Source organism: Actinoplanes sp. NPDC089786 (assembly GCF_040684855.1).
Lineage (GTDB): Bacteria > Actinomycetota > Actinomycetes > Mycobacteriales > Micromonosporaceae > Actinoplanes.
Window position 1 is genome coordinate 169199 of sequence record NZ_JBFBGU010000001.1, and the last position, 57671, is coordinate 226869.

A 57671-nucleotide genomic window follows, 5' to 3' on the forward strand; every position below is an offset into this window, starting at 1 on the left:
TCGCGTCGTCGACGATCGTGCGGACACCGAGGGCGGCCCGCGCGTCGACGCGGCTGGTGAATTCACCCCGAAGCCACCGTACGGCGTCGTTGCGCAGCCGCTCGTCGCCGCCGTCGTAGCCCCGCCAGTACGCGCCGATCACGGCGGCGAAGTCGTAGCCGCCGGTCGACTCGGACAGACTCGCCAACCGCGCGGCGATGACGTCGGCCGGCCGGTCACCGTTGGCGTTGGCTTCGTTCAGCGCCATGGTGACGAACCGTTCGACCACGCTGGCCAGCGCACCGCCGTCCGGCCGGGCACGGGTGGCCACGTTGTGCATCAGCTCTGCGTACAGCCCGCGGGCCTGCCCGGATGCCGCGTGCAGCCGTCGGTCGGGCGACAGATCGGCGTGGACGGTCACGAGCCGCTTCTCCAGCGCGATCGACCGGATCAGATGCAGGAAGAAGGTCTTGCCCGAGCCGTACTCGCCGATGACGAACCGGCAGGCGGCGCCACCGTCGGCGACCCGTTCCACGTCGTGTAGCACGGCCTCGATCTCGGCGGCCCGGCCGACCTGGATGTGGTGCTGGCCGCTGCGGGGCACGACCCCGGCCCGCAACGACGCCACGACGGCGTCCCGCTCGCGCGGGCGGATCCGGCCGGCCCGCGCCGGCGTGGTGGAATGCGTCAACGGAGCAACTCCTGCAGTACGTCGTCGTCTACCGCGAGGGTAGCGCCGTCGCAGACGACCGGTTCCCCGGCGGTGTCGATCGCCACCTCGTTGAGTACGTCCAGTGCCCCGTCCGGGAGCACGCCATGGGCGCCGGCGAGCACCACGAACTCCGCCCGCGTCCAGGACGGCCGCTCGGCGAGCGCGCGCAGCAGCCCGCTGTGTGCCGGGTCGAGGCCGACGATCGTCGCCACCTCCTCGACCGTGTTCACCGGCGTGGTCAGGGCAGCCGAATCGACGTCGGCGTCGGCGTCGGCGTCGAAGATCGTGGCGAGCAATGTGGCCACCGCCGCGCTTTCGGCGGTCTTCCGGCTGATGGCCGCCGGGTCCAGCCGCACCTCGCTGCCGGGCTGCTCCGCGCCCGGGGTTGAGGCGCCTGGGGTTGCGGCGCCCGCCGACCACGGCAGCGCGAAACCGCCGCTGTGCGGCTCGGCCGTCCGGACCACCACCGGTTCGTCGTAGCCGTCAACGGACGGCAGCGAGCTCGTCACACCGACCTCGTGCAGCCGGCGGAACAGCAGGTCGGGCTCCAGGCCGAGGATCCGGTAGACGCGGCTCAGCGCCGAGACGGCGGCCGGTGGAAACCCCGGTGCGACCGCCGCGGCCACCGAGATCAACCAGCGGCCGGCGACCTCCCGTTCCGCGGTGGTCAGCCGGGTGACCTGTCGGGGCAGCCGGTCGACCTCCACCCCAGTGGCGATCAGCCAGCCCAGCCGGGCCGCGAGGCGCGACCGTTGCACGGCTGGGACCCGGCACGCCGCGGCCAGCACGGCGACGGTGTCCAACGTCCGTACCCAGGCCGTGCCGTGCGGCGCGATCGGCCCGGCGGCGGCCACGACGGCCGTCGCGCACCGGGCGATGGCGGCCGCGGCGGCGAACCCCGGGCCTGGCCGATCGGCCTGCGTACCACCGGATCGGCCGGCCGATCCGGCCGGCCGTCGCCACACCGGTGCGCCGGAGCGGAACAGCACCACCGGTCCGGGACCGAGCGCGGGAGCGCCGAACCGGACATCCGGCTCGACTCCCACCCCGAGCAGCGCGAGCACCTCGATGAAGGCCGCAGCCTCGTCGCGGGCCATCCGACCAGGTGAGGCCGTCGACCAGAACGCCGCGAACTCCGCCCCCTCGACGACAGCCAGGTCGCGCCCGTCGAAGCGGGCCTCCGTCCACACCCGCAGGGCACCGAAGCGCCCGCGGTCCGCATCGAGCAGATCCGCGGGCAGCAACGCCGTCGCGGCGAGCGAACCCCGGCTCTGCGGAAACCGCGTCACCATCCGGCGGTACGGATCAAGCGCGCCGGCGACCTCGTCGATCAACGCACCGAGCGCCCGTCCGCTCCGCGGGTCGGCCAGCACGTCGGGCAGGTCCTCGCGGCACACCAGGGTGGTGCTCAGCTCAGGGTTGGCCGGCTGGTATCGGATTCGTAGGCCGGGCCGGTCGTCGGGTGGTACCAGCCCCGGCCCGAACGTGTGGCGGTAGCGCAGCGCGAACAGTCGGCCGAACTCGTCCGGGCACTGGGCCGGCACGCTGCGTGGTACCAGCAGCGGGTGGTGCCGCACCCACATTTCCGCCCACTCTGCCGGTACCGGCGTGCCGGCGGCGGAGAATCCGGCCAACGCCACGCGCAACGCCGCGGGCCCGGTCGGATCGGGCCCGCCGGTGGGCGCCCCGCGCGGCGCGGCCAGCACGTCCAGCAGCTCCAGCAGGCTCTCGAGGCGGCTCGCCAGGTCGGGGTTGTCCGGCCCGTACCGGTCACCCAAACGGAGTACCTCGGCGGTGATCATCCGGAACTCGTCGCGCGCGATCGGATGGTGTCCGGCATCGTGCAGTACCCGGCGTTCCAGTCCGAAACAGAACAACAGCACGAAGCCGGCCGGCACGGGGGCGCGGCGACCGCCCGCATGCCAGCCGAGGTAGGCGCCCCGGGCGGACGGCGTTAACAGGTGGTACGCCGGCGGCGACCCAAGATCATCCACGGTCGGAACGCGCGCGTCCGACACGACCGGCAGCTCAGGATCGAGCAACGCCGGCTCGGTCCGCCCGGTCACGCCGTCGAGGTGGCCGCCGACGTAGACAAGGCCGCCGGGGATAGCATGTCCGGCGACGTCCACACATTGGCCGTACGGCACCCAACGTCCCTCGGTCGAGGTGGGGTGAGACGGCTGCACCACGGGCCACACTGTATCCGTCGACCGGCATCGGCGCCTTCATCGGAATGGGGTTCACGACGCGGTGACTGAAACATCCATCGATGAGATGACCACAGGAACATCCGCCCCGGACGTCGAGGGGTCGCCCGGGGCGTCGTCGTTCGAGGCGATGCTGAGTACGGCCGAGCGGGACATTGATGCGGCCCTCCGTGGGGCGAACGGGACCGTCCGTGAGCTGAAGAAGGCCCTCGCCGCTGCCCGTACCGGACAGATCCGCGATCTTCGCAAGGCGCTGGCCGCGGCCGGAACGACGGCCGCCGCGCTCGCCGCCGACACCGAGGCGCTGGGCGGCGGCCTCGACCTCGACGAGCAGGAATACCTGGCCTCCGGCGCGTACGTCAAGGAACTGCTCGCCGCGGCCGAGGCGCAAGGCGTGACCATCGTGGAGGAGGACAGCCTCCTGCTGTGCTATCCATCGTTGTTGAAGGTGCTGCCGACGGATGCCGCCATCGAGATCGACAAGGTACGTGAGCGCCGGTTGCGCCCTTCCGTCCTGGTCGCGGCGCTGGCGCGGGCTCAGGAGCGGGACGTGCGCTTCAAGGCGGAGGCCTTCCTCGACAGCCTGCGGTCCGCGTACGAGCTGCTCGCCGCCGGCGAGGGCAAGCGGCCGGACGGCGTGGTGCGGCTGCTCGACATCTGGGCGGTCCTCACCATGTTGCCCGGCCAGCGAGCGCAGTACAGCAAACAGGAGTTCGCCCGAGACCTGTATCTGCTCGATCGCAGCGGGGTCACCAGCACGCCCAGGAGCCCGCGAAGCCTGCGGTGGTCGGCGAGCACCGGCACCAAGGGAGCGGGCACCCTGGTCACCGTCGCGCCCAGTGGCCAGCAGCAACGGTACTGGGGAGTGTCGTTCACGGTCGCCGAGGCGGAGCAACCATGACGGAGACCGCCATCGGCGCCGGCGAGTACGTCGACTTCCTCAACCGCGAGTACCTCACCGGTTACATCGACGGCGGTGGCGCGGCCGTCAAACTGCTGGCCATCGGTGACGACGCTGCCCGCGCGCAGCTGACCAGCGGACTCAACGAGTTCGGCGGGGGGTTCGCGGTCGTCACCGTGGATGCCGCGGACACCCGCATCCACCTGGTCGACCAGCTCTTCACGGCGATCGCCCGCCAACTGGACTGGGTGGTGCTGGCCGCTGCGGTGGTGCGGTCCGCGTTGGAGCGTGCCGCCTTCCCGGCGCCCGACGACGACGCCGACATCGACCTGGGCGCGATCGCTCGGCACCACGACGTGGACGCCGCGGAGTTGTATCGCAGCGTGCGCCGGGCGCTGGAGCAGATCGTGCTACGGGACACCGAGCTCAGTCACGAGTTCCGGGTCGCCATGCTGCGGCTGTGCCAGGAGCGTCTCGGCCGCGGCGACGTCAGTCTCGACGAGCGCGAGACCGTTGTCGGCTGGCTGTGCGGCGAACGCCTGCCCGCGGCCGCGCTGCGCAGGGTGTCGTTGCAGGCCAAGGTGGCCCGGCACAATGCCCGGCCGCTGCTGGTGTCGCTGACCCGGTGGTTGCGGCTCGCCGGGCGCCGTGGCCTGGTCCTGCACCTCGATCTCGATCGGCTCGCCGTGGTCCGGCGACCGCCGCCCGGCCTGCGCGACGGGCACTACTACTCGAAGGCGGCGACGCTGGACGCGTACGAGATGGTGCGTCAGTTGATCGACGCGACGGACGAGTTCGACGGGCTCTTCGTGGCGGCCACGCTGCCGACCACGCTGATCCAGGACGATGTCCGCGGGCTGCCGGCGTACACCGCACTGCAGTTGCGGGTCATTGACGAGGTTCGCGACCGGCGGCGGGCCAACCCGTACGCCACGTTGGTCCGGATCGGTGGCCGACCGGAGGAGGGCACCGCATGACTGACACGGATCACGACCTGGCCACGCGGGTGTCGCGGCGCCGGGCTATCGAAGCGCTGCGGGCCGGAGTTCCCAGCCGCGACGCCGTCGCCGCACTGGGGAGCGGACAGTCGGCGATCGAGGACCGAGTCGTCGCGCTTCGCGAGGCCGCCGCGGGCGGCACGGCGGGTGGCCTCCTGCTCGGCGGCGGATTCGGGTCCGGCAAGAGTCACCTGCTCGAGCACCTGGCCCGGCTCGCGCTCGACGCCGGCTGCACGGTCAGCCGGGTCGTCATCAGCAAGGAGACCCCGCTGCACGACCCGGCCAAGGTGTTCCGCGCCGCCGCCGACTCCGCGGAGCGGACCGGCCAGGCACGCCCGGCGATCATCGAGGCGGCCGCCGCGGTGGACCCCGACGGCCGGGCGTACGCCGAATTGCTACGGTGGGCCTCGTCGAGCGGTGCCGAGCTCAACGAACGGTTTCCGGCCACCCTCGCGTTGTTCGCGCACGTCCGCGACCGGGATGCCGTGTTCGCCGACATGATCCTTCGGTTCTGGTCCGGCGACCCGATACCCGTACCCGAACTGCGTCGACGCCTGCGTGACCTGGGCGAACAACGGCCGACCCTGCCACCGGTAGCAGCGGCCGAGCTGGGCCGGCAACGCCTGCGGTTCGCGTCCCGGTTGCTCAGCGCCGCCGGTTCGCCCGCCTGGGTGATTCTCTTCGACGAGGTCGAGCTCATCGGACGGTACTCGCTGCAGCAGCGGGCGAAGTCCTACGCGGAGTTGGCCCGCTGGATGCGCGGCGAGCACGGCGGCGCGGCTCCCATCGCTGCGGTGTTCGCGATGACCGACGATTTCGAGGCCGCCGTCATCACTGGCCGCAACGACCGCGAGCTGATACCGGCGAAACTGAGGGCGAAGGACACCCCGGAGGCGACCGCGTTGGCCGCTGCGGCACAGGCCGGCATGCGGATTATCGACCGGGAGACGCATCTGCTCACCCCGCCGGACGATCTCGAGCTCAAACATGCGTACGGCCGCGTACGCGAACTGCACGGCGCCGCCTTCGACTGGCAACCGCCGGACGTGGCCGGCCTCGAGCGCCTCGGCGCCACCCGGATGCGCCAGTACGTGCGAGCCTGGATCAACGAGTGGGACCTGGTGCGGCTCGACCCCGAGTACCAGCCGGAGACCGAGATGGTCGACCTGCCGAGCGACTACCGCGAAGACCCGGACCTGGAACGCACAACCGCTGATTAGCCCGCCAGCCGGTCTAAGCAAAGCCGACCCCGTTCCTCGTATCCGGCCGCCGGGCTCGTCGGGAACCCTGAGGCCGGCCGCCGACGCATCGCCGATGCGGTCCACGCCGCGTTTCGGTAGCCGGCCGGCGACACCGCGCGAACCGCGACCTGGATCGGGTGGTCCGGCGATTCGCGACGGCGGCCGAGTCGGCTGCCCGCCTCACGGTTGCGTAGGCGCACGTTCTTTCAGCTCACGCACGGGACGCTGCGGGCGCTTCGCCCTCCCCGCCGGCCGGGCGACCACGACTCTTCGGCACACCCCAGTGCACCACACCGAATGCACCACTCGCGTCACGGGTGTGATCCCGCACCGACCGCGACTCCCGGGCTGAACGCCTGCGCCTGCGCCGTCGCCGGCAAGTCCAGCCTCGCGCGACATCTTGCTCCGTGGCGGGACCGATGAGCTGCCGCTGGGCGCTGTCGTCCCGATCCAGTCCCGCAGCCAACCGGCGCGCAGACCCCCGGGACTGTCCCACCCGACCGTCGATGACCACTGCGCCAGGCACAGAGATCACCATCCGGGATCGGGATATCGACGCGACCGGCCGCAACGAACCGGTCGACCGGGACACCGATCAGGCAACGGCATCCTTGACCTGCGGATATCCGAACCCCGGAGCGGGGCCACCCGTTCGCGACCCCTCCGTTTGGATATCCGTTTCGGGTGGAGCCACGGGGACTCGAACCCCGAACCCCTGCCTTGCAAAGGCAGTGCTCTGCCAGTTGAGCTATGGCCCCCGGGCCGGCCGGCCTCAGCGACGAGCCAAGACCGTCCGAATTGACCTCAGCGCAGGTCGGGCGTCGTGGTGGCCTCGTGCCACAGGGCACGCTCGTCGTTGGACGCCTTGACCCGCTTGAAGACCAGAGCCGCGACGCCGACGACGCCGGCGACGATCAGGAGCTTCTTCAGCATGGCTGTCTCCTTGCGATCTGCGACTGCCTGAGAGGGAGTTGACGGTGGGGCTAGATGGAATCGAACCATCGACCTCAGAGTTATCAGCTCTGCGCTCTAACCGACTGAGCTATAGCCCCGCAACGACACCGAAGGTTAGCGTATCGCGCCGCGCCACCCAAAATCGGGGGCAGCACTTCGGCTGCCCCCGAGGTCGGGTGCGTCAGTCGCGCTCGGCGAGGGTGAGCTCGACGCCGCCGACGAGGTCGGCGCAGACGTTGTAGATGAACGCGCCGAGGGTGGCCAGCGCGGTGAAGAGCACCACGTTGACCGCGCCGACCAGCATCGAGGTGCCGATGACGCCCCAGGCGGTGACCCGGAAGCCGCCGTTGGCGGCACCGCCGCTGGCGTTGACCAGGTCGCCGAGGCTGGAGTTGACCGTGGTCCACACGCCCATCGCGTCGAGGGCGAGGTAGAGCACCGAGGTGGCCACGACGACCACGATGAACAGCACGACGGACACGGCGAACGAGAACTTCATGACCGACCAGGGGTCGATGCGCTTGAGGTTCAGCCGGGCCCGGCGCGGGCCGCGGGCGGCCGCGGAGGCGACCGTCTGACGGGCCGCCCGGACGGTCTCGGAGACCCGGGCCGCGCCGACCGCGGCCGCGCCCTGAGGCGCGGCCGGCTTGCCGGAGGTCGGGGCGCTGCCGGGACGCGGCGGCGCCGACTGGGGCACGACGCTGGACCGTCCGGTCGGTGCGGCGGGCTGGCCGCCGCCTCCCCCACCGGACGCACCACTCTTAGTGACGATCGGCACAGTCGCGGATCCCTTCGCCGCGCCGGGGCCACCCGGACGCATCCCCTCGTCCTTGGCGCCGGAGCCCGGGTCGCTGGGCGGCGGGGCCATGCCGGGAGCCCGGGTGAACTTCGGGGCGGACGACGAGCTGTCGGCGGGCACCGACGCGCGGCCGGCGGAATCCCGCCCGGCGGCCTCGCGTCCGGCCTGATCAGCGCCCTTGTTGCCGGACGCCTGGTCAGCCGGTGACGTCGAGGTCCCCGAGCTCCCCGACTTCGCCGTTGTCTCCGTCATCAACTGTCCTGTTCGTCAGGCTCGTCCGCCTCGTCGGCATTACGAGCAAGCGCCACGATGGTTACACCTTCTGGGAGGTCCATCAGTTTGACCCCCATTGTGTTCCGATCCCGCGTACGCCGTACAGGCTTCACGGGAGTCCGGATGACACCACCATTGCTGGTGATGGCAAACAGCTCATCTTCCGGGTCGATCACGAGCGCACCGACCAGGCCGCCACGGCGCTCCGTGATCTTGGCCGTCAGCACACCCTTGCCACCCCGTCCCTGAACTGGGTACTCCTCGATCGGCGTTCGCTTGGCATACCCGCCGTTGGTGGCGACCAAAACGTCCATGCCATCACGAACCACCTCCATCGCGAGGAGTTCGTCGTTGTCACCGAAGCGCATGCCGATCACACCGGAGGTCGCCCGCCCCATCGGCCGCAGCGCCTCGTCCGTGGCGTTGAACCGAATGGCCTGTGCCTTCTTCGACACCAGTAGCAGATCGTTCCCCGGCGCGGCCAGCGCGGCGCCCACCAACTCGTCATCCTCCCGCAGGTTGATGGCGATGATGCCACCGCTGCGGTTGGAGTCAAATTCCTCCAACCGGGTCTTCTTCACCAGACCATTCTTGGTGGCGAGCACAAGGTAGGGCTCTACCTGGTAATTCGGGATTTGGATGACCTGGGCGATGTGCTCGTCGGGCAGGAACGCCAGAAGGTTGGCGACGTGCTGACCCTTGGCCACCCGGTTCGCCTCGGGGAGCTCGTAGGCCTTCGCCCGGTACACCCGGCCCTTGTTCGTGAAGAACAGAATCCACGCATGTGTGCTGATCACGAAGAAGTGGCTGACGATGTCGTCCTGCCGCAGCGAGGCGCCGCTCACACCCTTGCCACCACGGTGCTGTGACCGATACATGTCGACCTTGGTGCGCTTTGCGTAACCGGTACGTGTGATCGTCACCACAACGTCCTCGCGAGCGATGAGGTCCTCCATGGAGACCTCGCCATCGAACGGGATGATCTGCGTCTTCCGGTCATCTCCGTACTTCGCGACGATCTCCCCCAATTCCTCCCGGACGATGGCCCGCTGCCGCTCCGGCTTGGCCAGGATGTCCTTGAGGTCGGCGATCTCGATCTCGATCTTGGCAAGCTCGTCGATGATCTTCTGGCGCTCGAGGGCGGCCAGCCGGCGCAGCTGCATGTCCAGGATCGCGGTGGCCTGGATCTCGTCGATGTCGAGCAGCGCGATCAGGCCGCCGCGGGCCTCGTCGACGGTGGGCGAGCGCCGGATCAGGGCGATCACCTCGTCGAGCGCGTCCAGCGCCTTGACCAGGCCGCGCAGGATGTGCGCGCGCTCCTCGGCCTTACGCAGGCGGTACGCGGTGCGCCGGCGGATGACCTCGATCTGGTGGTCGACGTAGTAACGGATGAACTGGGCCAGGTTCAGCGTCCGCGGCACGCCGTCGACCAGCGCGAGCATGTTCGCGCCGAAGGTCTCCTGCAGCTGGGTGTGCTTGTACAGGTTGTTCAGCACGACCTTGGCGACCGCGTCGCGCTTCAGGACCAGGATCAACCTCATACCGGTACGCCCGGAGCTCTCGTCCCGGATGTCGGCGATCCCGGTGAGCTTGCCCTCCTTGACGAGTTCCGCCACCCGCTCGGCAAGATTGTCCGGATTCACCTGGTACGGCAGCTCGGTCACGATCAGCGCCGGACGCCCGCGCGCGTCTTCCTCGACCTCGACCACCGCGCGCATCCGGATCGAGCCGCGACCGGTGCGGTAGGCGTCCTGGATCGCCTGCTGCCCGACGATCAGACCCCGGGTGGGGAAGTCGGGACCCTTGACGAACTCCAGCGCCGCTTCGAGCGTCGTGGCCTCGTCGGCCTCCGGGTTCTCCAGGTACCACTGCACGGCCGCCGCGACCTCGCGCAGGTTGTGCGGCGGGATCTTGGTGGCCATCCCGACCGCGATGCCCTCGGAGCCGTTGACCAGCAGGTTCGGGAACCGGGCGGGCAGGATCGTCGGTTCCTTGGTGCGCCCGTCGTAGTTGTCCTGCATGTCGACGGTGTCCTCGTCGATGTCCCGCAGCATCTCCATGGCGAGCGGAGCGAGCTTCGACTCGGTGTACCGCATGGCGGCCGGCGGGTCGTTACCGGCCGAGCCGAAGTTGCCGTTGCCGTCGATCAGCGGGTAGCGCAGCGACCACGGCTGGCCCATCCGGACCAGGGCGTCGTAGATCGACGAGTCGCCGTGCGGGTGGTAGTTGCCCATCACGTCGCCGACCACGCGCGCACACTTCACGTACCCGCGGTCCGGCCGGAAGCCGGCGTCGTACATCGCGTACAGGATCTTGCGGTGCACGGGCTTGAGACCGTCGCGGACGTCGGGCAGCGCGCGACCCACGATGACGCTCATCGCGTAGTCGAGGTACGACCGCTGCATCTCGACCTCGAGCCCGACCGGCTCGACCCGCTGCGCCAGGTTGGCGCCGGTTTCGGCCTGGGGCTGTTCGGCGGCGGCGTCCGGGGTCTCGGGAGTGTCTGTCACTGTTAACCCTTACTGAAGGTAAAACCAGACATTAAGGTCTGGACTACGCATATCGCTGTGGATAACACTGTGGATTGGCGCCAAAGCTGTGCATAACCCTGGGTGAGCGGTACCGGTTTCGGCACCGCTCACGCATGTCAGATGTCCAGGAATCGCACGTCTTTGGCGTTGCGCTGGATGAACGAACGCCGGGCCTCGACGTCTTCGCCCATCAGGACGCTGAACAGCTCGTCGGCGGTCGCCGCGTCGTCCAGCGTCACCTGGCGTAGCGTCCGGGTCGACGGGTCCATCGTGGTGTCCCACAGCTCGTGGAAGTTCATCTCGCCCAGACCCTTGAACCGCTGGATGTCGTTCGGCTTGGCGTTGGCCTTCTTCTGCTGGCGCAGCGCGATCAGGCCGTCCCGCTCCCGGTCCGAGTACGCGTACTGCGCGTCGTCGCCCTTGGCGTTCCACTTGATCTTGTACAGCGGCGGCGCCGCCAGGTAGACGTGGCCGACCTCGACCAGCGGCCGCATGAAGCGGAACAGCAGGGTCAGCAGCAGCGTCTGGATGTGCTGGCCGTCGACATCCGCGTCGGCCATCAGCACCACTTTGTGGTAGCGCAGCTTGGCGATGTCGAACTCTTCGTGGATGCCGGTGCCCAGGGCGGTGATCAGCGCCTGGACCTCGTTGTTCTTCAGCACCCGGTCGATCCGGGCCTTCTCCACGTTGAGGATCTTGCCGCGGATCGGCAGGATCGCCTGGATCTGGCTGTTGCGGCCCTGCTTGGCCGAGCCGCCGGCCGAGTCGCCCTCGACGATGAACAGCTCGGACACCGTCGGGTCGGTCGACTGGCAGTCGGCCAGCTTGCCGGGCATCGAGCCGGACTCCAGCAGCGACTTGCGCCGGGCCAGCTTGCGGGCCTGCTGGGCGGCGATCCGGGCGCGGGACGCCTGGGACGCCTTGGTGATGATCGTCTTGGCGTCGGCCGGGTTGCGCTCCAGCCAGTCGGCCAGCTGGTCGTTGACGACCTTCTGGACGAAGCCCTTCATGTCGGTGTTGCCGAGCTTCGTCTTGGTCTGACCCTCGAACTGCGGGTTGGTCAGCTTGACCGAGATGATCGCGGCCAGACCCTCACGCACGTCTTCGCCGGAGAGCTTCTCGTCGCCCTTGAGGAACTTCTTCTCGGCCCCGTAGCGGTTGATCAGGCTGGTCAGCGCGGCCCGGAAGCCCTCCTCGTGTGTCCCGCCCTCGTGCGTGTTGATCGTGTTGGCGAAGGTGTAGACCGACTCGCCGTACGACTCGTTCCACTGCATGGCGACCTCGACCGCCATGCCGGCGGCCTCGTCCTCCGAGATGAACTCGATCACCGTCTTGTGGATGGCGCTCTTGGTGGCGTTCAGGTGCCGGACGAAGTCGGCGATGCCGTCGTCGTACTTGAAGTTGACCTGACGCGGCTTGCCGTCGTCGTCGACCTGGTCGGGCCGCTTGTCGATCAGGTTGATGGCCAGGCCCCGGTTGAGGAAGGCCATCTCCTGCAGGCGCCGGTAGATGGTCTGGAAGTCGAACTCGACGGTCTCGAAGATCGTCGGGTCGGGCCAGAACTGGACGGTGGAGCCGGTCTTCGAGGTCTCCTCGCCCTTCTCCAGCGGGCCGGGCTTCGACGCGTTGTAGTGCTGCCGGTAGACGTTGCCGGACTTGTGGATCTCGACGAACATCCTGGTGGACAGCGCGTTCACGACCGAGACGCCGACGCCGTGCAGACCGCCGGAGACCTTGTAGGCCATGCCCTCGAACTTGCCGCCGGCGTGCAGGACGGTCAGGGCGACCTCGACGCCGGGCTTCTTCAGCTTCGGGTGGAGGTCGACCGGGAAGCCACGGCCGTTGTCGGTGACCGAGACACCGCCGTCGGCCATCAGCACCACGTCGATCGTGTCGCAGAACCCGGCCATGGCCTCGTCCACGGCGTTGTCCACAACCTCCTGGACGAGGTGGTGAAGGCCGCGCTCGCCGGTGGATCCGATGTACATGCCGGGACGCTTACGGACCGCCTCGAGCCCCTCGAGCACGGTGATCGAATCCGCGCCGTACTCCTGCTTGTTCTCTGCCACCCTCGGCCACTTTCTCGCGCCGCGGCCTCGACGGCCCCGACACGTGGTTGGCGGGGCCCCGGCGAACCACGCGCAGGCGCCACCGACGACAACCCGCGAGGATGAGGCGGACCACCGGTGGAACCGAACGCGCCGGTCGCCGCGGTTCACCCGCGGATCGTGATCGGCTGGAAAACCGCGTAGCGTGACGTCAGACAACTCTCAGCGACGACTCGCGGGGCGGTATCCCGGTCTCCTGGAATTCTACTCCGCCGAGGCGAGATATAGAGGGTTCGGCACCCCGTCCGGGTGCCTCAGATTGCCGTAGCGCCGTCGACCCTGCCTCCCACGCGTCCCCCCACACGGGCCGCGACCACATCGCGACGGCGAATGATACGGACGGGATCCCCCGCGCGCGCCTGCCGGGCCCGGCGGCCACGCGCTGCGACACTGCCTCACGACGCCACACGGCGGTGCTTTAATCTTCGCCGCGATGGAACCACGGCCACGGTTGGAGAGGTGGGCCTGATGGCGCTGGACAAGGGCCTGGACAACGTCGCGGTCCACTGGCCGCGTACGAACCAGTACTACGACCCGGTCGCGCCCGCCGACTTCGTCGACTTCGGCGAGATCGCCGACCGGCCCGAGATCGCGGCGCCCACCGGCGCCCTGGCGCTGCACATCGCCAAGACCGGCACGGTGCGCGCCACGGCGTACACCGAACTGGTGGATCTTCTGCTCGGACTGCAAGGTGTGTTGTACGCCACTGAGGCCGCCGCCGAGGATGAAGACCCGGTGATCGACCCGGACGGCTGCGCCTGGATCGCCGGCGGGCTGGAACGGTTCGTGGAGGGTCACCACGACTACGGCGACCTGGTCACGTTCGACAGCGTGGCCGCGGTGATGCGGGCGGCGATCTCGGCCGGACGGCTGGCCGAGCAGCAGATGCGCTGGCTCGACTCGCGGCTCGAGGCGATGCGCGACGAGTCGGGCAACGCGCCGCACTGGACGTTCGCCCGCACCGAACTGGTCGTTCTGGCCGGCTTCTACCGTCGCTGCGCCGAGCGGGGCTTCGCGGTCTTCGCCGACTACTGAGCCCGGCTGTCCTCCCGCCCCGGCTCCGGGCGGCCTAGCCGTAGGTGTCGCGGGGGCCCCGGCCCTGCACCCGCCGCGGGCCCTTGGACCACGACGGCGCGGTCGGACCGTGGATGTTCATCCTGGTCACGATGTTGTGGCCGACCTCGGCGGCGATGCTCTTGAGCAGCTTCCCGGCCAGCATCCGCAACTGGGTGGCCCAGGCCGTCGACTCGGCCTCCACGGTCAGCACGCCGTCGTCCAGCTTGATCGGCCGGCAGTGCTTGGCGATGTCCTCGCCGACGACCTTCTCCCAGGCGCCGAAGACGGTCGCCTCGGCCTTCGGCTTCTCCCACCCGCGCTGGCGCATCAGCCGGTCGAGCATGGCGCCGAAGGGCTGGGGATCGCGCGGGTCGGGCCCGGGACCGGAGTAGCCGCGCAGCCGCCGCTCCGGGTCGGCCGCGCCGTACCGGCGTTGCTTCTTCGGCGCGGCCCGCCGCTTGGCGAACGCCGCCTCGATGACGGCACGGGCCAGCTCGGGGCCCTTCTTCGGCTCCTCCGGCTCCTGGGGCTGGTCAGACATGCGTCACCGTCCCGGGTGCGATCTCGAAGCGGGCGCCGGACAGAGCGGTCGGTACGTCTTCCGGCACCGCGCACGTGACGATCAACTGTGCCGCATCCGACACCAGGGCGGCCAGCCGATCACGCCGGCCACCGTCCAACTCGGCGAAGACGTCGTCGAGGACCAGCACCGGCTCGATGCCGTCGGCCCGCAGCAGGTCGTAGGCGGCCAGCCGGAGGGCCAGCGCGAACGACCACGACTCGCCGTGGCTGGCGTACCCCTTGGCCGGCAGCTCGCCCAGCGCCAGCGTGAGATCGTCGCGGTGCGGGCCGACCAGCGTGGTCCCGCGTTCGATCTCGGCCGTCCGCCGCTCGGCAAGCGAGGCCAGCAGCGCCTCCTCGAGCGCCGCGCGGTCCGGCGACAACCCCTCACCCAGCTTCGACGCGTACGCGATGGAGGCCGCCGCCCGGCCCGCGGCGACCGCGTCGTACGCCTTCGTGACATGCGGCGACAACGCCGTGACCAGCTCGATCCGGCCGGCCAGCAACTCGGCGCCGTGCTGGGCCAGGTGGTGGTCCCAGACCGCGAGGGTGGACAGATCCTGGCCCTTCGAGCCGCCCACCTTGCGGGTCAGGTAGGCCGTCCGGAGCAGGGCGTTGCGCTGTTTGATCACCCGGTCGTAGTCGGCCCGGACGCCGGCGTAGCGCGGCTGGCGGGCCACCAGCAGGTCGTCGAGGTAGCGGCGGCGCTCGGACGGGTCGCCGCGGATCAGTTCCAGGTCTTCCGGGGCGAACAGCACCATCCGCAGCGCGCCCAGAACCTCACGCGCCCGGCGTACCGGAGAACGGTTGAGTCTTGCCCGATTTGCCTTGCCTGGCACGATTTCCAGCTCGACCAGCAGCTCGCGTCCGTCATGGACGATCGCGCACCGGATCACGGCCGCGGCGGCGCCCGCCCGGACCAGCGGAGCATCGGTGGCGACCCGGTGACTGTCCAGGGTGGCCACGTAACCCAGGGCCTCGACCAGGTTGGTCTTGCCGACCCCGTTCGGGCCGACCAGCACGGTCACGCCGGGTTCGAGCTCAAGCGCCACCCGCTCGTAGCTGCGGAAATCGGTGAGCTCGACCCGGCGAACGTGCATACCTGTGACGCGCCGTCAGCTGACGACCGCGTGACCACCGAACTGCTGGCGCAGCGCGGCGACGGCCTTCATCGCGGGCGAATCGGGCTGACGGGACTCGAAGCGGGCGAACAACGACGACGCGATGACATGCAGCGGGACGGCCAGGCGGACCGCCTCGTCGACCGTCCAGCGGCCCTCGCCGGTGTCTTCGGCATAGCCCTTGAGCTGGGCCAGCTTGGGGTCACCGTCGAGCGCCAGGTCGAACAGGTCGAGCAGCCAGGACTTGACCACGCTGCCCTCGCGCCAGCTCTTGATGATGCCGGGGACGTCGTCGACGTACTCCGACGCCGCCAGCAGCTCGTAGCCCTCGGCGAAGGCCTGCATCATGCCGTACTCGATGCCGTTGTGGACCATCTTGGCGTAGTGACCGGCCCCGGTCGGGCCGGCGTGCACAAAACCGTACGGGCCGGCCGGCTTGAGCGCCTCGAAGATCGGCATCGCCATCTCGACGCTCGACGCCTCGCCCCCGACCATCAGGGCGTAGCCGTTCTTGTGTCCCCAGACGCCGCCGGAGACGCCGGCGTCCATGTAGTGGATGCCCTTCGGCGCCAGCCGCTCGGCCCGGGGCTTGTCGTCGGTGAACTTGGAGTTGCCGCCGTCGATGATCAGGTCACCCGGCGACAGCAGGTCGGCGAGCTGGTCGATGGTGCCCTCGGTGATCGCCCCGGCCGGGACCATGGTCCAGACCACCCGCGGCGCCTGAAGCTTCTCGACCAGTTCGGCGAGACTGGCGACGTCGGCGATGTCGGGGTTGCGGTCGTACCCGACGACCTCGTGCCCCGCCTCCCGAATCCGCTCCCGCATGTTGCCACCCATTCGGCCGAGACCGACAAGGCCGAGCTGCATGGTGTCCCCCTAGATGTGTGGTTCTCTCAGCCCAAGTATCAGCGGGTTACCCGGATCGGCATGATCAGATAGCGGTAACCCGGCACGATTTCCCCGTCGTCGGAGGCCGGCGAGAGCACAGCCGGCTTGAACGCGTCGACAAACGCGAGCTGGGCCGTCGGCGAACCCAGGTTCTGCAGGCCGTCGATGAGGTATTGCGGGTTGAACCCGATGGTCAGCGGCTCGCCGGTGAAGGTGGCGTCCATCGCCTCGCTGGCCCGCGCCTCTTCCGTACCACCGGCCTCGACAACCAGGCCGTCCTCACCGAAGCTCAGCAGCACCGGGGTGGTCCGCTCGGCCACCAGGGCCACCCGGCGGACCACCTCGATCAGCGAGGCCACGGAGACCCGGGCCTCGGCATTGTGGCTGGCCGGGAAGAGCGAGCGCACCGGCGGGTAGTTGGCGCCGTCAAGCAGCCGGCTGGTGGTGCGCCGGGTGCCGCCCGCGAAGCCGATCATGCCCTCGCCGGCGCTGCCCTGGGCCAGGGCGATCGTCACGTCGCCGCCCACGGTGCCCAGCGTCTTGGCCGTGTCGTTCAGCGTCTTCGCCGGGACCAGGGCGTTCAGGCTGATCTCGGGGTCGTCCGGGTTCCACTCCATCTCGCGCATGGCCAGCCGGTAACGGTCGGTGGCCAGCATCGCCAGATTGCGGCCGTTCAGCTCCACCCGGACACCGGTCATCATCGGCAGGGTCTCGTCACGCCCCGCGGCGATCGCCACCTGCTGGACCGCGGCGGCGAAGGACGACGCGTCGACCGTGCCCGCGCTGGACGGCATGTCGGGCAGCGTCGGGTAGTCCTCGACGGGCATCGTCGGCAACGTGAACCGGGCGCTCCCGCAGACCAGCTCCAGGTGGGCGCCGACCGCGGCGATGTCGACCGGCTTGGCCGGCAGGGCCTTGGTGATCTCGGCGAGCAGCCGGCCGGAGACCAGTGCGGCGCCCTCGGCGTCGGCCTGCACCTCGACGCTGACCTGGCTGGAGACCTCGTAGTCGAAGCCGGAGACGTGCAGCCGGCCCTCTTCGGCTCGCAGCATGACGCCGGCGAGGACCGGCACCGACGGGCGGCTGGGCAGGCTCTTGGCCGTCCACGCCACAGCGTCGGCGAGTGCGTCTCGCTCCACCCGGAACTTCATGCTGTCCTCCGCGACTTCCTCGTACGCGTACGTCTGCTGTCTGGCTGCTACTAGGGGCTGCTACTTGGGGGCCTGCTACTTCGGGATGGAACCAGAACTCTATGGCACCGCTCGACCGGCCTCGGTGCTGGGAAGCCCTTCTCCTCGCAAAGCGGCTTGTCCACACCCAGCCCAACGCCGGTGATTGGTTTTTGTTTTCTTAGAAGAGATAACTCGTCATAACCATCGGTCCTGTGCACACTGTGGAGAACTCCCGTTTGCGCTGGTCAGAAGGTTATCCACCGGTGTGTTGCCTGTGGGTAACCGGGGTATAAACCCGGGTCCGCGTCCACAGTCCCCGCCGCGGCGGCGGTTGTCCACCGTTGTCCACCGGCTATCCACCGGATATCCACCGGGTTTGTGCCCAGGCCTGGGGATAACGCCGGGACGCTACCGGCTCGTCGTCCCCAGAACCTTCAACAGGAAATCCACAGCCGTCCACAGGCGGTGGACAAAGATGTGACGCTGAGTGCTTGTCCACATCGATTTCCCCAGGAGTTGTCCACATCTGTGGGTAACTCGTGCGGGAGTTATCCACCGCTGGGGACAAACCCCTGGGGACGAACGGTGGATAACAATGGCACGTTCACCAGGGCAAAGTCGGTTCACGGTCGTGGCCTGGCGGGGCCACGGCTGTTTTGCTTCCGGCCTTCTTGGTACGGGCGCCGTTCCGACCTCTCGGCGGCCTGGGTGCGGGGCCGTTTCCCGGCGTCCGGGCGGTGAGGGGTTGGCCGCGGCCGACGCTTGGGGCGCTGTGGATGCCGCGGGTGCGCTGGGGTGCTGGGTCCGGGTTACTTCGGAGAGCACCATGCCGGCGGGCTGCCCGCTCACCCTGGTTGCCGCCGGGCGCGGCGCGTTGCGTGGTTGCGGTTACTTCAGGAGCACCATGCCGCCGGGGCTGCCCACTCACCCTGGTTGCCGCCGGGTCGAGGTTGAGCTGGCTTGCGCTACCACGCTTCGTGGGGTGGTAGCTGGGCGCGCAATTCGGGCTTCCGATGCCGTCTTGGCCTACCACCCGGCTTGATGGTGGTAGGGCAGAGCGGTAGTCCCGCATGCTGCATCGAGGGGATTCGCGCGACCTGCGGCAACCAGGGTGAGTGGCAGCCCCGCCGGCATGGTGCTCCTGAATTAGCCCGGACCGGGCCGACTGCCGCAACCGACGTCGCAACCGCCGGGCCGGATGGCGGGGGACGGTCTGGAGTTGCAGTGAGGCCGCCGAGAGGGCGGGACTTGTCAGTCGGGCGTACCCATCAGGTGTTTTGTTTGATCCTGTTGGTCAGCTCGGCGATCTGGTTGTAGAGCGAGCGGCGCTCGGCCATGTGTTGGCGGATCTTGCGGTCGGCGTGCATGACCGTGGTGTGGTCGCGGCCGCCGAAGGCCTGGCCGATTCGGGGGAGGGAGAGGTCGGTCAGTTCGCGGCAGAGGTACATGGCGACCTGGCGGGCGTTGACCAGGACGCGGCTGCGGGAGTGGCCGCGCAGGTCCTCGAGGCTGACGCCGAAGTAGTCGGCGGTGGAGACCATGATCTGGTCGGCGGTGATCTCGGGGCCGGCGCCGTCCGGCATGAAGTCGCGCAGGACCTCCTCGGCCAGGCTGAGCTGCACCGAGCTGCGGGTCAGGCTGGCGAACGCGGTCACCCGGATGAGGGCGCCCTCGAGTTCGCGGATGGAGTTCGAGACGCGTGACGCGATGAACTCGAGCACGTCGTCGGGAGCGAACATGCGCTCCTGCGCGGCCTTCTTCTGCAAGATCGCGATGCGGGTCTCGAGGTCGGGCGGCTGGATGTCGGCGAGCAGGCCCCACTCGAAGCGGGTGCGCATGCGGTCCTCGAGGGTGGCCAGCTGGCGCGGGGAGCGGTCCGAGCTGATCACGATCTGCTTGTTCGCGTTGTGCAGCGTGTTGAACGTGTGGAAGAACTCTTCCTGGGTGCGCTCGCGGTTCTCCAGGAACTGGATGTCGTCGATCAGCAGGATGTCGACGTCGCGGTAGCGCCGCTGGAAGGCCTGCGTCTTGTCGTCGCGCAGGCTGTTGATGAAGTCGTTGGTGAATTCCTCTGTGGACACGTAGCGGACCGAGCGCGCGTGACCCAGCGTCGTCGCGTAGTGGCCGATCGCGTGCAGCAGGTGGGTCTTACCCAGCCCGGAGCTGCCGTAGATGAACAGCGGGTTGTACGCCTTCGCGGGCGACTCGGCGACCGCGACGGAGGCGGCGTGGGCGAAACGGTTCGACGAACCGATGACGAACGTCTCGAACATGTACTTCGGGTTGAGCCGGTTGCCGTCGTTGCCACCGGGGCGGCGGTCGGCGCCGGACGTGTTGCGCATCGGGCCGGAGTCGCCGCCCTGCGTCATGCGCAAGGTGTCGTCGCGGCGGTCGTCCACGTAGCCGAGGTTGTCGCGCAGCTGCGCCTGCTCGGTCGCCATCCGCCGGCTCGTGTCGTTGGGCAGCTTCTTCTCGACGGCCGCGGCCGGCAGGGCGGCGGGCGGCTGCGGCGCCAGGACCGGCACCGGCGGGTCGGTCCGGAAGAGTGGTTCTTGCGCTTCGCGGGCGGTCGGAACAGACCTCGAGTACGGCTGGGAATGCGACGAATGCTGGGCCGAACCGGTCGGCTCGGCGTAATGAGCCGGCGGTGGCGGCGGCTGGACCGGCGGCGGCGTTCCGTAGACGGTGCCGGGCATACCGGTGCCGTCCTCGGGCGGGCGGACCGTGACAGCGACCTGTATCGCACGGCCCAGCCGGCGCGACAGCGCGTCGGTGATGGCCGGCCGCAGCCGGGACTCGATCACGTCACGGGTGAACGCGTCGGGCACAGAGAGTAGAGCGGTGTCTTCCACTATCGCCCGCAGGCGAGTGAGGCGAAGGTACGCCCGCTGCTGCGCCGACACGATCTCGTCAGCGAGCTCGGCCACCGCCGCGTCCCACACCCCGCTCAGGTCGCCTGAATCGGCCACCGCCGCGCCACCCCCATCACCACCGACCCCCGGCGGCATTGTCCGGCCGTCCGTCCCTGCCTCGACCGAATCCCCCAACTCTCGTCCACCGGCTATCCACAGGTTATCCACAAGCTGTGGGCGCGTCGGCAGTCGCTCACCCCTGGAGCCTGCGCTGGCGCGGGTTGACAGGCTCACCGTGCCGAACGATTCACCGCACCGCCCGGTTCCGCCCCCGGACCGAGCCGCTCGGCTCCCGACGCCGGAGACCAGCAAACGGGCACGCTAACAGCGCTGCCACCGCCGCTTCAACCGGCGTCCCACCCTGCTGTGCGTCCGGGCAGGCGGAGATTCACTTCCGGCGCAGAAAGACGTGCATCTGTGCCGTCCTAAGATCGACCTGGAGATCATCCGCGGCGTGCCACGGCCGGTATCGTTGACCACCACCCGCGGCCTGCGTAGGGTCGAGCGGTTGCCTTGCCGCACCCCTGCTAGAGTGGTCGTCTGGCAGCGATGCCCCTTGTCTTTGTAATGCACGGATTCGGAGTCCTGACGTGAGCAAGCGCACCTTCCAGCCGAACAACCGCCGTCGTGCGAAGACCCACGGCTTCCGGCTGCGCATGCGCACCCGGGCCGGCCGCGCGATCCTCGCCAACCGCCGTTCCAAGGGCCGCGGCAAGCTGTCGGCCTAGCCGACAGCTCGCCCGCCCGGGAATGCCCAGGTAGCCGTGCTGGCCGCAGCGCAGCGACTGCGGAAGAGCAGCGACTTCACCGCAGCGTTTCGTGGTGGCCGCCGAGTCGGCCGCGGCACCCTGGTCGTCCACCTTCAGATCGATGAGCCGGCGCTCGCCCCCGCGGCACGCGCCGGCTTTGTCGTGTCCAAGGCGGTCGGGAACGCGGTGGTGCGGAACCGGGTGCGGCGGCGGCTGCGTCATCTCGTACGCCCGAGGCTGGCCGACCTCCCGGCCGGCGCGACGCTCGTGGTGCGCGCCCTGCCCGCGGCGGCGACCGCGACCGCCGAGACGCTCGGCACCGACCTCGACGCCGCGCTCACCGCGGCCCGGACCGCGCGGCGGCGGCGATGACCGGGCCTGCCCGACTGCTCGCCTGGCCGATCGTCGCGTACCGTCGATACCTGAGCCCGGCTCTGCCGGCCCGCTGTCGGTTCTACCCCTCGTGCAGCGCTTATGCCCTCGAAGCACTGGAGCGGCACGGCGTTCTGAGGGGCACGGCGCTGGCGGTCTGGCGGATCCTGCGCTGTCATCCGTTCCACCCCGGCGGGTACGACCCGGTGCCCGAACCCATCCGTCACCGACCGGCCGATGTGACTGGAGCATGAATTGAGTCTCGACTGGATCTACTACGCCATCTCGTGGATCCTCCTGAAATGGCACGCTCTGTGGTCATTCATCGTGCCCGACGGTCCTGTCCTGGGTACCAACTGGGCGTGGATCCTCTCGATCATTTTCCTCGTGGTCACGCTCCGCGTGGTGCTGTTCCCGGTCTTCGTGAAGCAGATCAAGTCCCAGCGGGCGATGCAGGCTCTCCAGCCCAAGGTCAAGGAGCTTCAGGCGAAGCACAAGGGCGACCGGGAGACGCTCCAGAAAGAAATGATGGAGCTCTACAAGACGGAGAAGGCCAACCCGCTGATGGGTTGCCTTCCAATGTTCTTGCAGGTGCCGGTCTTCCTGGGCCTCTTCCACGTGCTGCGGCGGCTGTCGCCCGAGAACCAGGGCAAGACGCTGTACGGATGGACCGTCGAGCAGTTCGAGAGCGCGACGCACGCGGCCCTGTTCACGGTGCCGCTGCCCGCCAAGTTCGGGTCGACCCCGGCCGAGTTGAACGCCCTCGGCACCAACAACACCACGACCGTGAAGGTCGTCGCCGCCATCCTGGTCCTGATCATGATGGCCACGACGTACCTCACCAGCCGTCAGATGATCCTCAAGACCGGCTGGGCCGAAGACCCGCAGCAGAAGATGATCCAGCGCCTGATGCTGTACGGCATCCCGCTGTCGCTTCTGGTTTCCGGCTCGCTGTTCCCCATCGGTGTGGTCATCTACTGGGTGACGAACAACCTCTTCACGCTGGGTCAGCAGCAGTGGGTGCTGCGGAAGTTCCCGCCGCCACAGATGAACAAGTCGGACTCGGGCAGCAAGGCCGGCCCGGCCAAGACTGGCCCGTCGGCCAAGAAGAACGGCAACAAGGCGAGCGGTCCGGTGCAGCCGGCGCGTACCGGCGGAGGTCTCTTCGGTCGCAACAAGCCCACCGAGCCCGAGCCGCAGAGCCCGGTTGTCGACGCGAAATCGCGCGCGCCTAAGCCAGGGGCCAAGCCGACAGTTCCCAAGAAGGGCGCCCGACCGGCGAACAAGCCGCGGAGCTGACCCACGCAAACCTCCCCATGCCCGGCTCCTACGGCATGGGAACAGCGGACCGAACCAGGTCCGGACCGATTAGTACGGAGATGACACCGTGACCGACACCAGCACTCCCGATTCATCGGTCTCCGAAGCGGCGGAGACCGACTCCCCGGAGGCCGCACCCGAGGAGACCAAGAAGTCGGAGAGCGTGGCTTCCGACAGCGAGCTGTTCCGGCAGAGCGAGATCGCTGCCGACTACGTCGAAGGACTGCTGGACATCCTGGACTACGACGGCGACATCGACGAGCTGGTGTCGGCCGGCCGTCCGATGGTCGAGGTCGTGGGCGGTCGCTTGCAGGCCCTGGTCGGCCAGCGCGGTGCCACGCTGGAAGCGATGCAGGAGCTGACCCGCCTGGCGATCTTCCGGGCGACCGGCACGCCGAGCCGGCTGTTGCTCGACATCGGCGGCTACCGCGCCAACCGGCGCAAGGAGCTGGCAGCCGTCGCCCGCAACGCCGTCGAGAAGGTGAAGGAGCACGGTGACGCCGTGCGCCTGGAGCCGATGTCGGCGTTCGAGCGCAAGTGCGTCCACGACGTCGTCAACGCGATCCCGGGCGTGGAGAGCGAGTCGGAGGGCGTCGAGCCCAACCGGCGGATTGTCGTGAGTGCGGTGGACTGATGAGTGACCCGCTTCTCAGCGGGGATGACCTTGGCCCGGGCGTCGTTTCGCCCGGGCCTTCGTCTTCCTCGATCTTCGGCTCGCGGCTCCCGCTGGCCGTTGAGTACGCCTCCTTGCTGGTGACGGAAGGCGTGACACGGGGACTGATCGGCCCACGCGAGGCTCCGCGCATCTGGGAGCGCCACCTCGACAACTGCGCCGTGATGTCCGAAAAGATAGGTATCGGCGCTTCGGTGGTTGACGTGGGCTCTGGTGCCGGTTTGCCCGGTATCGTGCTCGCAGTGGTTCGGCCCGATCTGCGCATCACCCTGGTCGAACCACTGGCACGACGAACCGCCTTCCTGTCCGAGGCGGTGAGCCACCTCGGCCTCACCTCGACCGTCACGGTCGTCCGGGGCCGGGCGGAAGAGGTCCGGCTGGACCCCGCCGACGTGGTCACCGCGCGGGCGGTGGCGCCACTGGACCGGCTGGTTCGGTGGTGCCTGCCGTTGGCCGCCGTTGGTGGCCGGGTGCTGGCGTTGAAGGGGTCGACGGCGGCTGAGGAGGCCACCTCGCACGCGGCGGAGGTCGCTCGGCTCGGCGGGTCGGCGCCGGTGGTTCTGCGGTGCGGGGTCGGGGTGATCGAGCCGCCTACGACTGTGGTGGAGGTAGTTCGGGAGCGGGCTGTGGGGCCCTCCCGGTCGTCACGGTCGTCGGGGTCGGGGCGAAGGAGATCGCGAAAGGGATAGGTACGGATGGGTGGCGGCAGGCGCGACGCACGCAGGCGAGTGGGGCGATCGCCGGGGTCGGCCGGCCGCCCGTCGCCTTCTTCCGCTCCGTCACCTTCGGGGGCCTCGCCTGGGTTTTCGTCGTCGGCCTCTTCTCTGCCGCCTTCCTCAGCCTTTCTGCCGCCGGCTTCCTCGGCGGGTTCGGCCATCTCGGATTCTGGAGCCTCCGTGGGTGATGGCCTTGCCTCGCATCGGTCGTCTCCGCCGGGTTCGTCGCCGATCTCGTCTTTGCCTTCGCCTTCGCCCTCGTCCTCGGGTTCGCCTTCGCCTCCTCTTGAGGTGGGCTCGTCTTTCTGGGTTCCTCAGCCAGAGCATTGGCTTGGTGCCGTTAGCGCTGATCCGGCCGTGGGGGTCGACCTTTGGGCGGTACGCGGGCCGGCGGCCCGGTCGAACTCGCCGCGTCTATCGAGCTCGCCGCGGACATCGAACCTGCCGCGACCGTTGAACTCGCCTCGGCCGTCGCCGCGGCGTCCTCGCCCCTTGGCGTCCTCGCCGAATGCCAATCCCTCTGCTGCTTTCTCGCCGACGCCTGGGCTGAGCTCTTCGCCTTGGCGGGTGAGTGGGGTCGCGCCCGGTGAGCGGCGCCCTGCTCCTGCCGAGCGGGAGGGACGATCGCAGGACCGCTTCGAGCTCGCGGGCCTGTCGCCGTCCCACTCCGACCCGCTGCCGTCGCCCGCTTCTGTTTCCCCCGCGATGCCGCTGGTCTCGTCGGGATCCGTCCGGGCGCCTGTCTCGGCGGATCTCCTGTCGTCGGCTTCAGCAGCCGATTCCCTGGAGTCGGCGTTGCCTGCGTTGTCAGTTGCGTCGGCCATGTTGGCGGCGTTGCCTTCGCGGACCGCGTTGCCACCTGCGTCGTCTGCATCGACGGCGGCCTTACCACCAGAGCCGTCCCCGTCGCTCGCCCCCTCTGTTGGACTTCCGCTCGCGGCATCGGCATCGGCCTCGCCCACGGCGTCGGTCTTCTCCCCAGAGTCGGTGTCCTCACCGGTCTCGGAGTCGGTGTCCTCGCCTGGCTTGCCGGGGTCGCGTATCTCGTCGCCGGCGTCGACCAGGCCGTCCGACGCGTCGCCTGGCTTGCCCGAGTCGCCTACCGCGGCGGCGGCGCCCGATTCGGCTGACGTGTCGCCTGCCTCGCTGGTTGCGTCGCGGCGTTCGCGTGACGCGTCGCCTACTCCGACGGCGGCGCCTGGATCGGCTGACGTGTCGCCTGCCTCGCTGGCTGCGTCGCGGCGTTCGCGGTTGTCGCCGCGGCCTCGGCGGGCGCGGCGGGCCTTTTCGGACACGGGATGGCCCGCTCGACCTGGGCCGGTTTTCGGTGCGCGGCTGGCGCTCGTACCCGGCTTCATGGTTTTTGAGACCGACAACACACCGCGGCCGCCGCACCTGGCCGGCGGGGCCGCCGAGGCCGGCGTATTCCCCGTCCTGCAAGGGATCCGTCAGTTTTCCACAGGTCCGGGTTTGGGTCTTGCTGGCGACGATGGTTCGGATCTAGCCTGGTCAACCTCGGCGTCACCGGCGCCGGCTCAGACTCTTCCCATGCATCACTCGGTCGATGTGTCAACGCGATCCGACGACACTTACTCGGCCGGTCACACTCACAGCGCTTCAGTGACGAATGTGGCTCGTGGCACGTCGCCCTATCAGGCGGACAGGCGTGGCACGCACCGCCCGGCAGCCGTAGGCTGGCCGCGCGTCGATAGTGTGGACCGGTTGGCGGGCGCACCCGGTGCACCGCCTCTTGCCCCACCTCTTGCGTCGCCCGACGGTGCCGAGGTGGGCACTCGCGGTGCCGACCCATTCCAAGCAGGCAGGGACAAGACGGTGCATGAGTACGGCAGTGGCCTCGACGGTTTTTCACCGAACGGACACGGTGTTTCACGTGAAACCACCTCGTTCGCTGGTGTAGATAACTCAGCGTCCGCTTCTCCGTACGCCGGGGAATCTTGGGGTAGGTCGACATCGGCCACCATCGGCTTCTCGCTGAAGGGGAATGCCGACGGTGGGTCGAGCATGTCTCAGCCGCGAACCGGTACCGGCCACGCCAGCGCTCAAGGGTCCAGCGGTCAGGTCTACGGCACTCCGGTCGGACCGCAGTCATCGCCGCCGGGGAACGAGGCCGACGGGCAAGGTGGTGGTCAATCCGGCGACAATGGGTACGGCCACGAACCGCACGCGCCAGCCCCCGAGCCGCGGAGTGGGCTGACGGCACCAACGTCGGCGCCAGTGTCTGGCTCTACGCCAACGGCCGATGCGGCAACCACCGCGCCGCCGATGGAGCAGAGTGACCGTCGTCCGGACGAGCATGTTTCACGTGAAACGCCGGGCGGGGATGAGGACGATCCGCCTCTGGCCATGGAAGCGTTGCGTGCTGTGCAGATCCTCAATCCCAGCGGTGAAATCACGATGCCGCGGCCCGATCATCCGAGGGTTCTCTGCGTCGCGAACCAGAAGGGCGGCGTCGGCAAGACCACGACGACGGTGAACCTGGCAGTGGCGCTCGCGCTACATGGCAACCGTGTGCTCGTGGTCGACCTGGATCCGCAGGGCAACGCGTCCACCGGACTCAACGTTCCGCACCACGCCGGCGTACCCGACGTCTATGACTGTCTGATCGACAACGTGCCGCTCAGCGAGGTGGCGCAGGCCGTCGAGGGCATTCCGAACCTGTTCTGCGTGCCCGCCACCATCGACCTGGCCGGCGCCGAGATTGAGCTGGTCTCCGTCGTGGCGCGCGAGTCCCGCCTCGCCCGGGCCATCTCCGCGCACCCCGAGAAGTTCGACTACGTCTTCATCGACTGCCCGCCGTCGCTGGGCCTGCTGACGGTGAACGCACTCTGCGCCGCTCAGGAAGTGCTGATCCCGATTCAGTGCGAGTACTACGCGCTTGAGGGCCTCAACCAGTTGATCAATAACATCAACCTGGTGCGCCAACACCTGAACCCGACGCTGGACGTCTCGACGATCCTGCTGACGATGTACGACCGCCGCACTCGTTTGGCGGACGCGGTCGAGCAGGATGTACGGAACCACTTCGGCGACAAGGTTCTGCACGCGGTGATCCCGCGCAACGTCCGGGTGTCGGAGGCGCCGAGCTACGGCCAGTCCGTCATGACGTACGACCCGGGCTCGCGTGGTGCCACCAGTTACTTCGAGGCCGCTCTGGAGATCGCGATGCGTGGGGTCAGTAACGGAGGCACCGCATGAAGAACCGTCCACGGGGAGGCCTCGGCCGGGGCCTGGGCGCTCTGATTCCGACCGCACCGACCGCCGCCGTCGCGACCGAGGAGCCCAGTCCTCCCCCGGCGCCGAGTCCCGCGCCTACCCAGTTCGCCGCACCGGCCGAGCCCGAGCCCGTACCCGAGCCGCCGGCGAGTGACCCGTCCAGCGAGCTGGCCCCGGTGCCGGGCGCCCGGTTCGCCGAGTTGCCGGTCACGTCGATCCAGCCGAACGCGAAGCAGCCCCGGCACGTCTTCGACGAGGACGCACTCGAGGAACTGAAGGTCTCCATCCAGGAGGTCGGCTTCCTGCAGCCGATCGTCGTCCGCGACCTCGGCAACGACACCTACGAACTGGTCATGGGCGAGCGCCGCTGGCGTGCCGCCCAAGCGGTCGGCAAGGAGACCATCCCGGCGATCGTCCGCGACACCCGCGACGACGCCATGCTCCGCGACGCACTGCTCGAGAACATCCACCGCGCCAACCTCAACCCTCTGGAAGAGGCGGCCGCCTACCAGCAGCTGCTGGAGGAGTTCGGCGCCACGCACGAGGAACTGGCGAAGCGCATAGGGCGCAGCCGCCCCCAGATCTCGAACACCATCCGCCTCCTGAACCTCCCGGCGAAGGTCCAGCGCCGCGTCGCAGCCGGCGTCCTGTCGGCCGGCCACGCCCGGGCGCTCCTGAGCTTGGACGACAGCGACGCCCAGGACGCCCTGGCGCTTCGCATCGTTGAGGAAGGTCTGTCCGTCCGGTCGACCGAGGAACTGGTGTCGCTGGCCCTGGCCGACGGCAGCCCGGCCAAGAAGGCAGCACCGTCCCGCCGCCCCAAGGTTCACGCCCCCGCCCTGAACGACTTGGCCGAACGCCTCTCCGACCGCTTCGACACGCGGGTCAAGGTCGACATAGGACGGAACAAGGGCAAGATCACTATCGAGTTCGCGACGGTGGACGATCTAGAGCGCATCGTCGGCATGATCGGCGTCGAGGAAGAGGGCTCCGACAACCCGGAGAGCTGAACCTCTCCTCCGCGGTCTCGAGGGGAACGCAAGGCACGTGATCTTGTGGATTACGTGCCTTCTTCATGTCTCGACTCGCGCGACCGCCTACCCTCTGACCAGGGGCGGAGCGAGACTAAAACTATAAGATTCAACAAATTTTCCCAGGCTGATTCTCCTGAGATTTCTAGTCGGACGCCGAACTACTCCCGTGTGATTCAAACCCAAGATCACTTCGCTTTCGCCCCGCGGCCGGGCTGGATCGACCTCAACCCGGATTTACCTCGTTTTCCGTTGGGTTGTAGGGGCGGTCAGATCTGATTTCGTCCGCCACGACTTGGCTTCCTTCGTGACTTCGACTCATTGCTTAGGTCAGGCTCGGACAGATCAGGGGCGGCCGCTGGAGAAGCGGCCGTTGACTGGTGGTGACCTCGCGGGGTGTGACCTCAAATGGCGTGGCATGGTGAGACCTAATCCGCCTGGCCCGCCTGCTCCCGGTCGACGCCGAATCGGGCGGCCTCGTTGTCGCCAAACTGGCAGCTCGGATTGACCGGCGAGCGGGCCGAGGTTGCCGGCTAACGCAGCGACCGACCGAGGCGAAGGCGGTCGCCTTACGAGCGGTAGTAGTGCACCTTCGGCATAGAGGCGGCGTGACCCATATCGACGCCAAAGCCGAGCCAGAGCAGGTCCGCGCGAGTTCACGCCAATCTCCGCGGCGAGCAGCTCCCGGCCCTGGGCGACGGAGGGGCGACGGTTCGGGCAAGAGCCGCGCGAGGCCTGCCGTGGCACCGGCCGCGTCTTCGCCCAGTGGTTTGTGCCAGCGATCCCCTTTCCCGACGAATCGCGTATCCGCGCCGCAGCCAAGTCTTCACGAGGGCTCGTAAAAGGGCGTGTCATCTCGTTGGGAGGTCTGGCGGCGAGTTAGCGATCCTCGGCCCTGAAGTCGGTCTGGTATTCCCTCGCGTCGAACCGGCAGAGTGTGCTGGACCTGCCACCCAAGGCCGCCGCGACTCTTGCTGAGTTGCGGCGGCCAACTTGTAGCCTCAGAGGTTCGCCGATCGTTGGCTTTGGAAGGCACGCCGCTCGTTTCACGTGAAACGTGACGCGGGGAGCCTCCCGTCGAGGCCACAGCACTGAGAACACGACAGAGCGCGATGCCGCTGTCCGGGAGACTCCGTCCTAGTCACGTGGTCCGGCGCACGGTCGCGTTGGGGGCGATCGCTTGCCTGGTGCTCCAGCGCCGGCCCACAGGAGTGGCCTCGGGATCGCCGCAGTCTCGATCGCTGTCCGAAACCTCTAGCCCCTATCCACGTGCTCAGGGGCATCAGACGTGGGGGATCCATCTCGCCATGCAGGTCTCGCTGGCGGCGGTGCCAAGAGGTTCTAGGTCGCGCGAGTCATCTCGGCTGGCCCGCGCCTGTTGTTTCACGTGAAACAAGGCCGGCGCCTCCCTGCCGAGATGGCTGGAGTCGTTGGCCGCTGGTCGACGGATCCGGCCAGCGTTCGCAACCTAGGTTGCTGAAATGTCGTCGGCCATTCCGGCCGCCGAGGTTGCCGGCGGATCGGTGCCGCTAGTCCTTCCTGAGGATCACGCCCAGACGATAGAGGCACGTCTGACGACCGCCCGGACTGGATCACGCCAACCTCCATGAGCGCCGGATCGAGACCCGCTCTTGATGAGCAGACGCCTACTCGTCGTCATGAGGCCTCGCAGCGCCTCGCAGCGCCTCGCAGCGCCTCGCAGCGCTCGTCATCGAGTGCAGGCGACAGCTTGGGCGGCGACGGTGCGTGGCCCGGCCCGAGGACTGCATTGGTTACTCCCCCAATGTCGTCGGTTCGGCGCACTCCTCGGGTGGAAGTGGTAGCCGGCATGGCCAGAGTGGCTCAGTGAGGCTGGTGTCCTTGGCGCGGGCTGGGCGGTCGGCTGGCTAGCACGACGCGCGCGGCAGTCGAGTTGGGTATAGGGACGCAGCTGGTGTCCGCCGGGGTCCATTTAACCCGCCGACGCCGTACCAGCCCGGTCCTCATAAAACCCACCTCCGGCATGCATTTGACCATCGACCGGTGCTCAGCGCGCCCCTGTTCCACGTGAAACCAGCCTCCCGTCGGACGCCTGGAGCGGCGGGCGTAGACAGTCAGAAAGCGGGCCGTTTCACGTGAAACAGCGGAGTTTTCCGCCGCCGCCGCCGCCGCCGCCGCCGGCGGCGGCGCCGGCGACGGCGACGGCGAACGCCGAGTTGCCGCCGGCCTCCGGCTGCCGTGGTGCGGGTCAATCGAGACCCAGTCACCTGCAATGGCCTCGAGCTAACACCTCGACGCCATGGCGGTGAACGCGGCCGATACGTGCCCACGTGGGCGGTCGGGCATCAGGCCATCCACGAGGCAGGACGGTGGACAGCGCGCAACGGCAGTCGCCGGCTGGGGTCGAAGGACCTGAATTGCGGTCACCGCGCGAGGTGACCGCAGTGTGGGTAGTGGCATGTCTGACGGGGTGTTGTCGGCGGGGCCATCACGACAGGGGCGCCCGATCGAGTGGTCCGGCTGGCCCCGACATAGAGCCATGGTCGACGTAGGTCGTACAGAGCCGATGAAGCCGCTCGGCTCAGCTGCCAGCAGCAGCCGCGGAACCTCGCCGCTCGCTTGGCCGGCGAGCCACGACGGATCTGTGTGTCGGCCGTCTAGCGCTGTCTCCCGCTCCGCCTCGTACCAGCGGCTCCTGCTGGGGCGTCCTGACGATCGCGCGCGAGACGGAGTTGCGCCCAACGGAACGCGCCATGGAGATGAGGTGAGTGTCGTGCCAACCGCAGCTTCGAGGTCGTCGGCCTCGGCCGAGGCCGAGCCGGTGCGGGCCACCTCGCCTATGCCTGGGTTCTACCCATGAGTGCGGGGTAGCGAGGAAAGTCGGCTAGCGGGCCATCGACCCACGGAGTGGCCCGGCACTCCCTCTGGCCGACTGCTGAACCATGCGGCACAGATGACCGAGTACGAGCCCTCGGGCGCCTACACGGGCTGGGATGCGCCGCGCAGCTCTTCTCCCGAGCCCAACTACGGCTTCAGACTGGGCGGTGGCTGGCGAGGTCGGCCGAACACAGAGCACCGAACGGCTGGGTCGACGTTTGTACCGGTGGTCCACCACACGGAGCTCCTGGCCCCACCGGCAGCCGTAGCTGGCTCATCGCCTGTAATCGAGCCGGCAACAGATCCGAAGCGTCGGACCAGAGGATCGGCGTTACGCGTCCGAGGGATTGGACGGATGGCGTCGTTGGGAATCGCTGGGTCGGGAATCCGCGCGAGGCTGACCTATTGAGCGTTGGGCGCCCTCGGCTGGATTGGCCACGACCACCTCGACCTGGGCCTGACCATCCGCACCGCCGCGGCCGACGGCGACCGCGTGCACGTCTGGCCGGCAGCGGTCATGGCGAGCACCGCGTCGGGAGCCCCTTCCCTCGAGCCAACTGGACCGGTGGACATTTCCGCGAAGCAGGAGTGCGCGTCCAGCGGAGGAGGATCAGCCCGGCCGTGATGGCTTGGCATGGACATACGTGGGACCTCATTGGCTGGTGGGCTGGCACCGCGTGGTCGGATTGCGGGATGCAAAACACGATCTTCGGTCTCCCTCCACGGTGGGTCGCCACCCGGCGTCGACCCGGCGCAAGCCCAGGAAGTGCTAGAGCCGCTGGGCATAGTGGCTGAGGTCTTAGCCCCGTGGGGGCGGCGTGGTTGGGCCGGTTCGCGGACCCTGGACAGGAAAAGCGCCCCGAGTGGAGCGGCGGCAGCTCGCTCGGCCGATCGCTCAGGCTCGGCCGATCGCTTAGGCCCGCCTCATCGCTCACGCCCAGCCGATCACTCAGGCCCGCCTCATCGCTCACGCCCAGCCGATCACTCAGGCCCGCCTCATCGCTCACGTCCAGCCGATCGCTCAGCCCGGCTTATCGTTCAGGCCCGGCTCATCGCTCAGGCCCGGCTGATTGTCCCGGCCCGGCCGTCGCCTAGGGCCAGCCCATCGCCTAGGGCCGCCCGGCCCGTCGCAGCTATCGGTATGTGACCAGACGAGCGGCTGCTAGACCACGGTTCCTGCGGAGAAGTCGCGGGGTGTTCTGGTTGGCTCTTCGATCACGCCGCCGGGGCTCTTCGACGTTGGCCGAGATCAGCGCTTCTCGGCATCGGTCTTGCCAGACGTGGCCAGCTGATCTTGGTTGGGCTGGCGGGTCGGAGCCGGTGGCCTGCGGCGTGGCTTGAGGCCCGATCGAGCTAGAGACATGTATCGAAATAGTCGTGGTCGTGGTGGTGGATGCCAGGTGACAAGGGCTTGAACGAGGGATTGAAGGAGGTTGCCTGATGCATCGGAGAAGGACGTTATCCACAGGCTGTGAGTTGGGTTGTTGAGGAGCGTGGTTAGGGGGCCGTTTCACGTGAAACGGGGGCGTGGGTAGGGGTTGTCCACGTGGGTATCCACAGGGTGCGCAAGCGTTCTACGTCGCGTTTCACGTGAAACGGCGTGGCCTGTGGATAACTTCTGTGGATAACTTTGGGCGTGGTTTAGTGCCCACGGATAGTGATCGACTTGCACGTGTCGGCGGGCTTCACGGGGTCAAGGCGGTGAGCGCGGGGGTTGCGGAGAAATTGACCCGGGACAGTGCCCCGTGGCCTGCACTAAGGTCAGGCTCGTGCCCGAGAATGCCGCCCCCCTGCCGGACTTCACCCGCTGGCCGTCGTTCCCCTTCGAGGGCGACATGCGCATCAAGCCGCTCGCCGCGCCCGTGGCGGTGGAGCCTCCGCGGAGCGGTGAGGACGCCGCCGAGTGCGTGGCCTGCAATACGCCTGACGATGCGTACATCTGGTTTAGCGAACGCTGGCGTGTCCGGGCGATGGACCGGCCCACCGGGCTGCCGATGGTTCTGATTCTGGAATGCCGCTCGCATCTTGACCTCGGCGATCTACCGAACCTGCTGGCCGCCGAGCTTGGCGTCATGACCGTCCGGCTCGAGCGCGCGGTTCGCTCGCTCGACGGGGTGGCGCGGGTTCACGTGAATCGGTGGGGCGATGGCTCGGCGCACCTTCACATGTGGTTCCTGGCGCGGCCGTACGGCCAGCTGCAGCTCCGCGGCACCTTCCTCTCGCTGTGGGACGACATCCTGCCGACGATCCCCGAGCACCAGTGGCGCGAGAACCTGGCCATGGTGGCGGCCTGGCTCGCCGAGTTCGGGGGCGAGGCCAACGCCGAACCGCCGCACATCCAGTGGGAATCGCCGGGAACTTTCAGCACCTCCCCGACGGCCGAGTCGCAGACCACGGCGGCCGCGAGCGCGTCGGTGGGTGGCCCGACCGCGGGCACCACGTCGGTGGCTGGTGAAGGTGTGCCGGCTCCCGCCGGTCCCTGGGGTACGCAGACAGAGGAATCAAACGCGGACAGCTCGGCGGGCATGTTTCCCGTGAAACCAGCAGCCGGCTCACCCGAGGCCGAGCCGGCCGACGGCGACGACCACTCGCCCTCAGCAGACGACAGTCACGACGCGTCGAACACGCCGAACGGACCCAAGGTCCCGCGCCAGGCCGCAGGGGAAACGTCCAGCCGGGTGTAGCCGCGCGGAGCGGAAGCGCCGTGGGCAACCACCGCGTGGGCGCGGAAGCGTCGGCCTAGCGTCGTCGGCAACCATCGCCGAGCACATGCGCGACCTGACTACCGGGCCGCTCTGGACGCAGCTCGCACGACCAACGACTTCAGGATGACGCCGAAGTTCAGGGAGGCGGCCTGCACGGCCAGGGGAAGCAGGGACGTCTCCGTCATGCCAGGGGAGACGTTGACGCCCAGGACCTGTGGGTTGTTGTCCGAGTCGACCACGAGGTCTACGCGGGAGAGGTCTCGCAGGCTCAGGGCCCGGTAGGTCGACAGCGCGGTTTCCGCTACCAGGGCGGCCACCTCTTCATCCAGGCGGGCGGGGGCGTGCCATGTTGTCAGGCCGGCGGTATAGCGGGCGGCGTAGTCGTAGACGCCGTTGCGCGGGACGATTTCTACCGCGGGTAGGGCCTGCGGGCCGTCGCCCAGGTCGACGATCGAGACGGCGACGGCGGTGCCCGGGATGAAGCGTTCGACGAGTGCCGTCGAGTCGTACCCGAAACAGCCCACCATCGCGGCGGGCAGCGCCGACGCCTCACGGACCACCGTCGCGCCGAGCCCTGAGCCGCCCTGGGCCGGCTTGATCATCAGCGGCAAGCCCAGGCGCGAGGCAACGCGGTCGAGGACGGCAGCGGCGCCCAGCTCCGAGAAGCGGTCCTGCGGCAGCACCACCCAGTCCGGGGTCGGGATGCCCGCTTCGCGCAGCAGCGACTTCGCCGAAGGCTTGTCCCAGGCCAGGCGGGCGGCGTGGGCGTCACAGCCGACGTACGGCACGCCGCACAGGTCGAGCACCCCGCGCAGCGAGCCGTCCTCCCCGGTGGCCCCGTGCAGCGCGATGACGACGGCGTGCGGTGGGTCCGCCTCGAGGTAGGGCAGCAGCGCGGCATCGGCGTCGCGGATCTCGGCGGACACACCGGCGCCGCGAAGAGCGTCGAGAACCCGCCGGCCGGACCGCAGGGAGACGTCGCGCTCATAGGACAGGCCACCGGCCAGTACGAGCACCTGGAGGTCGGCGGGGTCGAAATGGCCGGCGCGGTCCGCGGTGGGCAACCTGCGCGCGTCGGTGATGCCGGTGGTCGCTGACTGACCGGTCGGTGCGGCGGCGCTCGGGGCGGACGGATCAGGGGCGCTGGTCATCGAGAATCCTTCGGCGCGCTGCTGGCGATGAGGTGAGTAGAGCCTCTGACGTGAGAGGTGCGCCGCGTCTGGCTACAGCAGCGTTGGCAGGGCGGTAGCCGCACGCCACTGGGGGATCGTCGGTGATCAGCCGCACGACACGCGGGTCGTGCGGCCGGTCCGGGGTCGGCCCCCTCCACCAGATCGGTCCGAGTCGGTAGGTGACGCACGGAGGGCCGCCCGGACGTATAGAGGGGACGACGGCCGGAGGACGCCCAAGGCCGCTGGTTGCCGGCAGTGCCGGATGTGTGTCGAGATGGCGCCGCCATGATGCGGCTTGACGTCGCTCTCGTCGGCAGGGGGATCAGGGCGGAACCTGGACTGGCAGGCGACGTGCGTCCTCGGTTGCGTAGTTGCCCTGGCTCGGTGGCAAGCTCTCGACGACCCGTTGCAGGAGTTGCCTGTGGGAAACGAGACGACGTTCGGGCGTCTCGCCGACCAGGCCGGCACCGTCGTAGCCAGAGGGGCCGAGCATCAACGGTCGATTCCGACTTGGACGGACGCCTCCCTAAGGGCACAAGCGTCAAATCAATTCGTCCTATTTGTCCAATCGGTACTTGCTCGTACGACAAGAGATCGGCGCCCGCAAGGAAGATCCACCATGGACGCGGAGACCCGAAACAGTCCAAGCGCGAGCCGTGCAGCACCCCTTCTGTCGGCGAAAGGGGCTGTCCCGCTATCAGCTGCCTGGCGCATGACGGCCCATGCCGAGACAGCTTGCGGTCAGAGCGCAGATGCACCCGCGACCGCAGCTCGTGACGGCGGCGACGCGCCACCCGCCCAACAAACATGAGCGGGAGCGCATCGCCACGCAACAGCGGCCGCGCCAAAACCAACCCGACGCCTGTTTCACGTGAAACCGAATCACATGACGGCCGGGGCATGCCCATGATCATGCCAAGTCAGGGCCAGGAGTATCCGCTGCCGCAGCGCCTCGGCGGCCGCGCCGGGCATGGGACTCGTCCAGCGTGCCGAACATCGACCGCATCGCGAGATCCTGTTCCATCACGCCGGCCAGCCGGCGGACACCCTCGCGGAGGCGGCCCGGCGACGAGAACGAGAAGTTCAAGCGCATGTTCTGCCTGCCCGTGCCGTCCGCGTAGAAGCCGGTGCCAGGAACGTAGGCCACCCGCGCGGCGATGGCCCGGGGCATCATCGCCTTCGAGTCCAGGCCCTCGGGCAGGGTTGCCCAGACGAACAGGCCGCCGGCCGGGTTCGTCCAGGAGGTGCCCGCCGGCATCAGGTCGGACAGCGCCATCAGCAGGGCGTCGCGGCGCTCGCGGTACACCTCGCGGTAGACCTTGATCTGCTGCCGCCACGGCATGGTCGCCAGGTATTGCGTCACGGCGCCCTGGGCGAACGCGCTGGGACACAGGATCGACGCCTCGGAGATCATCACCAGCTTCTCGCGTACCGCATGGGGTGCCAACAACCATCCCACCCGCAGCCCAGGCGCGAAGGTCTTGGAGAACGTGCTCAGGTAGATGACCCCGTCGCGCCGGCGCGCGCGTAGTGGGAGCGGCGCGTCCTCCTCGAACGAGAGCATCCCGTAGGGATCGTCCTCGACCACGAGCAGGTTGTGTTCCGCGCAGATGTTCAGGATCTCCTCGCGGCGGGCCTCGGAGAGGGTCACGCCGGCCGGGTTCTGGTACGTCGGGATCGTGTAGAGGAACTTCGCGCGGCCGCCCGAGGCAGCGAGTGCCTCGACCAGTGCGGCGGGGATCAGGCCGTCTGCGTCCATTGCCACGTGCCGCACCTGTGCCTGGGCGGCCTGGAACGCGCCGAGTGCGCCGACGTAGGTCGGCCCCTCGGCGAGCACCACGTCGCCCGGGTCGAGGAACAGCCGCGAGATCAGGTCGAGCGCCTGCTGTCCGCCGACCGTCACCACCACGTCGTCCGGCGACGCGTCGTTGATGCCGGACAGGGCCATCACCTCGCAGATGTGTTCGCGAAGCTCGACCGTGCCCTGGCCGATGCCGTACTGGAGCGCTGTCGTCCCGTGCTCGGTCGCGAGCCGGCCGAGCATCTCGCCCACCGCGTCGAGCGGGAGCGCGGCGATGTACGGCGACCCGCCGGCCAGCGACACCACCTCGGGCCGGCTGGCCACGGCGAACAACGCGCGGATCTCGGAAGTGGACATCCCCCGGACCCGCCGCGCATAGCGGTCGGTGTAATCGTCCTGTGTGGTGCCGGACATGCGTGTCACCCCTCAGCAAAGAAACGGAGCAGGAATCGAGCCACAAAGGCCCCATGCTAACCACGGATATCACTCGCAAGCCTGGTCATTCTCGGGCCGATCAAGGAGTGAGAAGCGTAGGATCCCGTTCCGGGGGCGCGGAGGGCGTCCGCATGTCCGCCGATGATGAGGGGTCTCGCCCATGTCGCGACGCCTGGTCAGCCTGACTCTCGACACGCTCGAGGATCTGCCACGACCATGCAGACAGTGCGTCTACTGGGAGCTCGACCCGGTGTCGGCCGAGCGGGCGTGCGCGTCCGGCGACCCGGGGCTCGAGAAGGAAGCCTGGGTCTCCCAGACGCTGCTCGAGTGGGGCTCCTGCGGCAAGCTGGCCTACGTCGACGGCATGCCGGCCGGATTCGTGATGTACGCGCCGCCGGCCTACGTGCCGCGAGCGATGGCGTTCCCGACCAGCCCGGTCAGCGCCGACGCCGTCCTGCTGATGACCTCACACGTGGTGGCCGCGTTCGCCGGCGGCGGGCTCGGCCGGATGCTCGTCCAGGGCGTCGCGCGCGACCTCACCAAGCGCGGGGTCAAGGCGATCGAAGCGTTCGGCGACGCCAAGTTCGGCGAGGCGGGCGAGGGCGAAGAGGGCTGCGTCGCGCCGGTCGATTTCTTCCTCTCGGTGGGATTCAAGACGGTACGCCCGCATCCGCGCTATCCGCGTCTACGCCTCGAGCTGCGCACCGCTCTGTCCTGGAAGTCGGACGTCGAGTACGCGTTGGAGAAGCTGCTCGGCTCGATGAGCCCGGAGACGCTGCTGCGCCCCGTGCGCCCGGCCACCGCCACGCGCAGCGGCCAGAGCTGACACGCGCAGCGGTAGAGCTGAACGGGCCGCGACGCCGAAATGTGAAATCGCGCCCGCCACCCGCCCCCCACCCGATCACAGGGTGGGGTGTCACCGTAGCCGCCGGATTTTACGAAGTTGTTAGCTGTCCACAGGGCTACGAGCGGCGGGACGCGATTGCCATCCGCAGCTGGCGGACGTCGATCGAGCCGGTCGGCACGTCGTTCTCGACCGGGTAGTACATCCGCTGCACCGCCGCCAGGATCGCCTCGACGACCTGCTCGCGGAACAGCGGGTTCACCAGCCGGTCGCGGTCCTTCGGCGACGTCAGATAACCCAGATCCACGCGTACGGCGGGCATCCGCGTCAGCCGCAGCAACTCCCACGTCTTCGCGTGCACCCGGCAGCTCTCCAGGCCGGTCCGGACCACGATCTCCCGTTGCACCAGGTTGGCGAGCCGCTCCCCCACGGTCGACGTGAGCCCGTTGCCCGTACCGAAGTGGTAGGTGGCAACGCCTTCCGCGTCGGCGTTGGTGTTCTCGTCCAGGTGCAGCGAGATCAGCAGGTCGGCGCCCAGCCCGTTGGCCAGTTCGGCGCGCTGTGCCCCGCTCATCGGCTGGGCCGGCTTCGGACCACGGGTCAGGTGGACCCGCATCCCGGCCGCGGCCAGCCGGCCTTCGAGGCGCGACGCCACGTCGTACACCAGGTCGGCCTCGGTCCAGCGCAGCGGACCGTCGGGCACCACCACGCCGGAATCGTCCCCGCCGCCGTGACCGGGGTCGATAACGATTGTCTTGCCGACCAGGTTGGGGCCGGACTGCCGGAACGCCTCGGCCTCGCGCAGCCACTGCGGGCGGCCGCCGACCACCTTGCGGCCGAGCCGGCGCAGCGCCTTCATGGTCTGCGGGCCGCACGAGCCGTCGCCGGTGAGACCGACCTCACGCTGGAACTGGGCCACCGCCCGGGCCGTCCGCGCGCCGTAGATGCCGTCCGCCCGGCCGGTGTCGAAGCCCATCTCCAGCAGCCGCTCCTGCAACGCGCTGACGTCTTCACCGACGAGAGCGTTAGGTACGGAGTGGAAGAGCGTCCGCGATCCGAGCTTCCACCGGGCGCCGTCGAGGGCGGCCCAGGTCTCTACCCCGACGAGGCCGTCCGCCCCGATGCCCCGGCTCTGCTGAAAGGCCCGGACCGCGGTCTCGGTTTCGGCGTCGAAGTCATCCAGAGCCGAGGAAGCCGCCGAAGCGGGAGCCGACGAAGCCCCGGAAGCAGGAGCCCCGGAAGCGGGAGCCGCGGAAGCAGGAGCCGACGAAGACCCGGAATCAGGAGCCGAGGAGGACGCGGAAGCAGAAGAAGCGGCGCCCGGCAGGAAATCGAGCTGAACCAGGATCGAACGGATCTCCGCGACCGCCGGTCCGGTGTCTCCACGTCGGATCGCACGCACGAGGGCGACTCCTCTAGCTCGAAGGGGGCAACCGTCCGGAGCGTACTACCCAATCGCAGCCGCCCCGATCACCCCACAGGGCACCAAAACAACACCCCGCGCTCGATCAGAGCGCGGGGTGCGTAGAACAACAATCAGAGAGCCGACTCGATCAGGTTGATCAGCGCGCCCTTGGGCTTGGCGCCGGCCACGGAGTTGACCGCTTCGCCGCCCTTGAACATGGTCAGCGTGGGCACCGACATCACCCGGTAGGCGCGAGCCGTCTCGGGGTTCTCATCGATGTTGACCTTGACGATCTCAACCTTGTCGCCCATCTCCGTGGCGATCTCCGCCAGCAGTGGCTCGACCTTGCGGCACGGCGCGCACCACTCGGCCCAGAAGTCGACAAGCACCGGCTTGTCGGACTGAAGTACGTCACTGGCGAACGTAGCGTCGGTGACCGCCTTGGTTGCTCCCACGGGATGGACCTCCTGATTTACAGCTCGACGAATGAAGCGATGAAGCGCTCGGCGTCCAGCGCGGCGGCACAGCCCGTGCCGGACGCGGTGATGGCCTGCCGGTACGTGTGGTCGACCAGGTCACCCGCGGCGAACACGCCGGGGATGTTGGTTCGGGTGCTCGGGGCGTCGACCTTGACGTACCCCTCGTCATCCAGCTCGATCTGGCCCTTGAACAGCTCGCTGCGCGGGTCGTGGCCGATCGCGACGAACACGCCGGTCACGTCGAGGACCTTGGTCTCGTCGGTCGACGTGTTGCGGACCCGGGCGCCGACGACCTTGCCGTCGTCACCGAGGATCTCTTCGACGACCGAGTTCCACTCGACCTTGATCTTCGGGTTGTTCAGCGCGCGGGCGGCCATCACCTTGCTGGCCCGGAACGAGTCGCGGCGGTGCACGATCGTCACGGTCTCGGCGAAGCGGGTGAGGAAGGTCGCCTCTTCCATCGCGGAGTCGCCGCCGCCCACCACGACGATGTGCTGGTTGCGGAAGAAGAAGCCGTCACAGGTCGCACACGACGACACGCCGTGGCCGAGCAGCTCCTGCTCGCCGGGGATGCCCAGCGGCCGCCACGCGGAACCGGTGGCCAGGATCACCGCCCGGGCGAAATATTCGGTCTCGCCCACATACACGGTCTTGAGGCCCTCGGCCCCCGGCTCGGTGACCTTCTCGCCGAGCTCGACCCGGGTCGCGTCGTCGGTGAGGAACTCCGCACCGAAGCGCTCGGCCTGCTTGCGCATGTTGTCCATGAGCTCGGGGCCCATGACACCGTCGGGGTGCCCGGGGAAGTTCTCCACCTCGGTGGTGGTCATCAGCGCGCCACCGGACTGGACGCCCTCGATGACCAGCGGCTTGAGGTTGGCACGAGCCGCGTACAACGCCGCGGTGTAGCCGGACGGCCCCGATCCGATGATGATCAGGTTCCGGATCTCGTCCACAGCCGACTCCTAAAGTCTGTCGCCGCCGGGGCACTCGCTCCGGCGATTCCGCACCCTAGAACGTCAGAGTAGAGACGCGCCATTCCCGTACGGAACACGCCCGTGTCGGGCGTCACGAACTGGGAAATCCAGGGTCTCTCAGCCTACCTGCACGGCCTTGCGCACCTGCGCGCCGCGACCGGACGCGCCGCAGTCGGGGCCGGTCGCCCACGACTGCGTGACCCCCTCGGCGGTGAACCGCACGATGAGGGCGGGAGCGGCGTTGAATCGGGCGTAGTCGATCGACTGCACGGTGATGCGGCCGGCGCCGTTCTGGTTGGCGATCGCCTCGAGACAGGCCCTCAGCGCGTCACTCGAGCCGAGCCGGCTCAGCCCGGGATCGGCCGGCAGCACGGGCATCGCCCCGCCGGTCCGGGCCTGTTCCTGCGCCGGGGGCGCCGACAGCGGACCGTCGTCGGCGGTCTTCGGGGCCGCGTTGTTGAACGGGACGGTGTTGCGCAGCGACCGCTCCGAGTAGTTGGTTCCGGTGGCGCTGACCTGGCCGGCGAACGGCCCGTCGACCAGCCCGGACGCGCCGCCGGCGGAGGCGATCTCGGGGGCGTTCTGCGGCATGTCGGCCGCACCGGCCGCACTCGACGTGGCGTTGTCCTGGGAGCTCTTGCTGTTGCTCAGGTAGGCGGCGCCGAAACCGGCGAAGGCGACGACCCCCGCGGCCGCGGCGATGGGTGCGGCCCAGCGAAGGCGGCGCCGGCGCGACGTGTTCTTGCGCTCAGACCGTTCGGTGGGTACGGAAACTTCGGTGGGCGCGGAAACTTCGGTGGGTACGGAAACCAGGTGGCGGTCGGCGCGAACCGGCTCGAGATGGGGCTCGGCGGGCGTGGCGAGATCGGCCGGAATCGTCGAGGGGTCGGCGATGGGCGATCGGAACGCGTCGTCCAGGCGTACCCAAAGATCGTCGGGCATTTGCTCGGGAGCGGAACCCATCGCACTCAGCTCGGCCGAGACCGAGTCCATTCCCGGGGACAGCAGGGCGTAAGCCGAACGCCACTCGGGGTCGTCGGCGACCAGGCGCGCGACACGCTCGTGATCGGGCCCGTCGAGGGCGTCACCGATGTAGTCGGCCAGCAGGTCGACATCGACCGTGCCGAACTCGTCCGCGGTCATCGGCTTTTCCTCCCCTCGGACCTCGCCTGCACCGACCCGGATGGGACGCTGCCGGTCGGCTGGTGGTTCCCGTGACCATCGTCTCCCTTGCGGAGATGGCCGAGCCGCAGAGCCATCCGTGCCCGGCCGCGCGCGCATCTGCTCTTGATCGTGCCCTCGGCCACCCCGAGGATCTCGGCGGCCTCGGCCACCGGGTAGCCCTGGACGTCGACCAGCACCAGCGCGGCCCGCTGCTCGGCCGGCAGCTCGGTCAGCGCCTGCCGGACCACCAGCGCGGTCTCGTGGTCGCGGACCGGTGCGGCCGGCTCGGGACCGGTCGCGGCGGCGCCGTCGTCGGTGTGCCGGCCGTCCGGCAGCGGCACGGTCGGGTGGGCCTGGCGCTTGCGGACGCGGTCGAGGCAGGCGTTCACCACGATGCGGTGCAGCCAGGTCGTGACCTGGGCGTCGCCCCGGAACCGGGCGGCCGCGCGGTGGGCCGACAGCAGCGCGTCCTGCACCGCGTCGGCGGCCTCTTCCCGGTCGCCGACCGTTCGCAGGGCCACCGCCCACAGCCGGTCGCGGTGGCGCCGGACCAGCTCGGCGAACGCCTCGGGGTCACCCTCGACATGGGCGTGCAACAGCTCGGCGTCGGTCACGCCCTCGGTTGCACCGCCGGTGGTCACGCTGAGAATCTAGTCGACACCGGCGAGTCGCCGGGACCCGGTCAGTAGCCCCACAGCTCGAGGTTGTTCATCGTCAGCTTGTACTTGCCGCTGCCGTCGTCGGCCTTCGGCAGGTCGGTGATGAACACCAGGATGTACTGGTATTTCTGGTCGGGGTCGAAGACCGGGAAGATCTCCTTGGTCCCGTCGGTCTTGCTGGTGTCGGCCTCGCCGAGCTTCTTGTAGCTCTCGACGATCTTCTTGTCGCCCTGCGAGCTGTCGCCCGGGTCGCTCGTGCCGACCCGGATGTCCATGGCCACACCGGCCGTGGTGGTCTCGACCCGGACATCGGCGATCGATCGCGGCGACGGGAGGTGGATCAGCACGCCCATGCCCGGCTTGTTGTTGCCGAAGTTGGACTGGTTGTAGCGCTGGGTCTCCCAGCCGGATTCCTTGTCGTCGTCGACCGTGAACTCGGACTCGCCCTTGTCGCTCCGGCTGCCCTTGGGCGGGTCGACGATGCGGACCATGTCGGCGGTCAGCGGGATCTTCGCCGGCGGCGGCGCTTCGGCCTGGCCGCCCGGGGTCTGCTCGCCGCCGTCCTGCCCGGCCGGCGCGGTGCCGGCCTGGTTGGTCTGCGTCGGGTCGGGCTTGCCCGAGTTGCTGATCGCCCGGATGCCGAAGATCAGGCCGACCAGCGCGATCACGACCAGCGCGCCGACCCCGAAGACGATCTTGCGGGTGCTGCGGACCGGTTCGGTCGCCGTGCTGTTCTGGGCGAACCGCAGCGGGCCGACATCTTCGTAGTCGTCGTCGGCCGCGTCGAGCCGGTCGAGTTCGGCCGCCAGGGCGTCGGCATCGGGCGCCGCGACCCGCTTGTCGAGCAGGTCCATGGTCAGGTCGTCGAGGTAGGCCGGCACGCCCGCGCGGATGGTCCGCGGCGAGGGCAGCACACCGCTCGCGTCACGGTCGGCGTCGGGCAGCGCGGACTGGCCGAGCTCGGCATGGGGCCACGTGCCGGTGAGCGCGTAGTAGAGAAGGCCACCGACCGCCCGCACGTCGCCCTCGGTGGAATCGGCCGAGTCGGCGCGCGCGTCGGCCAGCACGACCCGGCCGTCGTCGCCGATCAGGGTCGTTCCCGGGTGCACGTTGCCGTGCACCATGCCGGTGGCATGCACCGCGGCCAGGGCGTCGGCGATCGAATGAGCGATCGCGGTGGCCCGGGCCGGCTCGAGCGGGCCGTTGGCGGCGATCAGGTCACGCAATGCCTCGCCGTCGACCCACTCGCGCACCACATAGGCCCGCGCACTCTCGTCGATCGCGTCGTACACGCCGCAGAGGTTGGGATGAATCACCCGGCTCGCGGCGACCGCGGCCTGAAGCATCTCGGTGGCCGAGTCGCCACCCGGATAGCGCAGCACAACCGCAACTGGGCGGCGGAGGATCACATCAATACCGCGCCAGACCTGACGGCCGGCGCTGTCGTTGTTGACGTGTTCCTCTAGCTGGTAGCGCTCCGCCAGGATCTCACCGACGGTGGGTGCACCGAAGGTCATGACCGGACCGGACTCATCGGCCGTGGTCTCCTGGCCTTCGCCGACCTGGGTCACCCGTCCTCCCTCGGTGGTGCACACGTGTCCAGAGCGACCTTACCCGCCCGCCGCCACCGGCCCACAGGTCATCCCCCTGGCGCGGCAGCGCCAAACAAAGCCCTGGCTGGGGTGGTTCGTCCGAATGGCGGAGCCGAACTGTCTGATCAGAAAGTTATCCACAGCTTGTGCATAGTCGTCAACGTCCAAGTTTGCGGCGGACCGTCCCGACGACCTGGCTGATCTCGGACACCCGCAGCAGAGCGGCCACCCCGAGGTAGGCCACGAGGATCACCGCACCACCCGCCACCAGCTGCAGCAGCGCGTCGAGGCGGTCCGGTTGGCCACCACCGGGCAGCAGCCGCACCACCAGCCAACCCAGCACACCGGCCACCGCCGCGGCCACGAAGACCTTGAGCACTGCGGCGACCAGGGAGCCGAGGTTGAGCCGGCCGATCCGACGCCGCAGCACCGACAGCGAGATCACCGCGGAGAGAGCGTACGAGATGGCGTTGGCCGCCGTCATCCCGGCCGCGGCCATCGACTCGGACAGCACCCGGGCGAGCACCAGGTACCCGGTGACGCGCAGCGCGACCACCGGGATGTTGATCAGCGCGACCGTCTTGTTGCCCTGCAGCGAGTAGAACGCGTACGTGCACAGGTAGCTGATCGACAGCGGGATGACGACCAGCGAACCGGTGACCAAAACCGTGCCGGTGGCGTGCGCGGCATCGAGGCTGAAGTTGCCACCCTGGAAGAGCGTGACCGCGATCGGCACACCGAGCACCGCGTAGACCGCCGCGATCGGGGCCAGGGCCGTCGTGACCAGCCGGATGCCGCGGCGCAGATCTTCGCTGACGTCGGCGAACCGGCCCTCGGCCGCGGCCGCGCTCATCTTCGGCAGCAGGGCGGTCATCACCGACACCCCGATGATCCCGTGCGCCATCATGGTCAGCAGGTAGACGTAGTTGTAGGCCAGCGTGCTCGCGTTGTCGTTGCCGGAGACGCCGCTCAGCTGCCGGACCACGATGAAGACCCCGACCTGGTTGGCCACCACGTAGCAGAGCATCCAGCCGGCCAGCCGCCCGATCTCGCCGAGCCCGAGGCCGCGCGGGTCCCACCGCCAGCTCCACCGGAAACCGACCTTGTGCAGGGCCGGCAGCAACCCGAGCGCCTGGACGATCATGCCGAGCAGGGTGCCGCCGCCGATCACCGCGACCCGGGCCGGCGTCATGTCGGCGATCGTCAGGCCGTCGGGGCTGTTGAGGAACAGCAGGAAGACGCCGCAGGCCGCGATCACCACGACGCTGTTCAGGATCGGCGCCCACATCGGTGCGGTGAAGTGCCCGCGGACGTTGAGCACGGCGCCGATCAGCGCGGACAGAGCGGTGAAGAAGATGATCGGCAACATCAGGTACGCGAACATCGTGACCAGGTCGCGATACTCGGGCGTGGTGCTGCCGCCGGACTGGATCCAGGTGATGACCGGCGCGGCCAGGACCACCAGGACCGTCGCGATGCCCAGGCTGACCATGGCAAAGGTCAGGAGCTTCTGGGTGTACGCCTGACCGCCGTCCGGATCGGCCTTCCGGCGGCGCACCAGCAACGGGATCAGGACGCTGGTCAGGATGCCGCCGAGCAGCAGCTCGTAGATCTGGTTCGGCAGGAACTGGGCGCTGGTGTACGCGTCGCCGACCGCCGAACCCAGCGTCATGCCGACCAGGGCGTTGCGGACGAAGCCGATGACCCGGCTGACGAAGCTCCAGACGGCCATGATGGCGCTCTGCCGCGTGGTGCCGGGCACGGGCTGCTCGGGCGGGAGCGCCTCCTCGGCCGCCACCACACCGGGCGTGGGCCCCTCGGACGGGATGACGCCGCTGTCCTCGGGACGTGGCTGGTGGTCGTCGTCCGGCCCGCCATCCTCCGGATGGACGGTCTCGGGCGCCTCCGGCTCGTCGAGGTCGCTCGGGCTGACGTCGGTGGCCCCGGGCGCGCCGCCCTGGTGTTCGGCGTGCGAACTGCGGTACAGGCCGCCGGTCACGCTGTTCTCCCCTGCTCGTCTTTCGCAGCGAAGCCTAAAGCCGTGGCGTGTGAGCGCGCCCACCGCACCGCCCCCGATGCAACTTTCCAGCCGTCTTGTGCGTCTCGCGCGCGCGTGCGCGCGCGCACGAGCGCGAGGACCGCCACCGCCCCCGCCCTCTGGGTGGGCGGGAACGTAGCGCGGGCGGCGGGATGGGCCTGGGCGTCATCCACAGGACGGGAGTGTTCCGGCGTCATCCACAGGCCGGGGCGGTGCGCGAGGAGACGTGCTAGACGCAGCGGCGCAGCAGGGTGCCGGGTGCGGCGCCGGCCAGGGTCTCGACCATCCAGCAGGCCTCGGCCGGCACCAGGGGCTCGCTGAGGGCGTCCAGCACGGTCGGGTGGTCGCAGCCGGCCTCGGTCAGCACGTGCACCAGCTCGGACACGTGGGAGAGGTCGCCGCTCTCGGTGATTTGGCGGGCGGACGGGCGTACCCGCGCGAAAAGGGGGTTGTCGGCGAGCTCGGCCAGCCGCCGGTCGGCCAGCCGGAGCATGCGGTCGAGGTCGGCCCGGGGGAAACGGTGACCGGAGCGGACCTCGGCGTGGGGCTGGTCGGCGGTCAGGTACCGGGTGATCGTGGCGTCGTCGAGCACCCGGGGGGACGGCCACCAGGCGGCGTCGGTGAACAGGGGCAACGGTGGCTCGCGGCGCGGGTCGGGCGGTTCGTCGCCGGGCGGCGGGCGCAGCAGGGAGCGGTAGGCGGCCGTGCGGACCTGGGTGATCTCGTGCCCGTTGTCCTCGGGCAGCGCCGGCGCGAACGGTGAGAGCAGGGCCACCACCAGGCCGGGGTGCGGGAGGGTCGGATCTTCCAGGGCGATCACCCGGGCGCAGAGATCGAGTTCCCACCAGCGCAACGCGGCCGGCAGCGGCAGACCGGGCGCGGTCCAGCCGAGCTGGATCGGCTCCAGGCTGGCCGGGCTGCGCAGACCGAGGGCGCGCTCGCCGCCGCCGAGATCGGCCTCGAGGACCAGGGCGTAGCCGCCGACGACCGGGAAGGAGAGGTGCAGCGTCGGCCGGCTCTCGGTGAAGCGGTCACCGGTCAGGACGCTGGCCCAGAACGCGGGATCTTGGCTGAGGCGGCTCAGCGCCTCAGAAACGGGCACGACGCCCATCCTGCCCGCTTCCGCCGGTCGCCGCCACGACCGATACGCTGGTCGTCCCATGTCTGTACTGAACTCGGCGCAGCGCAACGCCGTTGCGGAGCTGCTGCGCGTCTCTCCGATCTCCGACGAGTTGGGTCGCCGCTTCGCCGACGCCGGCCACGAACTCCATCTCGTGGGCGGGTCGGTTCGCGACGCGTTGCTCGGGCGGCTCGGCGACGACCTCGACTACTGCACCGACGCGCGGCCGGAACAGACGCTCGCGGTGGTCAAGGGCTGGGCCGACGCGATCTGGGAGACGGGGCGCGAGTTCGGCACGATCGGCGTGCAGAAGGACGGCCTGCGGATCGAGATCACGACGTTCCGGGCCGAGGCGTACGACGGCGTCACCCGGAACCCGATCGTCACGTACGGCGATAATCTGCTCGACGACCTGCAGCGGCGCGACTTCACGATCAACGCCATGGCCGTCTCGGTGCCGGGGCACCAGTTCACTGATCCGTACGGTGGCCTGCAAGATCTCGCGGCCGGCCTGATTCGTACCCCGGCCGCTCCTTCCCTCTCCTTCGGTGATGATCCACTTCGGATGCTGCGGGCCGCCCGGTTCGCCTCGAAGCTCCGGTTCAAGGTTGACGAATCGGTCCTCTCGGTCATGCGGGACATGGCCGCCGACCTCGACCGGATCACCGCCGAGCGGATCCGGGACGAGTTCACCAAGCTGCTCAGTGGCGCCGACCCGGTCACCGGCCTGCGGCTGCTCGTCGACACCGGGCTGGCTGACCGCTTCCTGCCCGAGCTGTCCGGCCTCAAGCTCGAGATCGACGAGCACGCCCAGCACAAGGACGTGTACGAGCACACGCTGATCGTGGTCGAGAACGCGATCCGCCTCGAGGGCGACACCGGGCCCGACTTCACCCTGCGGATGGCCGCGCTGATGCACGACGTCGGCAAGCCGGCCACCAAGGACGTCGGCCGCGACGGGCGGGTCAGCTTCCACCACCACGAGGTGGTCGGCGCGCGGATGACCAAGCAGCGCATGAAGGCGATGCGCTATCCCAAGGACGTGACCTCCGACGTGGTCGAGCTGGTCGCTCTTCACCTGCGCTTCTACGGGTACGGCCGGGGCGAGTGGACCGATTCGGCGGTACGCCGCTACGTCACCGACGCCGGACCGCTGCTGTCCCGGCTGCACAAGCTGACCCGGTCCGACGTGACGACCCGGAACCGGCGCAAGGCGGCGCAGCTGGCCGCCGACTACGACGCGCTGGAAGAACGGATCAGCCGGCTGGCGGCCGAGGAAGACCTGGCCCGGGTACGCCCCGATCTCGACGGCAACGCGATCATGGAGCTGCTCGGCGTCCCGCCCGGCCCGATCGTCGGCAAGGCCTGGAAGCACCTCCGGGAACTGCGCCTGGACCGCGGCCCGCTCGACCGTGACGAGGCCGAGGCCGAACTGCTGAAGTGGGCCCGGGACCAGAACTTGTCGTAGGGCCCGAGCAGAATCGTCGCCATGCATGTGGTGGTGGAGTCGCCGATCGGTCCGCTGGGAGTCTCGCTCGACGGTGCGACCGTCGTCGGGGTGCGGTTCGCCGCGTCCGGGCCGGTCGAGGGCGCCGGGCCGGTGGCCGATCAGCTGCGTTCCTATTTCGCCGGGCGGCTGACCGAGTTCACGCTGCCGGTGGAGATGCGCGGCGGGTCCGAGTTCGAGCGGTCGGTGTGGGCCGAGATCGCCAAGATTCCGTACGGCGAGATGGTCACCTATGGCGAGATCGCCACCGCGCTGGGTGATGTCGGGTTGTCCCGGGCCGTCGGCACGGCGTGCAACCACAACCCGGTGCCGGTCATCGTGCCGTGCCATCGGGTGGTCGGGGCCGGGGGCAAGATGGTCGGTTTCGGTGGTGGGCTGGAGCGCAAACGGAAGCTGCTCGAGCTGGAGGCGCGGGTCGCGCTGGAGCGCTCCTGGGGCGCATAACTAGATGACAGATGTCCTGTTGACTCATGACTATAGGCAAGAGTAAAAATGCGGCATGGACTCAGGAGGAGCTGCTCACGAAGAGGCAATCGCGCATCTTGGGAAGCTGTTCGAAAGGCTGAGGTCGATCAAGGCGATCGCCAACGAAACGGAGGCGCAGGTCTACGACCAGTGGTGCGCACTCAGCAGCGCCTTCGCCACCGAGATGATGATCAAGTTCCGAAAGGAGACCACCCACTGCCCCACGACAGTTGCGCCGGCAGTGACGTCGTTCTTGGCCGAGGCGACCGACATAGATCGCTTTGCTGAGGAGGCGCGCGACCGCGGGGATGTCGATGAGGAGGTGAGATGGCGCGCGCTCGCCGATAAGACGCGAGACCGCGTCGCGCGGCTTGAGAAATTGATCGCCTGACGATCGGCTCAGCGACGACACGGTGAGGGCGCCACCGGGCCGCTGGGGCCGACCGGGATCTCGCCGTCGGGGAGGCGGGCGAGCATCGAGTTCGGCAGGCACGGGCGCGCGCTCGGCGAGACCTGCTCGATGAAGGCGGAGACCTGCATCGTGGCCTGGCCGGTGGCGGCGCCGCTGATGGTGACCTGGACCGTGGTGTTGCCGGGGACCGGGGCCTGCGGCGGGGTGTTGCCGGGGCGGGCGCACGCGGCCACCAACGACACCAGTAATACAGCGCTGCCGAGCGTACCCATCAGAAGGTTGGTGGGGTGACGGGTCGGGTTGGCCGGCGTGGGTGGAACGGCCGACCGGATGACACGAGGGGCCGAGCCATCGGCTCGACCCCCCGGGGACGTCACGCGACGAGTTTAGCGCTCGATCTCGCCCTTGATGAAGGCCTCGACCGCCGCCTTGGCGTCGTGGTCGTTGTACTGCTCCGGCGGCGACTTCATGAAGTACGAGCTGGCGCTCAGGATCGGGCCGCCGATGCCGCGGTCCTTGGCGATCTTGGCCGCGCGGACGGCGTCGATGATCACGCCGGCCGAGTTGGGCGAGTCCCACACCTCGAGCTTGAGCTCGGCCATCAGCGGGGTGTCGCCGAAGCTGCGGCCCTCGAGCCGGATGTAGGCCCACTTGCGGTCGTCGAGCCACGGCACGTGGTCGGACGGGCCGATGTGCACGTCGCTCTTCACCATCTCGTGCGGGATCTGGCTGGTCACCGACTGGGTCTTGGAGATCTTCTTGGACACCAGGCGGGTGCGCTCCAGCATGTTCATGAAGTCCATGTTCCCGCCGAAGTTCAGCTGGTACGTACGCAGCAGCTCGACGCCGCGGTCCTCGAACAGCTTGGCCAGCGCGCGGTGCACGATGGTGGCGCCGACCTGGCTCTTGATGTCGTCGCCGACGATCGGGAGGCCGGCGTCGGTGAACTTCTGGGCCCACACGGGGTCGGAGGCGATGAACACCGGCAGGGCGTTGACGAACGCGCAGCCGGCGTCGATGGCGGCCTGGGCGTAGAACTTGTCGGCCTGCTCCGAGCCCACCGGCAGGTACGACACCACGACGTCGACCTGGGCGTCACGCAGCGCCTGGACGACGTCCACCGGCTCGGCCGACGACTCGTCGATGATCTCCCGGTAGTACTGCCCCAGGCCGTCGAAGGTCGGTCCACGCTGGACGGTCACCCCGGTCGGGGGCACGTCACACAGCTTGATGGTGTTGTTCTCGCTGGCGACGATCGCCTCGGCCAGGTCCATGCCGACCTTCTTGGCGTCCACATCGAACGCTGCGACGAAGGTCACATCGCCGACGTGGTAGTCGCCGAAGGTCACGTGCATGAGACCGGGGACACGGTCGGTCGGGTCGGCGTTGCGGTAGTACTCGACGCCCTGGATCAGGGACGAGGCGCAGTTACCCACACCGACGATGGCGACGCGGACGGAGCCCATCGCGTTTGCCTCCTTGGTCATGATGACCGGTCCTCAGGCGGGCCCGGATCTGCGGGGGATGTCTCCCCTTCCGTCGTACGCGCGGAAGGGGAACGGCCGGAGCGCTCATTCGTGATCAGCTCCTCCAGCCAGCGGACCTCGCGCTCGCAGGCGTCCAGTCCGTGTCGTTGCAGCTCGAGGGTGTAGGCGTCGAGCCGGTCCGAGGCCCGCGCGAGCACGTCGCGCAGCCCCTCCCGACGCTCCTCGACCCGGCGGCGGCGACCCTCGAGGATCCGCAGCCGGGTGGCCCGGTCGGTCCGGGCGAAGAACGCGAAGTGCACGCCGAAGCCGGCGTCGTCGTACGTCTCGGGACCCGCCTGGGCGAGCATCGCGGCGAACCGCTCCTTGCCCTCGGCGGTGATCTTGTAGACGACCCGGCCGCGCTTGCTGGTCAGCGGAGGGGCCTCGGCCACGTCGGCATTGCCCGCCGTGGTGATCCAGCCGCCGGTCTGCAGGCGCTTGAGCGTGGGGTAGAGCGTTCCGTAGCTGATCGCGGCGCGCAGCGTGCCGAGTTTGGTGGCGAGTTCCTTGCGGAGCTCGTACCCATGCATCGGGGCTTCTTGCAGGAGGCCGAGGATGGCCAACTCGATCATCCCGATCCCCCCTCTCCGATGTATCGCCCCGATACATCGCAACCGTAGAGCGGGTCGGAACAAACGGCAACCAGATCATGCGTACGCGACCACGGCGCCACCCTGCGTGATGACTGTCGCCGGGACCGGGGTGACCGCGTACTCTCTACGCCGTGCGGACGCAGCGGCAGGTGGTGGACTACTCGCTTCAGAAGCGAGCGCTGCTGCGTGACCTGCACAAGGGGCTTGTCGGGACCCTCGAGGTCTGCGATGCGTCGCCGTACCTGAAGAACGCGGCCAGATTTCACGGTGAACCCACCGAGGACCGCTGCCCGGTCTGCCGTCTGGACAACTTGACCCTGGTGCACTACATCTACGGCGACGAGCTCAAGCAGTCCGCCGGGCAGGCCCGCAAACTCGCGGAACTTCCGGTCCTGGCGATGACACTGCGTGAGTTCCAGGTGTTCGTCGTCGAGGTGTGCCAGTCCTGTTCCTGGAACCACCTGACCGAGCAGTTCCTGCTCGGGCGGGATGCGTTGGACGCCGGCGAGCCGGGCCGGGACGCGGCGGCAGCGGGGTCGACGTCACACCGATGGGAGGGTCGTCGATGAACCGATCCGCCCTCGCTAACGTGGACACGTTTGAGACCGGTACGGGCATCCAGCCCCGCAATCGGTCATTCTGGACATCCGACAGGGCGGCTGTGACCGAGCAGCCCATGACGTCAGTCTGTGACGCCGCCTGTGGCAGCCCCTCCAGGGCTACCCGGGCGCGGCACCTCGACCGGTAGGTGTGACCGATGAACTCGTACGGCGATCCGCAGTCTGCGCGCGCCCGGGCCAACGTGCCCGGGTCCGGGCCTGCTCCTACGCCTGACGCCTATCGGCGTGGCTCCGCCCCTGGCGGCCGTGCCGGCGTGAGTGGCTCGGCCTCCGTGGGCGGAACCAGCGGCCGTGTGCCCGTGGGCGGACGTGCCTCGGTCGGCGGCCCCCCGATGGGCAACGCCCCCGTGGGCTCGGCCCGGGTCGGTGGTCGCGCGTCGGTCGGCTCCGCGTCGGTCGGCTCCGCCTCCGTGGCCCGTGCCGCGGTGCGTCCCGGCCCGTCCTACGACCAGCTCGAGGGCCCCGGCGGCGGCGGACCGGGCGGACCCAAGGGCAAGGACCTGACCAAGTCGGCCAAGAAGCGCCGCCGGGCGAACATCCTCACCGCGGCCGCGGCGATCGTGGTGATCCTGCTTGGCGGCGGCGTGGTGGCCGGCACGTGGTTCTTCGACGACGTGCAGCTCACCGAGCCCAAGGCCGAGGACCAGGTCACCCAGCTGTTCGCGTCGAACGACAAGACGCTGCTGGCCACGGTCGGCGACACGAACCGGTCGCTGGTGCCGTACCAGACCATCAACCCCGTCATCAGCGAGGCGGTGATGGCGGCGGAGGACAAGAACTTCAAGGACCATCACGGCATCGACATGCTCGGCATCATGCGGGCCGCGTGGAACAACTTCACCGGCGGCGACACGCAGGGCGCCTCGACGATCACCCAGCAGTACGCCCGGCACGCGGCGGAGCTGAAGGAGATCAGCTACAACCGCAAGCTGCGTGAGGCGGTCATCGCCCGCAAGATGGAGGACCACTACTCCAAGGAAGAGATCCTCGGCCGCTACCTCAACTCGGTGTACTTCGGCCGGGGCGCGTACGGCATCGAGGCCGCCGTGAAGGCGTACTTCGGCAACAACCGCTCGTCGATCACCCAGCCCGGCGCCAAGGGCGCGATCACGCCGGCCGAGGCCGCGGTCATCGCGTCGGTGATCAAGCAGCCCGAGCCGTCCGCCACGCACCAGGGCTACGACCCGCAGAACAGCCTCCAGAACGCCAAGGAGCGCTGGCAGTACACGCTGAACAACATGGTCGAGAAGGGCTGGCTCAAGCCCGCCGACATGCCGGCCAAGTTCCCCACGGTGCAGAAGTTCGACCCGAACAAGTGCCGCACCGACTGCGGCAGCCAGCAGGCCACGGGCAAGATCGTCAAGTACGTCAAGAACGAGCTGCGGGCGATGGGCATCTCCTCCGAGGAGCAGTCGAAGGGTGGTCTGCGGATCACCACGACGATCGACCCGGCGGTGCAGAAGGCGGCCGAGACCGCGGCCAACCGGGCCAACGAAGAATCGCCGCTGCACGACTTCGAGGCGACGTACAAGACGGCGCTGACGGCGGTCGACCCAGGCACCGGGCGGGTGCTCGCCTACTACGGCGGCCCGAAGGGCACCGGCTGGGACTACGCCGGGCCGAACTACAACGACTCGGGCGACTTCATCGGCGGCGGCCGGCCCCCGGGCTCGTCGTTCAAGATCTATACGTTGCTCGCGGCGCTGAGCGACGGCTACGGCTTCGACACCACCTGGGACGCCGAGGTGAAGAAGATCGGCGGCGACGCGATCAACAACGCCAGCCGGGAGAACCTCCAGTGTGACAAGCGGCGCTGCTCGCTCGAGACGTGCACGATCCAGTCGTACAACTTCTGCTTCTACCACCTGGCCGCCAAGCTCGGATCGGACAAGGTGGCCGAGGCCGCCCGCAAGGCCGGCGTCAACTTCATCACCGGGCAGCAAGGCCGCATCGACCTGAACAAGGTCACCGATGAGGCCAAGCTCAAGGCCCAGCTCGGCAACGAGATCGGGTACGGGCAGTACCCGATCACCCCGCTCGACCACGCGAGCGGGGTGGCCACCCTGGCCAACGACGGCGTCTACAACAAGGCCCACTTCGTGAAGACGGTCATGAAGCGGGACGCCGCGGGCAAGTTCCAGGCGTACAAGAAGGAGAAGAAGACCGACAAGCAGGTCTTCGAGAAGAACGTCGTGGCGGCGATCGACCACGTGCTGCAGAAGATCCCGGGCAAGAACGACAAGACGCTGAAGGACGGCTACAAGGCCATCGGCAAGTCCGGCACCTGGGAGTTCAAGGACGGCAGCACCAGCCAGAACGGTGACGCCTGGTTCGTCGGCGGGACGAGACACATCGCGGCCACGGTCTGGATCGGCCGTGAGAAGGAAGTCAAGAAGAAGATGGTGCCGCAGCCGATCTTCAAGACTCCGAACAGCAAGAGCGGCATGAGCGGTGGTTCGGTGCCGGGCGAGGTCTGGAAGACCTTCCTCGACCTCGCCAACAAGGCGATGGACTACCCGAAGGACGACTTCCTGCCGGACGAGAAGGTCGGCGACCCGAACAAGAAGGGCAACGGCCTCCCCCCCGAGAAGCCCGAGAACCCGGCGTGTGACCTGCTCGCCCAGTTGTGCCAGGACGGTCAGAACCCGCAGAACCCGCCGAACCCGGGTGGCATCAACATCCCGGGTCTGCCCGGCAACAACAACGGCGGCCAGAACAACGGCGGCCAGAACAACGGTGGGCAGAACAACGGCGGCCAGAACAACGGTGGCGAGAACGGCGGCGAGAACGGCGGCGGCCAGAACGACGGTGACCCCACCCAACCGGGCGATAACACCGATCAGGGCGGCGGTCAGAACGCCGAGCCGAATTAGCGGCGCTCACCGGTTAGCTGATGGCGCTCGTCCCCGCACCGCCGGGGGCGAGCGCCGTTTTCGTGTGGTTCATGAGGCATGATGCCAAGTCATGAGCACCGAGCCTGATCACCTCGAGAAGCCCGCAGCGTCGGACGCCTTCGTCCGCGGTCTGTCCGAGGCGATCGGTGGCCCGCTCGGCACACACGCGGTCAACCCGAGCTCGCGGCCCGGCCGGTTCTGGACCGCCGCCCGCATCGTGCTGGCGCTCTGCTGCCTGACGCTCGCCCTGCACTGGGTGCAGAAGTCGCCCTGCCGGGACGGCGACTGGCAGAACAACATGCAGTACACGCGGTTCTGCTACACCGACGTGCTGGCGCTCTACTACGCCGAGGGCCTCAACGAGGGCAAGGTGCCCTACCGCGACCACGCGGTGGAGTACCCGGTGGTCACCGGCCTCTTCATGGGCGCCGTCGGCCTGCCGGTGCACGCGATCGGCAAGAACAACCCGGCCATCAACCAGGGAACCTGGTTCTACGACGGCACCGCGCTGCTGCTCGGCGTCCTGGCGGTGGCCACGGCCGGCGTGATGCTCGCCCTGCGCCGGCGACGACCATGGGACGTCGCGCTCTTCGCCCTGTCCCCGATCCTGCTGCTCGTCACGACCGTGAACTGGGACTTCCTCGCGATCGGCCTGTACGCGTTCGGCCTCTACGCCTGGACCAGGCGACATCCGGCGCTGGCCGGCATCCTGATCGGGCTCGGCGGCGCGGCCAAGCTGTGGCCATTGTTCATCCTCGGCCCGCTGCTGATCCTGAGCCTGCGCTCCAAACGGGTGCTGGAGTGGGGCTACGCGTTCGCGGCGGCCCTCGGTGTCTGGGTGGTGGTGAACGCGCCGGTGCTGCTGCTCTGGCGCGACTCCTGGATGCGGTTCTTCGACCTGAACACGACCAGGCCGATCGACTGGGGCACGATCTGGTACATCGGCCGCTTCCTGGACACCAAGTGGAACACCGGGGTGGTCGGCGACCAGGGCCCGTTCCAGTGGCTGAGTGACCACATCCCGGTGCTGAACTGGGTCAGCTACGGCCTGTTCTTCCTCGCCTGCGGCGGGATCGCGCTGCTCACCCTGCTCGCCCCGCGCCGCCCCCGGCTCGGCCAGGTCGCCTTCCTGGTGGTCGCCGCGTTCCTGATCTTCAGCAAGGTGTGGTCGCAGCAGTACGTGCTCTGGCTGTTGCCGCTGATCGTGCTGGCCCGGCCGAAGTGGGGCGCCATCCTGGCCTGGACGGTCGCCGAGATCGGGTACTTCGCGGCGTTCTACGCGGAGCTGCTCGGCGCGGGCGGAAAACCGGTGATTCCCGAGGGTACGTTCGTGCTGGCGTCGGGTCTGCGCCTGGTCACCGTCCTGATCCTGTGCGGGCTGGTGATCCGCGAGATCTGGCGACCCGAGCTCGACGCGGTCCGCGAGTCGTACGCCGACGACCCGGACGGCGGCATCCTGGACGCCGCTCCGGACGCCCCGTGGATACCCCGGTTCCAGCAACGCTTCCGGCGTACCAAGGTCGAGGCCGTTTCCAGCTAGTTCAGTTTCCAGCTAGCTCAGGCTCCAGCTAGCTCAGGCTCCAGCTAGCTCAGGCTCCAGCTAGTTCAGGCGGAAGACCACGGTGTCCTCGTCGACGTCCTCGCGGCGGATGCCGAAGGTGTCGACCGGGACGTCGCCGGCCTCCTCCCACGCGGTGCCGGCCACCCGCGACCGGACCAGGATCACCGTCTGGACGCCGGCCCGGCGCAGGTAGTCGATGCTGGCCTGGTCGGGGAACGAGGCCACCGACTGGCGCAACTCGGCCTGCCCAGCCGCGGCGAAGCCACCGGACCCGTTGGCCAACGGCTGGAACCGGGTCGTCGACCACAGCATCGCGATCTGGTCGCCCTGTGCGGCGGTCG

46 protein-coding genes and 2 tRNA genes (2 of these 48 running past the window's edge) are annotated in these 57671 nt (G+C 68.9%); 20 read left to right on the forward strand and 28 right to left on the reverse strand.

Annotated elements, in window-relative coordinates; translation table 11 throughout:
* Positions 1 to 670: the 5' portion of an ATP-binding protein gene (locus AB0O15_RS00840; RefSeq protein ID WP_364312219.1), read on the reverse strand. 653 nt of this gene lie to the left of the window's left edge; only the first 670 of its 1323 coding nucleotides appear in the window; it begins with the start codon at positions 668 to 670; the stop codon falls past the left edge of the window.
* Entirely contained in the window at positions 667 to 2880 is a 2214-nt protein-coding gene (locus AB0O15_RS00845; RefSeq protein WP_364312221.1) for a TerB N-terminal domain-containing protein, read from the reverse strand. Before AB0O15_RS00845 ends, AB0O15_RS00840 begins: the two co-directional genes overlap by 4 nt.
* A gap of 85 nt (positions 2881 to 2965) precedes the next feature.
* Between AB0O15_RS00845 and AB0O15_RS00850 the strand changes: the two genes are divergently transcribed.
* From AB0O15_RS00850 to AB0O15_RS00860, 3 genes are read left to right on the forward strand one after another with little or no spacing between them, the layout of a single operon-like run.
* Positions 2966 to 3799: a hypothetical protein gene (locus tag AB0O15_RS00850; RefSeq protein WP_364312224.1), complete on the forward strand. Its 834-nt coding sequence runs from the start codon at positions 2966 to 2968 to the stop codon at positions 3797 to 3799.
* A complete protein-coding gene (locus AB0O15_RS00855) occupies positions 3796 to 4776 on the forward strand; it encodes a BREX system ATP-binding domain-containing protein (protein ID WP_364312227.1) in 981 nt (326 codons plus the stop codon). Before AB0O15_RS00850 ends, AB0O15_RS00855 begins: the two co-directional genes overlap by 4 nt.
* Positions 4773 to 6017: a BREX system ATP-binding domain-containing protein gene (locus AB0O15_RS00860; RefSeq protein ID WP_364312230.1), complete on the forward strand. Its 1245-nt coding sequence runs from the start codon at positions 4773 to 4775 to the stop codon at positions 6015 to 6017. The genes AB0O15_RS00855 and AB0O15_RS00860 overlap by 4 nt, the downstream gene beginning before the upstream one ends.
* Positions 6018 to 6723: 706 nt before the next feature.
* Here the strand turns inward: AB0O15_RS00860 and AB0O15_RS00865 are convergent.
* The 6 genes from AB0O15_RS00865 to gyrB form a co-directional block, all read right to left on the reverse strand.
* A tRNA-Ala gene (locus AB0O15_RS00865) sits at positions 6724 to 6796 on the reverse strand.
* 46 nt (positions 6797 to 6842) lie between these two features.
* Positions 6843 to 6971, reverse strand: coding sequence for a DLW-39 family protein (locus AB0O15_RS00870; protein ID WP_364312233.1), 129 nt, complete (start codon positions 6969 to 6971; stop codon positions 6843 to 6845).
* A gap of 45 nt (positions 6972 to 7016) precedes the next feature.
* Positions 7017 to 7090: transfer RNA gene (locus tag AB0O15_RS00875), tRNA-Ile, on the reverse strand.
* 83 nt (positions 7091 to 7173) lie between these two features.
* A complete protein-coding gene (locus AB0O15_RS00880; protein WP_364312236.1) occupies positions 7174 to 8043 on the reverse strand; it encodes a DUF3566 domain-containing protein in 870 nt (289 codons plus the stop codon).
* Entirely contained in the window at positions 8043 to 10508 is a 2466-nt protein-coding gene (gene gyrA / locus AB0O15_RS00885; protein ID WP_364316918.1) for a DNA gyrase subunit A, read from the reverse strand. The genes AB0O15_RS00880 and gyrA overlap by 1 nt, the downstream gene beginning before the upstream one ends.
* A gap of 203 nt (positions 10509 to 10711) precedes the next feature.
* Entirely contained in the window at positions 10712 to 12664 is a 1953-nt protein-coding gene (gene gyrB, locus AB0O15_RS00890) for a DNA topoisomerase (ATP-hydrolyzing) subunit B (RefSeq protein WP_364312239.1), read from the reverse strand.
* A 507-nt stretch (positions 12665 to 13171) separates the two neighbouring features.
* On the opposite strand from gyrB, the gene AB0O15_RS00895 reads away from it, so the two are divergent.
* Entirely contained in the window at positions 13172 to 13738 is a 567-nt protein-coding gene (locus AB0O15_RS00895; protein WP_364312242.1) for a hypothetical protein, read from the forward strand.
* 34 nt (positions 13739 to 13772) lie between these two features.
* On the opposite strand, the gene AB0O15_RS00900 is transcribed toward AB0O15_RS00895, so the two are convergent.
* The 5 genes from AB0O15_RS00900 to dnaA form a co-directional block, all read right to left on the reverse strand.
* Positions 13773 to 14300 (reverse strand): DciA family protein, encoded by a 528-nt coding sequence (locus AB0O15_RS00900; RefSeq protein WP_364312244.1) that lies wholly within the window; start codon positions 14298 to 14300, stop codon positions 13773 to 13775.
* Positions 14293 to 15420 (reverse strand): DNA replication/repair protein RecF, encoded by a 1128-nt coding sequence (gene recF / locus AB0O15_RS00905; protein ID WP_364312247.1) that lies wholly within the window; start codon positions 15418 to 15420, stop codon positions 14293 to 14295. Before recF ends, AB0O15_RS00900 begins: the two co-directional genes overlap by 8 nt.
* Before the next feature lie 15 nt (positions 15421 to 15435).
* Complete coding sequence (gene gnd, locus AB0O15_RS00910; RefSeq protein WP_364312250.1) at positions 15436 to 16308, reverse strand: phosphogluconate dehydrogenase (NAD(+)-dependent, decarboxylating); 873 nt, start codon at positions 16306 to 16308, stop codon at positions 15436 to 15438.
* 38 nt (positions 16309 to 16346) lie between these two features.
* Positions 16347 to 17480 carry a DNA polymerase III subunit beta gene (gene dnaN, locus AB0O15_RS00915; protein WP_364312253.1) on the reverse strand — a complete coding sequence of 378 codons (1134 nt, stop codon included), beginning with the start codon at positions 17478 to 17480 and terminating at the stop codon, positions 16347 to 16349.
* A 1289-nt stretch (positions 17481 to 18769) separates the two neighbouring features.
* Positions 18770 to 20470: a chromosomal replication initiator protein DnaA gene (gene dnaA / locus AB0O15_RS00920; protein ID WP_364312256.1), complete on the reverse strand. Its 1701-nt coding sequence runs from the start codon at positions 20468 to 20470 to the stop codon at positions 18770 to 18772.
* 533 nt (positions 20471 to 21003) lie between these two features.
* On the opposite strand from dnaA, the gene rpmH reads away from it, so the two are divergent.
* The 6 genes from rpmH (at position 21004) to rsmG (ending at position 24216) form a co-directional block, all read left to right on the forward strand.
* Positions 21004 to 21141, forward strand: a complete 138-nt coding sequence (gene rpmH, locus AB0O15_RS00925) for a 50S ribosomal protein L34 (RefSeq protein WP_364312259.1) — start codon at positions 21004 to 21006, stop codon at positions 21139 to 21141.
* Between the two features lie 36 nt (positions 21142 to 21177).
* Positions 21178 to 21534: a ribonuclease P protein component gene (gene rnpA, locus AB0O15_RS00930; RefSeq protein WP_364312262.1), complete on the forward strand. Its 357-nt coding sequence runs from the start codon at positions 21178 to 21180 to the stop codon at positions 21532 to 21534.
* Positions 21531 to 21788, forward strand: a complete 258-nt coding sequence (yidD, locus tag AB0O15_RS00935; protein WP_364312265.1) for a membrane protein insertion efficiency factor YidD — start codon at positions 21531 to 21533, stop codon at positions 21786 to 21788. The genes rnpA and yidD overlap by 4 nt, the downstream gene beginning before the upstream one ends.
* Before the next feature lies 1 nt (position 21789).
* Positions 21790 to 22833 carry a membrane protein insertase YidC gene (gene yidC, locus AB0O15_RS00940; protein WP_364312268.1) on the forward strand — a complete coding sequence of 348 codons (1044 nt, stop codon included), beginning with the start codon at positions 21790 to 21792 and terminating at the stop codon, positions 22831 to 22833.
* Between the two features lie 88 nt (positions 22834 to 22921).
* Positions 22922 to 23488 (forward strand): R3H domain-containing nucleic acid-binding protein, encoded by a 567-nt coding sequence (locus AB0O15_RS00945; protein ID WP_364312271.1) that lies wholly within the window; start codon positions 22922 to 22924, stop codon positions 23486 to 23488.
* On the forward strand, positions 23488 to 24216 hold the full coding sequence (rsmG, locus tag AB0O15_RS00950) for a 16S rRNA (guanine(527)-N(7))-methyltransferase RsmG (protein WP_364312274.1): 729 nt from the start codon (positions 23488 to 23490) through the stop codon (positions 24214 to 24216). The genes AB0O15_RS00945 and rsmG overlap by 1 nt, the downstream gene beginning before the upstream one ends.
* Positions 24217 to 24557: 341 nt before the next feature.
* Here the strand turns inward: rsmG and AB0O15_RS00955 are convergent, their stop codons facing one another.
* A complete protein-coding gene (locus AB0O15_RS00955; RefSeq protein ID WP_364312277.1) occupies positions 24558 to 25538 on the reverse strand; it encodes a hypothetical protein in 981 nt (326 codons plus the stop codon).
* Positions 25539 to 26454: 916 nt separating this feature from the next.
* On the opposite strand from AB0O15_RS00955, the gene AB0O15_RS00960 reads away from it, so the two are divergent.
* The 3 genes from AB0O15_RS00960 (at position 26455) to AB0O15_RS00970 (ending at position 34048) form a co-directional block, all read left to right on the forward strand.
* The gene (locus AB0O15_RS00960; RefSeq protein ID WP_364316920.1) at positions 26455 to 27459 is read left to right on the forward strand and encodes a ParA family protein; all 1005 of its coding nucleotides are present in this window, start codon (positions 26455 to 26457) and stop codon (positions 27457 to 27459) included.
* Positions 27456 to 28487 (forward strand): ParB/RepB/Spo0J family partition protein, encoded by a 1032-nt coding sequence (locus tag AB0O15_RS00965; protein ID WP_364312280.1) that lies wholly within the window; start codon positions 27456 to 27458, stop codon positions 28485 to 28487. The genes AB0O15_RS00960 and AB0O15_RS00965 overlap by 4 nt, the downstream gene beginning before the upstream one ends.
* A gap of 4871 nt (positions 28488 to 33358) precedes the next feature.
* Positions 33359 to 34048 (forward strand): hypothetical protein, encoded by a 690-nt coding sequence (locus AB0O15_RS00970; RefSeq protein ID WP_364316923.1) that lies wholly within the window; start codon positions 33359 to 33361, stop codon positions 34046 to 34048.
* A 98-nt stretch (positions 34049 to 34146) separates the two neighbouring features.
* Here AB0O15_RS00970 and AB0O15_RS00975 read toward each other — a convergent pair whose 3' ends face one another.
* Both AB0O15_RS00975 and AB0O15_RS00980 read right to left on the reverse strand, forming a co-directional pair.
* Positions 34147 to 35220, reverse strand: coding sequence for a D-alanine--D-alanine ligase (locus AB0O15_RS00975; RefSeq protein ID WP_364312282.1), 1074 nt, complete (start codon positions 35218 to 35220; stop codon positions 34147 to 34149).
* Between the two features lie 931 nt (positions 35221 to 36151).
* A complete protein-coding gene (locus AB0O15_RS00980) occupies positions 36152 to 37456 on the reverse strand; it encodes a PLP-dependent aminotransferase family protein (protein ID WP_364312285.1) in 1305 nt (434 codons plus the stop codon).
* A 181-nt stretch (positions 37457 to 37637) separates the two neighbouring features.
* On the opposite strand from AB0O15_RS00980, the gene AB0O15_RS00985 reads away from it, so the two are divergent.
* Positions 37638 to 38303 (forward strand): GNAT family N-acetyltransferase, encoded by a 666-nt coding sequence (locus AB0O15_RS00985; protein ID WP_364312288.1) that lies wholly within the window; start codon positions 37638 to 37640, stop codon positions 38301 to 38303.
* Positions 38304 to 38439: 136 nt separating this feature from the next.
* Here the strand turns inward: AB0O15_RS00985 and AB0O15_RS00990 are convergent, their stop codons facing one another.
* From AB0O15_RS00990 to AB0O15_RS01025, 8 genes are all read right to left on the reverse strand, one after another.
* The gene (locus AB0O15_RS00990; RefSeq protein WP_364312291.1) at positions 38440 to 39723 is read right to left on the reverse strand and encodes an N-acetylmuramoyl-L-alanine amidase; all 1284 of its coding nucleotides are present in this window, start codon (positions 39721 to 39723) and stop codon (positions 38440 to 38442) included.
* Positions 39724 to 39857: 134 nt separating this feature from the next.
* The gene (gene trxA / locus AB0O15_RS00995; protein WP_364312294.1) at positions 39858 to 40181 is read right to left on the reverse strand and encodes a thioredoxin; all 324 of its coding nucleotides are present in this window, start codon (positions 40179 to 40181) and stop codon (positions 39858 to 39860) included.
* A gap of 17 nt (positions 40182 to 40198) precedes the next feature.
* Positions 40199 to 41158 (reverse strand): thioredoxin-disulfide reductase, encoded by a 960-nt coding sequence (gene trxB, locus AB0O15_RS01000; protein ID WP_364312297.1) that lies wholly within the window; start codon positions 41156 to 41158, stop codon positions 40199 to 40201.
* A gap of 138 nt (positions 41159 to 41296) precedes the next feature.
* Positions 41297 to 42322, reverse strand: coding sequence for a hypothetical protein (locus AB0O15_RS01005; protein ID WP_364312299.1), 1026 nt, complete (start codon positions 42320 to 42322; stop codon positions 41297 to 41299).
* Positions 42319 to 42984 carry an RNA polymerase sigma factor SigM gene (sigM, locus tag AB0O15_RS01010; protein ID WP_364312302.1) on the reverse strand — a complete coding sequence of 222 codons (666 nt, stop codon included), beginning with the start codon at positions 42982 to 42984 and terminating at the stop codon, positions 42319 to 42321. Before sigM ends, AB0O15_RS01005 begins: the two co-directional genes overlap by 4 nt.
* Positions 42985 to 43025: 41 nt before the next feature.
* A complete protein-coding gene (locus AB0O15_RS01015; RefSeq protein ID WP_364312305.1) occupies positions 43026 to 44573 on the reverse strand; it encodes a protein kinase family protein in 1548 nt (515 codons plus the stop codon).
* Positions 44574 to 44751: 178 nt separating this feature from the next.
* Positions 44752 to 46593 (reverse strand): murein biosynthesis integral membrane protein MurJ, encoded by a 1842-nt coding sequence (murJ, locus tag AB0O15_RS01020; RefSeq protein WP_364312307.1) that lies wholly within the window; start codon positions 46591 to 46593, stop codon positions 44752 to 44754.
* Positions 46594 to 46861: 268 nt separating this feature from the next.
* On the reverse strand, positions 46862 to 47743 hold the full coding sequence (locus AB0O15_RS01025; RefSeq protein WP_364312309.1) for a hypothetical protein: 882 nt from the start codon (positions 47741 to 47743) through the stop codon (positions 46862 to 46864).
* A 49-nt stretch (positions 47744 to 47792) separates the two neighbouring features.
* On the opposite strand from AB0O15_RS01025, the gene AB0O15_RS01030 reads away from it, so the two are divergent.
* Genes AB0O15_RS01030 through AB0O15_RS01040 form a run of 3 tightly spaced genes read left to right on the forward strand, consistent with a single transcriptional unit; the run spans position 47793 to position 50115 of the window.
* Entirely contained in the window at positions 47793 to 49220 is a 1428-nt protein-coding gene (locus AB0O15_RS01030; RefSeq protein WP_364312311.1) for a CCA tRNA nucleotidyltransferase, read from the forward strand.
* A 21-nt stretch (positions 49221 to 49241) separates the two neighbouring features.
* Positions 49242 to 49703, forward strand: coding sequence for a methylated-DNA--[protein]-cysteine S-methyltransferase (locus AB0O15_RS01035; protein ID WP_364312314.1), 462 nt, complete (start codon positions 49242 to 49244; stop codon positions 49701 to 49703).
* A 55-nt stretch (positions 49704 to 49758) separates the two neighbouring features.
* Positions 49759 to 50115: a hypothetical protein gene (locus tag AB0O15_RS01040; RefSeq protein ID WP_364312317.1), complete on the forward strand. Its 357-nt coding sequence runs from the start codon at positions 49759 to 49761 to the stop codon at positions 50113 to 50115.
* Positions 50116 to 50123: 8 nt separating this feature from the next.
* Here the strand turns inward: AB0O15_RS01040 and AB0O15_RS01045 are convergent, their stop codons facing one another.
* The 3 genes from AB0O15_RS01045 to AB0O15_RS01055 all read right to left on the reverse strand — a co-directional run bounded on the left by AB0O15_RS01045 (position 50124) and on the right by AB0O15_RS01055 (position 52234).
* A complete protein-coding gene (locus tag AB0O15_RS01045) occupies positions 50124 to 50408 on the reverse strand; it encodes a hypothetical protein (protein ID WP_364312320.1) in 285 nt (94 codons plus the stop codon).
* A gap of 114 nt (positions 50409 to 50522) precedes the next feature.
* On the reverse strand, positions 50523 to 51602 hold the full coding sequence (locus AB0O15_RS01050; RefSeq protein ID WP_364316924.1) for an inositol-3-phosphate synthase: 1080 nt from the start codon (positions 51600 to 51602) through the stop codon (positions 50523 to 50525).
* Positions 51603 to 51619: 17 nt separating this feature from the next.
* On the reverse strand, positions 51620 to 52234 hold the full coding sequence (locus tag AB0O15_RS01055; protein WP_364312323.1) for a PadR family transcriptional regulator: 615 nt from the start codon (positions 52232 to 52234) through the stop codon (positions 51620 to 51622).
* 152 nt (positions 52235 to 52386) lie between these two features.
* On the opposite strand from AB0O15_RS01055, the gene AB0O15_RS01060 reads away from it, so the two are divergent.
* The 3 genes from AB0O15_RS01060 to AB0O15_RS01070 all read left to right on the forward strand — a co-directional run bounded on the left by AB0O15_RS01060 (position 52387) and on the right by AB0O15_RS01070 (position 57309).
* On the forward strand, positions 52387 to 52824 hold the full coding sequence (locus AB0O15_RS01060) for a DUF5318 domain-containing protein (protein ID WP_364312325.1): 438 nt from the start codon (positions 52387 to 52389) through the stop codon (positions 52822 to 52824).
* A gap of 350 nt (positions 52825 to 53174) precedes the next feature.
* On the forward strand, positions 53175 to 55748 hold the full coding sequence (locus AB0O15_RS01065) for a transglycosylase domain-containing protein (RefSeq protein WP_364312327.1): 2574 nt from the start codon (positions 53175 to 53177) through the stop codon (positions 55746 to 55748).
* 91 nt (positions 55749 to 55839) lie between these two features.
* Entirely contained in the window at positions 55840 to 57309 is a 1470-nt protein-coding gene (locus tag AB0O15_RS01070) for a glycosyltransferase 87 family protein (RefSeq protein WP_364312330.1), read from the forward strand.
* Between the two features lie 60 nt (positions 57310 to 57369).
* Here the strand turns inward: AB0O15_RS01070 and AB0O15_RS01075 are convergent, their stop codons facing one another.
* Positions 57370 to 57671, reverse strand: partial view of a hypothetical protein gene (locus AB0O15_RS01075; RefSeq protein ID WP_364312332.1) — the end only. Its footprint extends 1996 nt past the window's final position; only the last 302 of its 2298 coding nucleotides appear in the window; its start codon lies beyond the right edge, outside the window; the stop codon is at positions 57370 to 57372.

Coding starts and splice junctions, on each gene's coding strand:
- AB0O15_RS00870 (WP_364312233.1), bottom strand. CDS start 6,971: ATGCTGAAGAAGCTCCTGATCGTCGCCGGCGTCGTCGGCGTCGCGGCT.
- AB0O15_RS00855 (WP_364312227.1), top strand. CDS start 3,796: ATGACGGAGACCGCCATCGGCGCCGGCGAGTACGTCGACTTCCTCAAC.
- AB0O15_RS01045 (WP_364312320.1), bottom strand. CDS start 50,408: ATGGGTACGCTCGGCAGCGCTGTATTACTGGTGTCGTTGGTGGCCGCG.
- AB0O15_RS01035 (WP_364312314.1), top strand. CDS start 49,242: ATGCATGTGGTGGTGGAGTCGCCGATCGGTCCGCTGGGAGTCTCGCTC.
- AB0O15_RS00970 (WP_364316923.1), top strand. CDS start 33,359: ATGGTTCTGATTCTGGAATGCCGCTCGCATCTTGACCTCGGCGATCTA.
- AB0O15_RS01055 (WP_364312323.1), bottom strand. CDS start 52,234: ATGATCGAGTTGGCCATCCTCGGCCTCCTGCAAGAAGCCCCGATGCAT.
- AB0O15_RS00860 (WP_364312230.1), top strand. CDS start 4,773: ATGACTGACACGGATCACGACCTGGCCACGCGGGTGTCGCGGCGCCGG.
- AB0O15_RS01040 (WP_364312317.1), top strand. CDS start 49,759: ATGGACTCAGGAGGAGCTGCTCACGAAGAGGCAATCGCGCATCTTGGG.
- AB0O15_RS00850 (WP_364312224.1), top strand. CDS start 2,966: ATGACCACAGGAACATCCGCCCCGGACGTCGAGGGGTCGCCCGGGGCG.
- rsmG (WP_364312274.1), top strand. CDS start 23,488: ATGAGTGACCCGCTTCTCAGCGGGGATGACCTTGGCCCGGGCGTCGTT.
- AB0O15_RS00965 (WP_364312280.1), top strand. CDS start 27,456: ATGAAGAACCGTCCACGGGGAGGCCTCGGCCGGGGCCTGGGCGCTCTG.
- dnaN (WP_364312253.1), bottom strand. CDS start 17,480: ATGAAGTTCCGGGTGGAGCGAGACGCACTCGCCGACGCTGTGGCGTGG.
- AB0O15_RS00880 (WP_364312236.1), bottom strand. CDS start 8,043: ATGACGGAGACAACGGCGAAGTCGGGGAGCTCGGGGACCTCGACGTCA.
- yidD (WP_364312265.1), top strand. CDS start 21,531: ATGACCGGGCCTGCCCGACTGCTCGCCTGGCCGATCGTCGCGTACCGT.
- AB0O15_RS00985 (WP_364312288.1), top strand. CDS start 37,638: ATGTCGCGACGCCTGGTCAGCCTGACTCTCGACACGCTCGAGGATCTG.
- gnd (WP_364312250.1), bottom strand. CDS start 16,308: ATGCAGCTCGGCCTTGTCGGTCTCGGCCGAATGGGTGGCAACATGCGG.
- AB0O15_RS00980 (WP_364312285.1), bottom strand. CDS start 37,456: ATGTCCGGCACCACACAGGACGATTACACCGACCGCTATGCGCGGCGG.
- AB0O15_RS01030 (WP_364312311.1), top strand. CDS start 47,793: ATGTCTGTACTGAACTCGGCGCAGCGCAACGCCGTTGCGGAGCTGCTG.
- AB0O15_RS01050 (WP_364316924.1), bottom strand. CDS start 51,602: ATGGGCTCCGTCCGCGTCGCCATCGTCGGTGTGGGTAACTGCGCCTCG.
- AB0O15_RS01025 (WP_364312309.1), bottom strand. CDS start 47,743: ATGGGCGTCGTGCCCGTTTCTGAGGCGCTGAGCCGCCTCAGCCAAGAT.
- AB0O15_RS01070 (WP_364312330.1), top strand. CDS start 55,840: ATGAGCACCGAGCCTGATCACCTCGAGAAGCCCGCAGCGTCGGACGCC.
- AB0O15_RS00900 (WP_364312244.1), bottom strand. CDS start 14,300: ATGTCTGACCAGCCCCAGGAGCCGGAGGAGCCGAAGAAGGGCCCCGAG.
- AB0O15_RS00975 (WP_364312282.1), bottom strand. CDS start 35,220: ATGACCAGCGCCCCTGATCCGTCCGCCCCGAGCGCCGCCGCACCGACC.
- AB0O15_RS01005 (WP_364312299.1), bottom strand. CDS start 42,322: ATGACCGCGGACGAGTTCGGCACGGTCGATGTCGACCTGCTGGCCGAC.
- recF (WP_364312247.1), bottom strand. CDS start 15,420: ATGCACGTTCGCCGGGTCGAGCTCACCGATTTCCGCAGCTACGAGCGG.
- AB0O15_RS00895 (WP_364312242.1), top strand. CDS start 13,172: ATGGCGCTGGACAAGGGCCTGGACAACGTCGCGGTCCACTGGCCGCGT.